This is a genomic window from Pedobacter sp. WC2423, from assembly GCF_040822065.1.
In the GTDB taxonomy this organism is placed as follows: Bacteria; Bacteroidota; Bacteroidia; order Sphingobacteriales; family Sphingobacteriaceae; genus Pedobacter.
In genome coordinates this window covers 5937496-5978383 of sequence record NZ_CP162005.1, presented here as the reverse complement: position 1 = coordinate 5978383, position 40888 = coordinate 5937496, and the positions used below count along the sequence as shown (strand labels likewise).

The 40888-nt window shown below is 39.0% G+C and carries 35 protein-coding genes (1 of these 35 cut by a window edge); 12 read left to right on the top strand and 23 right to left on the bottom strand.

The window, feature by feature from the left end; genetic code table 11:
* Positions 1–950: 950 nt before the first annotated feature.
* The 5 genes from AB3G38_RS25180 to AB3G38_RS25160 all read right to left on the bottom strand — a co-directional run bounded on the left by AB3G38_RS25180 (position 951) and on the right by AB3G38_RS25160 (position 5399).
* A complete protein-coding gene (locus AB3G38_RS25180; RefSeq protein WP_367868789.1) occupies positions 951–1367 on the bottom strand; it encodes an organic hydroperoxide resistance protein in 417 nt (138 codons plus the stop codon).
* Position 1368: 1 nt separating this feature from the next.
* On the bottom strand, positions 1369–1803 hold the full coding sequence (locus AB3G38_RS25175; RefSeq protein ID WP_367866444.1) for a MarR family winged helix-turn-helix transcriptional regulator: 435 nt from the start codon (positions 1801–1803) through the stop codon (positions 1369–1371).
* 162 nt (positions 1804–1965) lie between these two features.
* Positions 1966–3156: an enoyl-ACP reductase FabV gene (gene fabV, locus AB3G38_RS25170; protein WP_367866443.1), complete on the bottom strand. Its 1191-nt coding sequence runs from the start codon at positions 3154–3156 to the stop codon at positions 1966–1968.
* 41 nt (positions 3157–3197) lie between these two features.
* Positions 3198–4658 carry an aminoacyl-histidine dipeptidase gene (locus tag AB3G38_RS25165; RefSeq protein WP_367866442.1) on the bottom strand — a complete coding sequence of 487 codons (1461 nt, stop codon included), beginning with the start codon at positions 4656–4658 and terminating at the stop codon, positions 3198–3200.
* A gap of 120 nt (positions 4659–4778) precedes the next feature.
* Positions 4779–5399 carry a phosphatase PAP2-related protein gene (locus AB3G38_RS25160; RefSeq protein WP_367866441.1) on the bottom strand — a complete coding sequence of 207 codons (621 nt, stop codon included), beginning with the start codon at positions 5397–5399 and terminating at the stop codon, positions 4779–4781.
* Between the two features lie 184 nt (positions 5400–5583).
* Here AB3G38_RS25160 and AB3G38_RS25155 point away from each other — a divergent pair, with 184 nt between their 5' ends.
* The 3 genes from AB3G38_RS25155 to AB3G38_RS25145 are packed head-to-tail and all read left to right on the top strand — an operon-like array spanning position 5584 to position 8706.
* Entirely contained in the window at positions 5584–6405 is an 822-nt protein-coding gene (locus AB3G38_RS25155) for an alpha/beta fold hydrolase (protein ID WP_367866440.1), read from the top strand.
* 34 nt (positions 6406–6439) lie between these two features.
* Positions 6440–8074, top strand: coding sequence for a murein L,D-transpeptidase (locus AB3G38_RS25150; protein ID WP_367866439.1), 1635 nt, complete (start codon positions 6440–6442; stop codon positions 8072–8074).
* Between the two features lie 59 nt (positions 8075–8133).
* Positions 8134–8706, top strand: a complete 573-nt coding sequence (locus tag AB3G38_RS25145; protein WP_367866438.1) for a ferritin-like domain-containing protein — start codon at positions 8134–8136, stop codon at positions 8704–8706.
* Positions 8707–8786: 80 nt separating this feature from the next.
* Here the strand turns inward: AB3G38_RS25145 and AB3G38_RS25140 are convergent, their stop codons facing one another.
* Complete coding sequence (locus tag AB3G38_RS25140) at positions 8787–9251, bottom strand: low affinity iron permease family protein (RefSeq protein ID WP_367866437.1); 465 nt, start codon at positions 9249–9251, stop codon at positions 8787–8789.
* Between the two features lie 153 nt (positions 9252–9404).
* Between AB3G38_RS25140 and lspA the strand changes: the two genes are divergently transcribed.
* Together lspA and AB3G38_RS25130 are read left to right on the top strand one after the other, a co-directional pair.
* Entirely contained in the window at positions 9405–9899 is a 495-nt protein-coding gene (lspA, locus tag AB3G38_RS25135; RefSeq protein ID WP_367866436.1) for a signal peptidase II, read from the top strand.
* Positions 9900–9909: 10 nt separating this feature from the next.
* Entirely contained in the window at positions 9910–10575 is a 666-nt protein-coding gene (locus tag AB3G38_RS25130) for a peptidylprolyl isomerase (RefSeq protein ID WP_367866435.1), read from the top strand.
* Between the two features lie 7 nt (positions 10576–10582).
* On the opposite strand, the gene AB3G38_RS25125 is transcribed toward AB3G38_RS25130, so the two are convergent.
* From AB3G38_RS25125 to AB3G38_RS25115, 3 genes are all read right to left on the bottom strand, one after another.
* Positions 10583–11857 carry an ATP-binding protein gene (locus AB3G38_RS25125; protein ID WP_367866434.1) on the bottom strand — a complete coding sequence of 425 codons (1275 nt, stop codon included), beginning with the start codon at positions 11855–11857 and terminating at the stop codon, positions 10583–10585.
* Positions 11847–12236 carry a chorismate mutase gene (locus AB3G38_RS25120; protein WP_367866433.1) on the bottom strand — a complete coding sequence of 130 codons (390 nt, stop codon included), beginning with the start codon at positions 12234–12236 and terminating at the stop codon, positions 11847–11849. The genes AB3G38_RS25125 and AB3G38_RS25120 overlap by 11 nt, the downstream gene beginning before the upstream one ends.
* A gap of 171 nt (positions 12237–12407) precedes the next feature.
* The gene (locus AB3G38_RS25115; protein WP_367866432.1) at positions 12408–13103 is read right to left on the bottom strand and encodes an AcvB/VirJ family lysyl-phosphatidylglycerol hydrolase; all 696 of its coding nucleotides are present in this window, start codon (positions 13101–13103) and stop codon (positions 12408–12410) included.
* A 338-nt stretch (positions 13104–13441) separates the two neighbouring features.
* Here AB3G38_RS25115 and AB3G38_RS25110 point away from each other — a divergent pair, with 338 nt between their 5' ends.
* Positions 13442–13807 (top strand): response regulator transcription factor, encoded by a 366-nt coding sequence (locus AB3G38_RS25110; protein WP_367866431.1) that lies wholly within the window; start codon positions 13442–13444, stop codon positions 13805–13807.
* On the opposite strand, the gene AB3G38_RS25105 is transcribed toward AB3G38_RS25110, so the two are convergent.
* Entirely contained in the window at positions 13782–14921 is a 1140-nt protein-coding gene (locus AB3G38_RS25105) for a histidine decarboxylase (protein ID WP_367866430.1), read from the bottom strand. The two genes, AB3G38_RS25110 and AB3G38_RS25105, sit on opposite strands and share 26 nt — an antisense overlap.
* A 166-nt stretch (positions 14922–15087) precedes the next feature.
* On the opposite strand from AB3G38_RS25105, the gene AB3G38_RS25100 reads away from it, so the two are divergent.
* Positions 15088–15552: an Lrp/AsnC family transcriptional regulator gene (locus tag AB3G38_RS25100; protein ID WP_367866429.1), complete on the top strand. Its 465-nt coding sequence runs from the start codon at positions 15088–15090 to the stop codon at positions 15550–15552.
* Positions 15553–15924: 372 nt separating this feature from the next.
* The gene (locus AB3G38_RS25095) at positions 15925–16473 is read left to right on the top strand and encodes a multiprotein-bridging factor 1 family protein (RefSeq protein ID WP_367866428.1); all 549 of its coding nucleotides are present in this window, start codon (positions 15925–15927) and stop codon (positions 16471–16473) included.
* Between the two features lie 74 nt (positions 16474–16547).
* On the opposite strand, the gene AB3G38_RS25090 is transcribed toward AB3G38_RS25095, so the two are convergent.
* The 12 genes from AB3G38_RS25090 to AB3G38_RS25035 all read right to left on the bottom strand — a co-directional run bounded on the left by AB3G38_RS25090 (position 16548) and on the right by AB3G38_RS25035 (position 37764).
* Positions 16548–16691: a hypothetical protein gene (locus tag AB3G38_RS25090; RefSeq protein WP_367866427.1), complete on the bottom strand. Its 144-nt coding sequence runs from the start codon at positions 16689–16691 to the stop codon at positions 16548–16550.
* A gap of 270 nt (positions 16692–16961) precedes the next feature.
* Positions 16962–18563 (bottom strand): SusD/RagB family nutrient-binding outer membrane lipoprotein, encoded by a 1602-nt coding sequence (locus AB3G38_RS25085; protein ID WP_367866426.1) that lies wholly within the window; start codon positions 18561–18563, stop codon positions 16962–16964.
* A 25-nt stretch (positions 18564–18588) separates the two neighbouring features.
* Positions 18589–21747, bottom strand: coding sequence for a SusC/RagA family TonB-linked outer membrane protein (locus AB3G38_RS25080; protein ID WP_367866425.1), 3159 nt, complete (start codon positions 21745–21747; stop codon positions 18589–18591).
* On the bottom strand, positions 21744–22988 hold the full coding sequence (locus AB3G38_RS25075; protein ID WP_367866424.1) for an ROK family protein: 1245 nt from the start codon (positions 22986–22988) through the stop codon (positions 21744–21746). The genes AB3G38_RS25080 and AB3G38_RS25075 overlap by 4 nt, the downstream gene beginning before the upstream one ends.
* Before the next feature lie 288 nt (positions 22989–23276).
* Positions 23277–24191 (bottom strand): PorP/SprF family type IX secretion system membrane protein, encoded by a 915-nt coding sequence (locus tag AB3G38_RS25070; protein ID WP_367866423.1) that lies wholly within the window; start codon positions 24189–24191, stop codon positions 23277–23279.
* Positions 24192–24244: 53 nt separating this feature from the next.
* Positions 24245–29008 carry an MBG domain-containing protein gene (locus AB3G38_RS25065; RefSeq protein WP_367866422.1) on the bottom strand — a complete coding sequence of 1588 codons (4764 nt, stop codon included), beginning with the start codon at positions 29006–29008 and terminating at the stop codon, positions 24245–24247.
* Positions 29009–29042: 34 nt separating this feature from the next.
* Entirely contained in the window at positions 29043–29765 is a 723-nt protein-coding gene (locus AB3G38_RS25060; RefSeq protein ID WP_367866421.1) for a hypothetical protein, read from the bottom strand.
* A gap of 73 nt (positions 29766–29838) precedes the next feature.
* The gene (locus AB3G38_RS25055; protein ID WP_367866420.1) at positions 29839–31245 is read right to left on the bottom strand and encodes a hypothetical protein; all 1407 of its coding nucleotides are present in this window, start codon (positions 31243–31245) and stop codon (positions 29839–29841) included.
* A gap of 159 nt (positions 31246–31404) precedes the next feature.
* Positions 31405–34605 (bottom strand): TonB-dependent receptor, encoded by a 3201-nt coding sequence (locus tag AB3G38_RS25050; RefSeq protein WP_367866419.1) that lies wholly within the window; start codon positions 34603–34605, stop codon positions 31405–31407.
* A gap of 140 nt (positions 34606–34745) precedes the next feature.
* Complete coding sequence (locus tag AB3G38_RS25045) at positions 34746–35678, bottom strand: FecR family protein (protein ID WP_367866418.1); 933 nt, start codon at positions 35676–35678, stop codon at positions 34746–34748.
* Positions 35679–35720: 42 nt separating this feature from the next.
* Complete coding sequence (locus tag AB3G38_RS25040) at positions 35721–36317, bottom strand: RNA polymerase sigma factor (protein WP_367866417.1); 597 nt, start codon at positions 36315–36317, stop codon at positions 35721–35723.
* 79 nt (positions 36318–36396) lie between these two features.
* A complete protein-coding gene (locus AB3G38_RS25035; protein WP_367866416.1) occupies positions 36397–37764 on the bottom strand; it encodes a S41 family peptidase in 1368 nt (455 codons plus the stop codon).
* A 142-nt stretch (positions 37765–37906) separates the two neighbouring features.
* On the opposite strand from AB3G38_RS25035, the gene AB3G38_RS25030 reads away from it, so the two are divergent.
* On the top strand, positions 37907–38755 hold the full coding sequence (locus AB3G38_RS25030) for an endonuclease/exonuclease/phosphatase family protein (RefSeq protein WP_367866415.1): 849 nt from the start codon (positions 37907–37909) through the stop codon (positions 38753–38755).
* On the top strand, positions 38755–39186 hold the full coding sequence (locus AB3G38_RS25025) for a Dabb family protein (protein WP_367866414.1): 432 nt from the start codon (positions 38755–38757) through the stop codon (positions 39184–39186). The genes AB3G38_RS25030 and AB3G38_RS25025 overlap by 1 nt, the downstream gene beginning before the upstream one ends.
* A gap of 11 nt (positions 39187–39197) precedes the next feature.
* On the opposite strand, the gene AB3G38_RS25020 is transcribed toward AB3G38_RS25025, so the two are convergent.
* Positions 39198–39812 (bottom strand): helix-turn-helix transcriptional regulator, encoded by a 615-nt coding sequence (locus AB3G38_RS25020; RefSeq protein ID WP_367866413.1) that lies wholly within the window; start codon positions 39810–39812, stop codon positions 39198–39200.
* 342 nt (positions 39813–40154) lie between these two features.
* On the opposite strand from AB3G38_RS25020, the gene AB3G38_RS25015 reads away from it, so the two are divergent.
* Positions 40155–40664 (top strand): DUF2480 family protein, encoded by a 510-nt coding sequence (locus AB3G38_RS25015; protein WP_367866412.1) that lies wholly within the window; start codon positions 40155–40157, stop codon positions 40662–40664.
* A gap of 105 nt (positions 40665–40769) precedes the next feature.
* A protein-coding gene (locus tag AB3G38_RS25010; protein WP_367866411.1) for an efflux RND transporter periplasmic adaptor subunit crosses the window boundary here: on the top strand, positions 40770–40888 show its 5' end (the start). Its footprint extends 1009 nt past the window's final position; the window shows 119 of its 1128 coding nt (coding positions 1–119); the start codon lies at positions 40770–40772; its stop codon lies off the right edge, out of view.

Sequence of the window (40888 nt, the reverse complement as noted above, 5' to 3'; positions counted from 1 at the left end):
AGTTATTCTATAAATTAATGGTATTCTACTTAAACAACGACCAAATACTCTGCCGTTTTGGGAGGGCGAAGATCCTAAAAATTACCAACAAAAAATCATAAAATCTCACCTAATTTGTAAGTCGCTAACAGGCAAAACGATAGCCTGGAAAAAAGCGTCTTTTTTGTGGATAACTTATCCACATTGAAAATTCAGTGTTTATAACTATTGCTCAAACTAACGGTTTTCATTCCTTAATACAGGACAATATTACCAAAAAAAACCGGCTATTTCAGACCTTTCTGCAAACTATATTTAAAATCAAAAAAGTGAGAAGCGACAACTTGTCATTCACTAAATGTTTATATAAAACACATATATAACTCATTTTAAATAAAATACAACAATCGAATAATTAAAAAGACCAAGCTTACAGCTAAAATAGCTAAAGATTATTGAACAAAGTGAACAGTTAGCTCAGTGTGCAGCGCAGTAGCGATTGCCCGGGTCACCAGCAATAAAAAAGAGAAGAGAAAAAATCAGTGACGTTTTACACATTCCTTTAAATTGATAAGCCGCAGCAGATCAGTTTAAGCAAAATAAGACACCTGTAAATGACATTTCCAAGGCTCTAAAGAAGATACCCACAAACAGCCAGATCGTCCCGCAGAAACGAGATTATGCCTACTGACACTAACTGTAAAATTAAGTTAATCAGGAGAAAATTAAGGACCCGGATGATGAGGTTTTTACAAAATATGCCTTTGGCCCGAAAAAAAGTATAAGAAAGCAGGTTAAAAAGAGCCCTGACAGTGTGTTGGAGTGAGGTTGTAATGACGTTGGAATGACCTTCCAATGACCTTGCAATGACTACAGTCATTCCAACCTCATTGCAATATCTCTTCAACGTCGTTTTAATAGATAACTACGACCCTATTGTTCTATAATTCAAGGGTCGCAGTTATACTTATTTAAACATTTTCAAGTTCAACCTCAATGTTGCCACGGGTAGCATTTGAGTAAGGACATACCTGATGTGCTTTCTCCGTCAATGTTTTCGCAACTTCAGCATCTACCCCCGGAATGGCTACTGAAAGCTTTACAGCCAGCTGAAAGCCCCCTGTACTGTTCTTTCCGATACTGACCTTAGCGGTTACTTTAGTTTCACCAGTCTGAACCTTATCCATTTTGATCACTAAATTCAAAGCACTATCAAAACAAGCTGCATAACCTGCTGCAAAAAGCTGTTCAGGATTTGTATAAGCTCCAGCCCCGCCTCCAAGTTCTTTGGGCATTCTTACTTCCAGATCTAAAACGCCGTCCGATGATTTTACATTTCCATTTCTACCACCCGTAGCACTCGCTTCAGCAGTATATAATTTTTCAATTTTATCCATGATGTTTATTTATTGTATTTAAAATTCCTGTTAGTTTTTGTTGAAGACTGACCATTTCGCCTTCTGTAATATCCAGAGCGCAAAACAAAGCACCCGGGATTCCGGCCGCAGCATACTTCAATTTCAATCCGCCACCGGTCAGCTCTATCACTACAATCCGCTCATCTTCTTCACTTCTTTTCCTGGTCAGATATTTTTTTTGTTCCAGTCTTTTCAATAACGGCGTTAAAGTTCCGGTATCCAGCAAAAGCTTTTCACCAATTTCCTTAATGCTGATTTTATTGGTCTCCCAAAGCAACAGCATCACTAAATATTGAGGATAAGTGAGATCCAGTTTCTCCAGCAAAGGACGATACAAAGCGGTGATCTGTCTTGACAAAGCGTAGATCGGGAAGCAGAGCTGCTGCTCCAGTTTAAGCATTTCCATGCCTATATAAACGAGTACTATATGCTTATATTGTGCACAATACAATTTTACAAAATATAAATTACAACAAATTGAATATCAATAAATTAAAAATAATATATCTACAAAAATAGGGCTCCCAAATTAATGGAAGCCCTATTTTAAACAGGTTTGAGACCGAAATTAAACTAATCCCGGCACTTCTACCATCTCATTAGTTTCAGCTTCATAATCAATTCCGGCTACATCAAAACCAAACAGATTAAGGAAGTCATGTTTGTAACCAGCAAGGTCACCAAGTTCCGGTAAACTTTCTGTAGAAATGCCAGCCCATAATTCAGCAACTTCTGCTTGTGTTGCAGCATCCATCTCTAGATCATCGACACGGATCCTTCCTTTCTCATCAGTTGGGATGGCACCGCCAGTATAAAGTCTGTCCTGGAATAAACGCTGGATCTGCTCGATACATCCTTCATGAGTTCCTCTTGCTTTCATCACTTGATAAAGCAATGAAATGTACAATGGAATCACTGGAATAGCGGAACTTGCCTGAGTTACCAAAGCTTTGTTTACAGAAACATATGCCTTTCCGTTCAGGTCTTTTAATTTTTCAGTGATCTGAAAAGCAGTAGCCTCCAGGTCATCTTTAGCACGTCCGATTGTTCCTTTACGGTAAACCGCTTCAGTTACAGATGGGCCTATATAAGAATAAGCAACTGTAGTTGCGCCTTCAGCCAGTAAACCAGCAGCCTTAAGATCTTCGATCCAGAAACCCCAGTCCTCCCCTCCCATTACCGCAACAGTATTTTCTATTTCTTCTTCGTTTGCAGGCTGAATAGAGATATCAGTTACTACTCCAGTATGAAAATCTACTGTTTTATTCGTGAAACCCTGACCGATTGGTTTCAATACAGAATTGTATACAACTCCTGTTTTAGGATGTGTTCTGCGTGGTGAAGCCAGGCTATAGATTACTAAATCAATCTGACCTAAATCAGCTTTAATCAAGTCTAATGTTTTTTGTTTGATTTCATCAGAAAAAGCATCACCATTGATACTTTTAGCATATAAACCAGCTTCCTGAGCTTTAGTTTCAAAAGCAGCGGTGTTATACCAGCCTGGTGAAGCGGTTTTTCCTGGTGCAGGTGGTTTTTCGAAATACACACCTATGGTAGATGCATCCGATCCAAAGGCACTTGTAATTCTTGATGCCAGTCCAAATCCTGTAGACGCGCCAATAACCAGCACACGTTTAGGGCCGGCAATAGCTCCTTTTGATTTCACGTAATTAATTTGATTGACAACATTTTGCTCACATCCCTGAGGATGAGCAGTCAGGCAGATAAAACCACGTATTCTTGGTGCAATAATCATAAATTGTTCTTTAAAGAAGGTCTAAAATAATTAATTCTTTTCTATTTAATGTTTTTGGGAATCTCTTTCAATACGCTTAACAGGAAGCCCCAGAATTTCTGAACTGAAGAAATCTGCACGCTTTCATCCGGAGAATGCGCCCCTCTGATCGTCGGACCAAAGGAAATCATGTCCATTCCAGGTAAATGACCACCAAGAATACCACATTCCAGACCTGCATGACAAGCATCAACTTTAGGCGCTTTACCAAAAGCAGTCTCATACATGCGCACCATTAACCGTAAAATATCTGAATCAGGGTTTGGTTTCCATCCAGGATAATCTCCGTCCTGAGCAACATGACTGCCCATATTTTCAAAAGCAGCACGGATTGCATTGGAAACATCTGTTTTAGTACTTTCTACACTGCTGCGCTGTAAAGATTGCGTAATAAATTCACCATCTTTAACAATCACTCTGGCCAGGTTACTTGAGGCTTCTACCAAATCCTTAATATCAGGACTCATTCTGAAAACACCATTTGGCATTGCGTAAATTGTATTGATGATCTTTTTAAAGTCAGCATTCACCATCACCTGTGCAGGTAAAGCAGTTTCGCTGATCACCACAGTCAGTGCTGGCTCTACAGTCTGGTATTCTTCCTGAAGCAAAGCAGTATATTCTTTGACAAAATCTTCAAATACTGCCTTTTCAGTATTGGAAACTACTACTACAGCAGCAGATTCTCTTGGTATTGCATTTCTTAAACTTCCACCATTAACAGCACTGAGTTGCAAACTGATAGTCTGAGCCGCTGTAAAAAATAAACGGTTCATCAACTTATTTGCATTTGCTCTGCCTTTATGGATATCCATTCCTGAATGTCCGCCTTTTAATCCTTTAATGGTGATTTCAAAAGCTGTACTTAATGCTTTTACTGATTCTTGCTGATAAATGTAATTTGTATTGGTATCTATTCCTCCGGCGCAGCCGATGGTGAGTTCATCATCTTCTTCGGTATCCAGGTTCAACAGGATAGTTCCGGAAAAATTAGCAGGATCAAGCTCCTTAGCACCCGTCATGCCAGTTTCTTCATCAATGGTGAACATAGCTTCCAATGCAGGGTGCGGAATCGTTGTTGAGGCTAATAAAGCCATGATTGCCGCCACTCCGATACCATTGTCAGCACCTAAAGTGGTACCTTTCGCTTTTACCCAGTCTTCGTCCACAAACATTTCAATTCCCTGTTCGTCAAAATTAAACACAGTATCGCTGTTTTTTTGGTGTACCATGTCAAGGTGAGACTGTAAAATCACTGTTTTACGATCTTCCATGCCTGGAGTTGCAGGTTTTTTGATGACTACATTCCCGGTACGGTCGGTCACAGTTTCAAGACCAAGGTCATTTCCAAAGCTGACCATAAATGCAATGACACGTTCTTCTTTTTTTGAAGCACGCGGCACAGCGTTCAGCTTCACAAAGCTACTCCAGAGTTCCTGAGGTTCTAAATTTTCAACTTCCATTCAAAAGGGGATATGAAATAAGCCTTTATGGCAAATTCCCTGGTTAAAATTATATGTAAAGATATAAACCGTTTAAAACTAAACGGCTTTAAAGAGCGGCAAATTTAAGGATTACCAAAATTATATCTTTGCTATTGTTTTGCCAAGATACCAGAACAGGTAACTGAATACTGGTGCTGCAATCACATCTGCGGTATAATGTACATGCTGAATTAATAATAAAACAGCTAATATGGCCGTAGCAAAGAAAATGATCATTTTTTCGGTTTTATTTTCCAGACAAAGCCCGATAAGACATAAGGTAGCTGTATGGCCGGAAAAGAACAGATCTTTAGTAATCATATTTGATCCGTAAATGAGGGCTAAAAAAGGATCTGTGAGATGAACAAGATTGACCGGCGGATCGAGCGGGATCAGCAAAATCGTAATCATCCTGGCCAGGCAGAAAAAAATATACCCCCACAATGCAGTGATGCACATCGAAGAATTTCTGATTATTCTCCAGATGAAAAAACCCACCGCCGGATTAATGATCAAGAAGATATAGCGGGATACATCCCGGGCTGGTAAACGGCTCAATACCCAGTCATCCATCAGCACTCCATTTCTGGCCTGTATAAACAAGAAAAAATCCTGTATGTAAAAAAGTATCAGGATCATCATTAAGATGCCCAATATAAATTTCACCCTAAAGGCAGGATACGCCCAGGCGAACTGCCAGGTCAGCTGTTTAGTTTGCATTAATATAAATCAGGTTAGATTTTGTCGCGGCAAATATAATATTACTTTTCCCGTCTTTATATTTTTGACGAAAATATTGATCAACATACGAACATAAACAGGTAAAAATCCTGTTTTTAACTAATTAATCGCAATATTTGATTATTGTGTTTCAGAACAGAAATACAATAAATACTAAAATATCATGCGTATAAAAGACATCATTATCTGTGCTGCCTGTGTATTGACCTTGCTGATCAATGCCTGCCAAAGCCAGGTTATCAATTACGGGAGTAATCAAAAAACAGGAAAATACTTCAATATCAGAGGTTTTAAAATGTACTATGAAATTTATGGTTCGGGCAAACCATTACTGATGATTCATGGCAATGGCGGGAACATCAGCTCTTTTGCAGGCAATATTCCTTACTTCTCAAAAAAATACCAGGTTATTGTGGCGGACAGCCGTGCCCATGGTAAATCTGAAGACCTTCAGGATTCGCTTAGCTTTGAGATGATGGCTGATGATTATGCAGCGTTGCTGGATTCTATTCACGTAAAATCCGCTTATGTGATAGGCTGGAGTGATGGCGGGATCAATGCTTTACTGCTGGCGATGCGTCACCCGGATAAAGTCATTAAACTCGCTTCTACAGGAGCTAATTTATGGCCTGATTCCACAGCTTTGAAACCAGAATTCTGGAAATCTGAACAGGAAACTTTCTTGTCAGGTAAAGACAAAGCTTTTGCCACTGCAAAGGAAAAGAATGACTGGAAGATATTTTTACTCGACTGGAATCAGCCCAACATCCCTTTAACAGCATTAAAACAGATCAAATGCCCCGCGCTTATTATTGGTGGTGACCATGATTTAATTCATACGGAACATACGGTTTTGATTGCGAAAAATATTCCCGAAGGCCAGTTGTGGATTGTTCCTAAATCAGGTCATGCTACTTTGATCGAGCATAAAGATGAATTTAACCACAAAGTTGATGAGTTCTTTCTAACCCCTGATCCGCAATAATTTAATTTCCATCGTTTTACTTATATTCATAGCTATGAAACTAAAGTTACGCTCCAATTTTCCAATAGTAAAGTTCTCTGCTTTATTACTGGTCATCCTGACTTCTTTATTTTTTATACAGTGTCAGCGAAAAGAGGGGAAGAAAATAGCCAGAGATGTGACCATTACACCTAAAAATGCAGTGACCAAACTATTAATTGATAGTATGGAACTGGAAAAATATATCATTGGGGCAAAATTAGAAGATAGTTCAGCATTAAGGCTGAGGAATTTTTACAATAGCCGGAACTTTCAGTTCGCCTGGTTAACAGAAAAAGGACTGGCAGAACATACCAGGGTATTCTATGCACTGGATAAAAGCTATGATTCCACTTCCAGAGATAGTGCTAAAAACGAGCTGTTGTTACGCAATCAGCTTAGTGGATTGATGACTAAAGACACCACTATTATTGCAGTGAGCCCGGCTTTGGTTAAGCTGGAATTGGAGCTGACCCAGCACTTCTTCAATTTTGTAATGAATACCTATGCCGGAAAAGTAGACCCTGCAGCATTGCAATGGTACATTCCCAGGAAAAAAATCAATGCGGTTGCTTTGCTGGATTCATTAGTAGCTAAAAAAGGTGCTGGCGTAGCGGAATGGGAACCTGTAAATAATTATTATAAAACACTGAACAAAGAGCTGATCCGCTGGTATAGTATTCAAAAAAGAGGTAGCTGGCCGCAACTTGATGTTGCTGCGCTTAAACCAATAAAAGAAGGTGATTCAGGCGCTGTAGTTTTACAATTCAAACAGCGGCTGATTGATTTTGGAGATCTGGATGCTAAAGATTCAACTGCAGTTTATACCGCTGAGGTAACTACAGCAATTAAAAAAGCACAATTGCAATTTGGACACAGACCAACCGGGAAACCAGATCGTTTATTACTGGCAGCTTTAAATGCAACCGTTGAATCCCGTATCCAGCAGATGCTGATCAACCTCGAAAGAATCAGATGGTCACCGCTGATGCCTGATGGTAAGCTGATTTTAGTGAATATCCCTGAATATAAGTTACATGTATTTGAAGCAAAAAAAGAAGTGCTGAACATGGGTATTGTAGTTGGAAAAGCAGCGAACAAGACCGTTATTTTCAGCAATACCTTAAAAAACATCGTTTTTAGCCCGTATTGGAATATTCCCCCAAGTATTGTGCGTGCAGAAGTTCAACCTGCCATGCGTAAAAACCGGAATTACCTGGCTCAAAAAAATATGGAACAGTATGGTTTTAGTGATGGTCTGCCGCTCATCCGTCAAAAACCAGGGAACACCAATTCTCTGGGCCGTGTCAAATTCTTATTTCCAAACAGTTATAATATCTATCTGCACGATACACCGGCAAAATCTTTGTTTTCGGAAGACAAGCGTGCATTTAGCCATGGTTGTATCCGTTTAGCAAAGCCAAAAACATTAGCTGAATATTTACTGACGGACAGACCAGAATGGACATCCGAAAAAATTGACAAGGCAATGAATTCCAAAAAAGAGGTGTGGGTAACCATGAAAACTCCTGTACCTGTAATCATTGCTTATTTTACCAGCTGGGTAGATAAAAACGGGCTGATTAATTTCAGGGAGGACATTTATGGCCACGATCAGAAAATGGCCGCACAGTTGTTTCCAGCAAAATAATAAAATAATGTAAACCTTTCTATAGATGAGCGGTTATGGCTACTCAAAATCAATAGCACATGGCAACTACAACAAAAAAAACTAGCACAGCTACAAAAGCGAGTTCAAAAAAGACGACTGGTCAAACAGGTAAAATGAAGGATTCTGAATTCCATGAATTCTTTGTAGATGAATTGAAAGATATTTACTGGGCAGAGAAACACCTGGTTAAAGCACTTCCAAAAATGAAGAAAGCAGCAACAAGTCCGGAGCTTGCAGCAGCTTTTGAGAAACATACACAGGAAACTCAAACACACATTGCTACACTGGAAGAGGTATTTGCCTTACTGGATACAAAACCGGCAGCTAAAAAGTGTGATGCAATGGCTGGTTTATTGGAAGAAGCTGATTCTATCATTGCTGATACAGATAAAGGTACACTAACAAGAGATGCAGGTTTGATCCTGGCCGCGCAGAAAGTGGAGCATTATGAAATCGCGACTTATGGCACACTGGCTGTATTTGCACAAAACATGGGACATACTGATGTGGCCAGCCTGTTGCAGCAGACACTTGACAATGAAAAAGCGACTGATGTGGCCTTAACTGAGATTGCAACTGCTTATGTAAACGAAGAAGCTGCAGCAGAGTAAGATGTTAAGCATTGACTATAAAAAAGCCTGAACAGCAAATTTGCTGTTCAGGCTTTTTTATAGTGTTTATTTTTATAGTGCTAACCGTTGTGATGTTTTTTCCGATCCTCAATTTTCTCTTTTTGCAGGTTATTTGCTGCGTCTATAGAGTGAGACTTATGGATATCATCATCTTCTTCAGAAATATCAGACAGCTTCTGGTAATACTTATGCAGTACATCCAGCTCCTGCTCGGTCAGATCTTCAATGTCAACCATTCTGTTGCTCGCATGCCTGCTGGCAGCAATCAATTCATTTAATTTTAACTGGATAGCTTTGGAATCTTTATTCTGAGATTTCTGGATTAAAAAGACCATCATAAAGGTGATAATAGTAGTTCCGGTATTAATGACCAGCTGCCAGGTATCAGAATATTTAAAGACCGGCCCGCTGATTCCCCATATAATCACAATAGCCAAAGCAATACCGAATGCGGCTGAGCTCCCTGTCCAGCAAGTAATCTTTGTCGCTATTTTTTCAAAAAAGGATTCTTTCTTCTTTTCCATGAACGTTATAATTTGATTTATGCGGGATATAACAATAAGATTGGACTTCTGTTTTGACTGCTATTATATAATCAGTCTTAGCGCATCAGAAATCTTTTAAATTTGAGATTACAAACTAAACGGATTAAGTTTATGCCGAAAATCAATTTCCGGATGAAACTTATCTTAAGAAATATATCTATTTTACTCATTGTACTGGCTAATGCAGGATGCGATCAGCTTTCTAAAAATGCAGCCCGTCAAAACATAGCGTACCATGAAACAATCAATGTGATTGGAAATCATTTCATATTAACCAAAGTTGAAAACTCAGGTGCTTTTTTAAGTACCGGAGACTCCATGACAGACTCTGCAAAGTTTATATTTTTGTCCTTGATCCCGTTGCTTGCGCTTTGTTATGGAATCTATTATCTGCTTAAAAACAGTCAGCTGAATAACTTACTGGTGCTGGGTGTCTGTTTTGTAATTGGCGGAGGTTTAGGAAATTTATATGACAGACTCCTGTATGGTTCGGTAACGGATTTTCTGCATATAGATTTTTATATACTGAAGACCGGCATTTTCAATCTTGCAGATGTTTCCATTATGATCGGGATGATTATGCTGGTTATACATTTATATGTTAAGCGGACACTTCAATTTACTTAAAATTATATTCATGAAAATATCAATCCTGACTATCATTTTATCTTTCCTGATTTGCACAGTTCAGGCACAAACCAATTATGTGCGCCTTACTACTTCCAAAGGCAATATCCTGATCATGCTTTATGATGCCACTCCGCATCACCGGGATAACTTCATCAACCTGGCTAAAAAAGGACTTTTTAAAGATCAGGAATTTAACAGGGTTATCCGAAATTTTGTAAGTCAGGGCGGTGAACTGGATGAGACGATACTGGATAGAGAAAAACTCAATCTACAAGCTCCTGTTCAGCGGCTGGAAGCAGAAATAAGACCAGAACTATTCCATAAAAAAGGAGCTTTGGGCGCTGGCAGAAATGATAATCCTGAAAAGAGTTCCTATCTCGATCAGATTTACCTGGTAGAAGGGAAAATACAGACTGATGCGCAACTGGATGAACTGGAACTAAAAAAAGGCATAAAGTTTTCTGCTTTGCAAAGGGAAACTTATAAAACTATAGGTGGTATCCCGCGCCTTGATCAGGATTACACAGTATTTGGAGAAATAGTATCGGGAATAGAAGTAGCCAAAGCAATTAACAATGTGGCTACAGATAAGAATGATCACCCGCTCAAAAAAGAAGCTTTTAGTATTCATATCCTGAGCAAAAAGGAAATCAGCAAAATTGCCAGGCCTTAAAAAACAATTACTGCTTAAGCAGTAATAAGGCAGTAAGCTCAGTTCTTTCTTCCTCTTCCAGGTCAACGATATTTTCCAGCAGGTGCAGCAGGCTACCCCGCTGATCAGAAACCAGTAAAGCATTAATAAGCGCAATAAATGTCTTTTTCTGGTCTATACTCAGGTTGCTGAATATTTTAGGCTGAATTTCGTACATGGATTTTAATGTATTCAGCAAATCTTCTTTTCTTTTTGGATTGAGTGGTTCTTTGTCATTTAATGAAAGTACACCTTCATTTTCAAAGCGCTGAAGCAGTTTGCTGGAATATTCTTTCAGAAAAAACTTTCTTTTAGCACGCAGGAGCTCATTCACTCTTTTGCTTAATAATTTGTATTCCGGTGATGATTTTGACCGGTTATATAATTTCACCTGCGTATCAAACTCCGTTCCGCTGAAATCGAAATCGGTAAAGAATTCACTTTCTATATATACGCTGTGAAAATATTCGTCAGCTTTTTTATTCAGGGTCGTATATTCTTTAAATTTCTCCTCACCCCTTTCATTGATATAATAGACTTTTGATAGTTCTTTATGCAAAGACTCTTTCCACTGAACAAATTTCAATTTAAACAGCGTCTGTGTCCTTTCATCCTTTAACAGAATATCCTCTTCATAATATTGAATGTTATCAGAATAATCCAGCGGAACACCATTGATTAAAATGGCATAGTTCCTTTTCTTATTCAATTCCAGAAACCAGCAAAACTCTGCTTTTAGAAAAGAAATGATCTCCTGTTCCATATTCTCGCGTAAAATCTTGATATTAGAGAACAATACCCTGGTACCCGTCTTTTCACTTAAAGGTATATCCAGCAAATTAGCCTGATAATTATTCAGCGTAGATACCCCAATCATAATCCTGCCGCTTTTAAGCACATTATTATGCAAAAAGGTAGTTTGCCACTCGGCATCGTTGGCGAATTTAAAAAAGGTTAACCTGCCCACCCCGTTTTTACCGTGCATTGCTGAACGGTTTCTGTTCACAGCAAGCTGTAATGCCTTTTCCGATTCATAAAAAGGGTCAAACTTAAATTTCAGGTTTTTAAAATTTATTCCATAACCATTGTCATAAATCTCCAGATGATCCATGAATCCAAGTTCATTGGCGGTATAGTTGATTTCTACAGTATAGGCATTCGCATCAAAACCATTCCAGATATACTCAGCCAGCGCCTGTTTTTCATTGTAATTTCGCAAAACCTTTTGTATGCCGCTGGAAGTGATATTTACATTATTTGCCATGGAAGTTTAATTTAATTTCATCTTCAATCCTCAGACTTTCTTTATGGATGGCATTCATCATTTCGGTAATAAAGGTAGCAGATAACCCTTCCTTTTCACCTGCGATGACACTTTTTTCCAATACTTGTTTAAAGCGTCCTGCCTGCAGTGCCGGCATATTATTTTTGGCTTTGTAAACTCCTATTGCTTTGACTGCTCTTTCCCTTTCGCCAATTAGCTGCATGAGCTTTTTGTCCAGAGAATCGATCTTCTTTCTGTTGATTTGCAAAGTATTCAGGCTGCTATCCGGTGCTTTCGCAGGAGTTTGTTGTGCAAATAACATCGAATGGCTTAGTAAAAATGCGCCAGATAAAAACAGGATACGACTATATAACTTCATAATGATAGGATTTGGTGGCTAAATTAACGTTTCATCTGTGATTTGACTTATAAAATAATAACAGATTTATTTTTGGGTTTATACAATAAAGCTTAAATATGAGCGTCTGTATATATGAGAGCGTTAATTTAGATAGCGGGGATGAGTCGGAGACTTATCCCCGTTTCTTTTTTACAGACCTTTTATAATAGCTCTGATCACCTGCGGAATATCATCATCAAAACGATGCGAGCCAGGAATCGTAACTTTATGTATTTTATCTGTTGGCTTTAAAGCCTTATAAAACTCACTCTCTTCCTCCTTACCAAAAATACACCATACAGGAATTACTGATTTCAACAATTCCGGATTTACTTTATATTTCTCTTTGTCGGTAGAACCAAAATTCAGCAGGTTTTTCAGCTTAACTACATACCCGGTAGAAAAACCCGGAGAAAGCAAAACCAGCGAATTTTGTTTTTCTGCTAACTGACTGGGTAAACGGGAAGGGACAAAAGCGGCAACATCCGCCCCAAAAGAATAACCAATCATAGAAAAAGAAGCTTTATTCCACGTTTTCAAATAAGAAGACAGGATCACCTGCATATCTTTTGCAAACTGATCTGGTGTTTTCTGCGTCCAGAAATATTTGCGGGTATCCAATACGAGCGTTGGATATCCGTTTCTAACCAGTTCTTTTACCGTTGATTCTGAAAAATTGTTCCACCCACCATCGCCGGTCAAAAAAACGAGCATCGGTTTACTGGAGCGCACAAAATGTGCATGTAATGGAAATTCTGACAATTCGCGCGCAGGCTGAGCATTCACTTTCATCAGACTGAATGCTGTAAACAGCAAACAGGAGCCTAAAATGGTTATTATCTTCATTGGTCTTGATTTTGTCTGAAGACTAGAGTTTCCCCTGTCGCCTTAGCGCAAAGTTAAGAAAAAGCCACACAGATGCGATTAATTGAATAGTGATCCTTGTCATTTTTTAGTCTGAGAGACAGTTTTATATTTGGGCAGATAATTTATTCCATACCGGTGGATGCCGGCTCTCATTAAGGGGGTTTTACCGGGAAGTTCAACCCCCTTAATTTTTAATTTAAGAAAAACACTTATTTGGTACAAGGTTTGCCATCTAATCTATCAATAGTATACTCTGCCAGCCTGTTTCAGTCTATTGGACAAAAGCGGGCCTATTTCTATTAGAAACCTATTGAGAAATGATGAAGCAAATACATGTTGTAGAAGATGATCAGGATATCAGACAGATCATAGAGTTCATATTAGAAGATGAAGGTTATAAAGTGCGTCTTTTCCCGGATATTTCTTCCTTCCATGCTGCTATGAAAGATGGCATCCCTGATTTATATTTACTGGACGTGATGCTTCCCGATGGAAATGGTCTGGAATTATGCAAAGAAATCAGGACTTCTCAGCAAACCAAAGACGTACCGATTATCGTGATGTCTGCACATGCTTCGGCAGATACCGTTTTTCAGCAATGTAATGCAGACGACTTTATCAGTAAGCCTTTCGATTTGAATGATATCCTGTTCAGAATTAAGAAACAGATAACATTACATTAGTTTCTGCTATTTCTCCTATCAACTGATCAACCTGATGTTTAGTTACATTAGGCATACAAATAATATGGCACCAGCCATTCTCTAAAGCCAGCTGCCATTTGATCCTTATCTTTGCCGCTGGTTCAGGTAAATTAACAGTAATCGAATCCGGATTTCTCCAGGCATTGATACCGATCTCTTTTAACCTCATCTCTGCATAAGCAGCCACTTCAAGACTATGTAAGGCCCTTTTTTTAAACCCTTCCAATCCCAGGCTTTTAATCATATACCATAAAAATAAAGGTGTATGCCCGTTTCTCGATCCTGTGATCGTCGTATCCATGCTGCCTGTATAAGATACCGAACGGGCAATACGGTCGCGGTTATTTTTTTTCACTACCACTACCCCACAAGGAATCGGAGAGCCAATAAATTTATGTCCGCTAATCGCGATACTATCTGCGCCATCAGAGAAATCAAATGCCGGGCGTGGTTCTATAAATGCGCTATAGCTACCTGAAAGCGCTCCATCTGCATGAATATAATAATGTTGTATAGCTAAATCCTGCAAAATACTTCTGATTTTGCTGACATCATCACGGGCTTCGGTCATGGTAGTTCCGATGTTTGCAAAGATAATCACAGGCATATGCCTGTTCATTTTAATCGTATCCCTGAGATCCTCATAATCAATCTCGCCGCTTGCCTGGGTACGGATTACGATGTTAGGCATATTTAACAAGTGCAGGTTTTTCTGCACGCTATAGTGTGTAGCCTGTGAAAAATAAACCATCCCTTTAGGATGAATTTCCCTGGCGAGGTATAAACCATAAAGATTTCCTTCTGAGCCTCCATTAGTCACATATCCCCACCAGTTATTGACCGGCGCCCTGAACAATAACGCAAAGAATTCCAATACTTCCTTTTCCATTTCACGTGTACCTATAGTATAGGTGGAAGCCACAAAAGGATCTCCAAGGTTATTAATTGGAAAGTTCAGAAATTTTGCCAGTTCAGAATAATCAAAATCTTTCGATACCGGGTATCCGAGCATTAACTCCGAATCAGCCGTCAATTTTTCCAGTAAATCCTTCAATCTCCCTGCGTTTTCCGCTGATAAGTTATGCTGTTCCATTTACAAATACAATTGGTTTAAATGAGATGTAAATTAAGTAAACCTGATTCTTTAAAACTATTATTTGGTATAAATTAGAAAACAAACACTATTATATGGATATTAACAGACTTTTTAAACCTTTTGAGAGGTGAGAAATTAATTAATTCAGTATAAAAAAACTACCATGGAAACGTTTGACCCGATTGACAAGAAGATTTTAAAAGTTTTACAGGCAGACGCCCGTCTGAATACCAAACAGATTGCTGGCAAAATAGGTTTAACGGTTACACCTACTTATGAAAGGCTCAAAAAAATTGAGCAAAGTGGTGTGGTTAAGGAGTACGTAGCCTTACTGGACAGGGAAAAAATCGGTAAAACTATTGTGGCTTTCATTAATGTTTCTTTACAGCTGCATTCCAAGCCACTAATTAACGCGTTTGAACGGGCAATTGTTAAGGTTCCTGAAGTGATGGAATGTTTCCATGTAGCTGGTAATTTTGACTACCTGCTGAAAGTTGTCGTCAAAGACATGAATAGTTATCAGAATTTCCTATCCAATAAACTCGCAACCATCGAAAATATTGCTCATGTCCAGAGTTCATTTGTGATGACAGAAATCAAATATCAAACTGCTTTCGTACTGGATTAGTGTTGTGTTATGGAAAGCAGCAGACCCCATGAGTATTAACCTGTTTAATTTGGGTCTGCTGATTCCTTTTCGCCGGCGTTAATCCGGAGGCTCTTTAATCAGTTGATTAGAATGGACAATTATCTTCCGCATATTAGTTACAGTAGTAAAAAACCGGGTACTCTCCTATGCCATTTTAATATTTACGTCTATAGGTGTAATCCATAATCCCTAAAGTTCTGTCTGTTAGACTATTCACTATAGCACTAATTTTTACATTTAGATATTTTTAATATTTAATCAGAATAATTTATAATTCAAATAAACATTTATTTTACATAAAAATAACATTATACATGATTTAAGACAATTAATAATTATCACCTTGCAATTGTGGCAGAAAACGATAAAAGCGCATTAAAAGAATACGGAAACAGGGTGAGGACCTTCAGGAAAGAAGCTAATATTTCGCAGGAAGCATTGGCTACTTTTGCTCAATTGTATCAATCTTATATTGCTTCTATTGAAAAAGGGGATGTAAATATTGGGATTTTGGCGCAGCAGACGCTAAGTAATACTTTTGGAGTGAAGCATTATCAACTATCAGACCCTGATTTTCCAATTCCTCCAAAAAATATCTTAAGAGAAAACATCAGGCGTTATATTACAGCAAAAAACATTGATCCGGCCTGTCTGAAAGACAAACTGCCTGATTATGTAAAATATATGGATGAATTGCTGCAATCCGGATTCCTTAATGAACCGAAGACCACCAAAGAGATAGCTGAAAAATATAAAAATGAATACGAACTGGAAATAACTCCTTCCCGTATTGCTGATATATTAAGCCGTGGAACCAGAAAAGATAAAATTGATGTAATCAAATCTTCCTGTGGTAAAAGAAACAGATACAAACTGATTAATCGGAAAAACCATCTTTGAACCTGAATAGCCTTGGAAAAACAAATTTAACAGGTTCAAAGAGGGAGATTCTTTGAAAAGAATAAAATTTCCGACTACCTTTTTTGGGTTAAATCTTTACGGTTTAAAAGCTCTTTAATAGCTTCCAGATCTTTAGAAAGAATATTTACTATGGTTTTAACCAAGTGAGGCTCTTTTGCTAATTTACTCACCGTTTTTTCTGCCGATTTGTTCTCCATGATTATTGAATAATATCTAATTATAACTCGAAATTATTAATTGATGAACAAATATAACAAAATTATGTTTGGTTGTACTTGTTTTATCCTCAACCACTTACATAGAAATTTCAAAACACATCTCCATCAAACAATATATTTGGTTCTGGTGCAAAAAACACACAAAAACAATCAGATCTGAGAATTTCAGCTCCTCAAATTAATTAAAAAAAAACGTCTTAAGCAGCTGCTTAAGACGTTGATCAGCGCGTTATTATTAAATCCAGAGGTTTAAAAATTTGCCTTATTTACATCCCACCATAACCTTGTTCCACCATTATCCGCTCCATTCAATAATTGAACAGCTTTCGCAATTTCCGGCCCATTGGTTGAATATTCATTTTGAGGGAAAGGTAATCTGCGGATCTGGATTTTGCTATCAATAGTCCCATTACTGTTGTTAGTAACTACCGGGAACAGTTTAGGATACCCTGTACGGCGGTATTCTGTCCAGGCTTCCTGACCTTCAGGGAACATTGCAATCCATTTCTGAGTAATAATACGTTCAAGTTTCTGCTCATTAGCAGCTCCACCATCCCATTTAACAGTAATAGTTGAAACAGCTGGTGAGTTGTTCGCTGCATTCCCAGGATCAACATAAGCAATTGGTAAACTTGTGTCATCATTAACATAAGTACCGTTAGATACATTCCATTGCGCTAATGAAGTTTGAATACCAGTATTATAATTCGTTTGTGCATCACCTGCGCCAGTCCATCCGCGTAACGCTGCTTCTGCTTTAAGGAACCAAACTTCAGCAGCAGTCATCATTATCATTGGCGAGTTACTCGTCACAATAGTTTTGCTATTTAACAAAGAGTAGCCACTATAACCAGGCTTGGCAGTTACAATTGATCCGATACGGATACCTTTATACTGACCTGCAAAACGTGTATCCGTTGCTGGAGTTGCATATACTGGTAAACGAGGATCTTTGTAACCAACCAGATAGGTTTCTATCGGGGCTCCTAAAGCAATATCTGTCCAGCTGGAAGTAATAACCTCCAATGGATTGTGCGTTCCACCACCAGAAATACCAGCATTGTCTGCATTTATTGTCAGTACACCTCCGCTGGCTGGATCTAAAGCCTTTTGAGCTTGTGCCTGCGCTGTTGCAGCATCAGCTTTCACGATATGCATAGCTAAGCGTAAACGTAGCGAATTAGCAAATTTCAACCATTTAGTATAGTCACCGCCATAAACCAAATCGTATTGTTTGAATGGAGTTTGTGCAGGATTAGCTTTGATATAAGTATTCAGGTTTGTTACCGCTGTATCCAGTTCAAGGAAAAACTGCTTGTAAACGGCTTGCTGAGCATCATAAGGTGTTCCCATTAAAGTTTTTCCTGCTGCACTATAAGCAACAGGGCCAAATTTATCAGTCACTCTGTTCATAATCTCCACTTTAAGGATTAAGGCAATAGCCCAGAAGTCAGGAAGTGTAGTTCTTGTTCCTGCTTTTCCTATGGAATTGATGGCAAACAATGAATTGGTATAAGAAGTCACAAAGATATTCTGATTCCATCCGTCTACCAGGCTGTAATTTAAGTTATTGATATTTCCTCTGAATGGGTTTGGAGACATCATATAACCTGAGTAACAGTCAGCATTTAAGTTTTGATTCAGCTGATAATCACCTTCTCCACCAAAAACAGAAGCCTGGATTCCCGGATATACCAATCCAATCTGGAACTTCCCATTGCCAATACCTGTATTATCAGTGTTATATTTTTCAAAATCCTTTTTACAACCGGCAAACGTAAGTACAGTTAGTGCAAGAAAAGCAGACAGTGCATACTTATAACCATTGCGTATCATATATTGAGTTTTCATCTTTTTAATTTTAATAGTGAACATTTTAGAAAGTAACATTCAGGTTGAAACCGAAATTACGTGTTGCTGGCTGGCTGAATACGTCTACACCAGATAATCCGTTACCTGTTGACATCGTAACCTCAGGATCAAATGGTGCTTTTTTATAAAAGTATAGAAGATTTCTTCCGATTAAAGAGAGTCTTAAGCTTTTAACAGCCCCTTTAGTAAATGGAACTGTATAACCTACAGAAGCTTCACGTAAGCGAACTACCGTTGCACTGTAGATGTAATTTTCTGTAATACCATCACGACCACCTACAGAAGTATACCATGTTTTAGGATCGGCACTGTTAATTGGCTTACCTGTAACTGCATCTACGCCATTGATATTTACACCACCTTGATTTCTGGCATCACCAGATACTTTTGAAACACCATATTTATCAAGTACAGCTTCAGTAAGTGATAATACCTGCCCGCCGAATTTACCATCCACAAGGAAGCTTACTCTGAATCTTTTGTAATCAAAACTGTTGCTCCATCCCAATTGGAACTTAGGGTTTGCGTTTCCAATAAAATTGTAGCCATCATTAACCAACGGTTTGCCATCAGCACCAATCATCATACGGTTCTGATCATCACGTTTAAAGGTTACCCCATAAATATCACCAAATGAACCGCCTGTCCTTAATTCTGACTGATAAGTATTGTTACGGTTTGGCGTTAATATAAATTGATTAATACCATCTTTTGAATCGACGTCAATTACTTTGTTTTTATTAGCTGATCCGTTGAAAGATGAATTCCACGTCAGGTTTGTATTCTTGATCACATCGTAACCTAAATTAAACTCGATACCTGAGTTCTGAATATTTCCTGCATTGACATAACCTTGCGAGAAAGTAGTTACGAAGGAAGGAAGAACGCGGATAAATTGATTCTTGGTGTTAGATTTATAGTAAGTGAAACTCAGGTTAAGTCTGTCACCTAAAAAACGCAAGTCTGTTCCTAACTCAAAAGAGGTTGTCTTCTCTGGCTTCAATTCCGGAAAAGGAGCTACAGAGTTTAGCAAGACACCACCGCCAGTACTAAAGTGCGTTAATGGATTGGTTACATAATTCGGAACAGTGTTACCTACCTGCGCAAAAGTACCTCTTAATTTTGCGTAAGAAATCACTTCAGGCAATTTAAACATCTGGTTCAGGATAAAAGACAAACCTGCTGATGGATAAAAATAAGAGTTATTTGGTGTAAATGCCAGGTTTGAGGACCAGTCATTTCTTGCTGTAACAGTTAAGAATGCCCAGTTTTTATACCCAATGTTTGCATTGGCAAATACCGATTGTATCTGGTTATGGTTATTTGGTAAGGTCGTAACCGGAGGTCCGCCGGCAACTGTTGTGATATTTTCCGGAAGAAAGATATTTGGAATGGTTAAACCTGGTTGTGTATAGCCGTTGCTTGCATCAGGGCCAATCAATGTACCAAAAGCATTGGCATCAGTAATACTCGTACCTAATACACCGTCTACTTTAAAATCAGACTTAGAAGGTATAGAGAAAGTCAGTAATAAATCTGCATATTTCTGCTCAGTAGTCTGGTTGCTTAATAATAATTGTCCGTTCTTTTTAGCAAGTACCGCATTGGTACTGGCATATAAATCCTGCTCGTAAATATCTGTGTAACGGTCAATATTTCCACGTGCCTGGATACTTAACCAGCTTGTAAAGTCATATTTAGCACTTGCATTCAACAGGATACGGTTACGCTTAGCTTCATTCAGGTTACGGTTAAGTACCCACCATGGATTTTGCTGTACGTCTTCGTTAAATGGCCAGTTTTGCTGTGGCACTGAAACACCTTCCACTGATCCTGGTACTTCAAACTGAGTTTTGTAAGAAGAAATATCCCGCCCTCTTGGGAATAAATATAATCCGGTTAAAGGATTTAGGTAAAGGCCCAGACCAGGACTGTTGTTAACTTTTTGAGAGATATAATTTACATTCGCATCTACGGTTAGCTTATTATCCAGAAAACGGCCTGTTTCACGGAAGTTAAGATTATGGCGGGCCAGTTTGTTGGTTGGCTCTACTCCTCTGGCTGCTGTATTGGCATAAGAGAAATAGGATTGTGCTACATCATTTCCACCAGAAAGACTGATTGAGTTGGTTAAATTTGTACCTGTCTGAAAGAATGAGCTTACATTGTCTTGTGCTGATGGTATTTTATCACCCCAGCTGTCTGCTCCACCAGTTGTCTGACCATAGCTATCCTGAAATTCAGGTTTGTAGGCTACGCGGTCAAGTGTAATCGATGAAGAAAAGCTGATTTGAGTTTTTCCGGCTTTTCCTTTTTTAGTAGTAATTAAGATTACACCATTTTGCGCCTGGCTGCCATATAAGGCAGAAGCTGATGCCCCTTTCAAAATAGTCAGTGTTTCAATGTCTTCCGGATTAAGGTTGGATATACCATCACCACCGTCCTGACTTGCACTTACTGCTGTAGTTCCGCCCCCACCTTGTCCTACGTTACTTCCAAAAGTATTGTTAGGTTGTCCGTTAGCGTTTGAGCCGTTTGAAATCGGAACTCCATCAATTACATACAGAGGCTGGTTATTTCCACCAGCTGATTTGTTACCTCTTAAAATAACTTTTGCTGAACCTCCTACTCCGGAAGCACTGGGTGAAATCGTTACACCAGAAACTTTACCATTCAGTGAGTTCATTAAGTTATCACTTTTTACCCTGGTCAGTTCTGATCCTGATACCTGCTGCGTGGAATAAGTAATCGTTTTTTCCGACTTTTTAATACCCAGGGCAGTAACCACAACCTCTCCAAGTTGTTTTGAATCTTCCAACAGGGTAATTTGCACAGTTCCAGAACCTACTGTAGCTTCCTGACGTGCAAAGCCAATGTAAGAGAAAATCAAGACGTCACCAGCAGCAGCCTGTATGGCAAAATTACCATTTGAATCTGTCTGTGTACTTAATTTTGTGCCTTTAACTTGCACGCTTACCCCAACTAAAGGTAATCCGCTTGCATCTTTTACTGTTCCTTTAATGGTCGCTGCTACTTTTAACGCATTTAAAGAACTGGCCTTGTGCGCAGGCCAGCTAATTAATACCGAGTTGCCTGCGTTGCTGAGATTTGCTCCCATTGCCAGGCCTGGCATCAATAAAGTGAAGAGTAGTAATTTTTTCATGTTTTGGTTTTTTTTAAGTTTAGATTTAATCGTTTAGTGTTCAGCATTAATTGTTCATTGTCAAAATTCTCCATAACCAGCGCCGCAGCACCAATAATTTCACCATCAAAGCCTAGTTTGGAGATTAATAGTTCTGTATTGGCAGCTAGTCTTGGAATACAGTATTTATTTAAAGCCTGCTGCATAGGAGCCATCATTATTTTACTCGCTTTTGCTCCTCTCCCACTTAATACAATGGTTTGCGGATTCATAATATGAATGAGAATAGAAAGTGCTTTACCAATTTTATAACCAGCATCTGAAAGTAATTCAATTACAAACTGATCTCCATTATTGGCAGCTTCAAAAATCGCATCACTCATCACTTTCAACGAACTATCTATAAAGGAATTTAAAGTAGATAAGCGTCCTTGTTTGATCCCTTCAATGGCTTTTTTAACTACAACAAGCATTGATGCTTCTGCTTCAAGACAACCTTGTTTACCACAGATACATAATTCTCCGTCTTCAAATAAGGGGATATGACTGAATTCACCTGCAAAACCACTGTAACCTCTGAAAATATCTCCATTTACGATCATCCCAAGGCCGATTCCCCAACCCAGGTTAATCACCATGACCTCTTTAAGAGACTTAGCGACTCCGAATCGTTGTTCGGCTAATGCGATCACACTGGAATCATTATCGATATAAGTAGTTAATCCTGTAGCATTGGAAATGTATACGGTCAGTTTTTCGCCTTCTGCATCCAGATAAGAATAATTCTTCCCATCTTTTACACTGACAAAACCAGGCATTCCTATACCTATCCCCAGGATACTTTGTTTATTGATTCCGGATTTCAGGATATGACTTTCTATGTAAGTGATTAATTGAGATAGCGCTGCGGTATTGTTATCCAACATCAGCTCTACTGTTTCAATTTCAGCTATTGGCTTATTGTTCAGATCAACAATAGCGATCCGGGTGGAAAGCTGATCCATTGCTATCGCCATCATATGCATCGCATCTGGTTTTATAGCATACATTAACGGCCGGCGGCCCCCGCTCGACGGTGCATAACCAACCTCAATACTAAAGCCCTCATGAATTAACTCATTTATTGTTTTAGTTATAATTGGGATGCTTTTATTAAATAAAACGCTCATTTCAGCACAAGAAAGTGACTTCTCCAAGTACAATTGCTTTAAGATCTCACTTTTGAGCTCAGTGCTTTTAACTAGCTTTTCTGTTACTTCCATTATATATTTGATTACTTTAATAAACTTACTAAAATGTTTTAATAAGTTTACGAGAGTAATTAAAATAAATTAAAAATAACTTTATCTTTATTATTTAAAATAGAGAAGATACCGTTTAAAGTAATAATAAGTATTTATATTTAGCTATAGTAAACCCGTTTGAGCAGAATTAACAGAGAATTAATTCAGTTCCAGATGGGACTGGATAAAATATTTGGCTGAACGGAATTAGAAATCTTGTACAACCTGCTTTTGGCAGGCTGCACATTGATTCCAAAAAACACACATTTATAACAATTTTGGTTGCAATGGACCTTTACCACCAAAGCGGATGCCTACAGAAATTTCATGAGACCCTTTGCTGATCTTCCCGATATTAGCATTACCAAAGCCAGTTTGATAACTATATCCCAATTTCACATTAGTATTAAAGATGACTGATATAATTCCTGCAACCTCACTTGTAGTCTTATAGTTAACCCCAAGCCCGAATTTATCTTTTAAATATACAGTTGCCGAAAAATCGGCCTCTGTATTATAAGTTCTGCTATAGGATACCATGGTAGCAGGTTTAAATTTCACTTCTTCATTCAAATTGAACAGGTATGCGCCGCTAAAATAATAGGTATTACTATAGTTTCTTTTTTCATCAGCAGAGGCATTACCCAGGCTTCGGAAACTCAATCTTGGCAAAGAAGCACCTATATAATACTTTTCCGGGCTATATAACATCACACCTAAGCCTACTGTTCCAACGGTTTCCCTGATATCGTTACGAAAACTCACATCGTTCGGATCAACTTCTGTATAACTTGCAATATAATTTCTGAATCCTGCATTAAAAGAGGCTGCAAAAAAATTCTGATCAGAAAGCTGCACTGCTTTGGCAAAAAAGGCAGATACTTCGGTCAGTTTCTCGATATTAAACTTATCATAAGTCAGGGACAAACCTGCAGCTCCATTGATCTTTTCTATAGGTAAGCTTCCATTGAGCTGGAAAGTATAGGGTGCTCCTTCTATTCCCGCCCATTGCTTTCTGCTGTTCAGATTCACTGAACCTGCTTTATCTAATAATGAATAGGCAGAATTAAATGGAACCTGGTTATCTTGATATTGGGTAAAAGAAGTCGATTGCTGTGCCTGGCTTACGCTCAGCATCAGGACGAGCGCACTGGTTAACAATGCCTGTTTAAAGAGTTTCATATTTCTGTTTTATATTTTGATAAGGCCGGAACTAAATCCCGGCCTGTTAAGAATTAGTATTTAAGGATAAAATAGCCCGTTTTGCGCTTCACATGACTATCAGTCTGGTATTCAATCAGACAGAAATAGGTACCCTGTGGCAAGCTTTCTCCGGATTTTGATTTTCCCAGGAATACATGCTGTTCATTGTCATAACCTTCTATGTCAAATACCTTAAGGCCATTCCTGTTAATAATTGTCACTTTATTCAGTGGGAAATCCCTGATTCCATCAATAGAAAGAAATTCATTCACTCCATCTCCATTAATTGACAGCGCGGGGTGAACTCTGATTGCTTCACCTGCTGCATCTGTAATTTGAAGCTCCTGAACAATCATTTGAGCAGCCGCATAGCGGTTGTCCCCTGCCTGAATAGCCGTAATTTGCGTTTTACCAATCCTTAATCCTTTGAGTTCGGTGCCGGTCAATATGGCGTAATCCGGACTCGTTACCTTAAAAGTTACAGGCAATCCCGAACTTGATATTGCTTTTAAGGTATAGGTCCCGTTAATCTGCAATACAGGGATTTTTTCAAAAGTAATGGTCTGTTGTAATTTATTAACCACTAATAAGCGACTTGCAGCTGGTGTAATCGCGTAGTTAGAATTAACCGGTGCCGTTGCTGTGATCATCACATTTCCAGCACTAACCAAATGAACTTTATTGTCTACGATAGTTGCAATTGCCGGATCACCACTACTAAAAACTGGTGTTTCGCCACTACTCAGGGTTACATCAGGCGTAAAATCAGGATCACCTACCGCTTTTGAATTCATTACATCCATGGTAATGGTTCTGGTGGTAGAGGTAATGGTTAAAGTTCCGTTCACATAACTAAAGGTATAGTTATCTGCTGAACCTCCAGAAAGGACAATCGGATAAGTCCCCGCAGCAGAACTTTTTATAGCTTCGGTGGAAGCTAATGGTGGATTCTGTATCACTGATTCGCCTTCAGCATTTACAAAACCACTGTATTTAAAAGTGAAAACCGGATTATCAATTCCAAAGATCCTGGTTTTATTATCTGCAGTCACTACGAGTATAGCTTTATCAATTGATAAAACCCCGGGTTCATAACTGATATTATAATTTGAGGCAGATGCTGCGCTTCCAGAAATGATATAAGTACCTGAAGGGGATAATGGTTTGGCAACTGTAGTTAGTAAAGCTGGTGCAGAAATCGCCGTAGCGATAGTTTCTCCATTGACAAAGCCGTCATAGGTAGCTGTTAAAACTGGATTTGCCTGTCCGTATAATCTTGTTTTATTGTCAACTCTAACAATTAAGGCTCTTTTAGCAACTATTAATGGTTTAGTGACTGTGGTTGCCACAAAATCGGACGATGCAGCAAAAGATGCGGTAATATTTGCTGTACCCGTACCTGTAATCTTTACTTTTCCATTTTCAATCACAGCAACATTCAGGTTATCAGAAGAATAAACTGGCTGTACACCCGAATCTGATAATGCAGCGGGGTCAAAGTTCGCATCTCCGTAACTTACAGCCGGTAAATCAGCATAGGTAACTGTTGGTAAATCTCTGATGAATAATTGACCTGCAGTATAAGTAATGGTATAATTTGCAGCAGTAGCGTTACTGACTGTAATTGGATAAGTTCCTTTTCCTGATGAAGCTGTAGCCGTAGTTACCGCTAAAGGAGCCGTTGTTAAATTAGCAGCCTGATCTCCGTTGAGGAAACCTGTATAGGTAAAAGTAAACGCTGGATTTGCTTGTCCTGCTGCGCGTTCCGCATCATCAGCTTTGATATTTAATGGCGCAGGATTGATAGTTAATAAACCTGGTTGGTAACTAACCGTATAATTTGTAGTTACCGTCAAGCCCGAAGGTGTTAACGGGTAGGTTGCTACGGTTGAAGCCACTGTTGCTGCTGTTGTCACAACTGCATTCAGGTTTAAGTTACCTATATTATCCTGAGCGGCTAAACCTGTATAAGCTAAGGTAAATACGGGATTTTCCTGTCCATATAATCTGGACTTATTTTCAGCCTTCACTAAAAGGGCTGCTCTGGTAACAGTGAGTAAGCCTTGCTGATAGCTGAATTTATAATTCGGGGCAGCAGCTGCACTTACATTGATTGCATAAGTGCCCGCACCAGAATTTATAGTAGCCAGCGTGGAGATTTGTGGTTTTGCAGTTAAAACACTTTCATTTTCCCCGTAAGCAAGACCGGTATAATTAACGGATAACACCGGGTTTTCCTGTGCATACATCCTGCTTTGCGGATTAGCAGTAATGACTACAGCTTTCGGATCTACTTTAAGTGTCGTTGTTGCAGAAGCACCAGAAATGAATGTTGCCGTCACAGTTGTAGAGCCAGTCCCTTTTATTTCCAGTAAGCCTGTTGAATTTACAGTCGCAATGGCTGGATTGGCAACAGTATAGACAGGTTTGCCACTGGCACTGATTGCACCAGAATCAAATGGGGCATCACCATAAATTTTATTTAGTGGTGAAAAAGCCACGCTCCCCTCTGTTAATTTTCCATTTACAAAAGTGATGTTATAATTAGTTGAACTTAAGCCGCCGGGAATAATCAGAAAACCGGCTCCATCAGCTTGTTTAGTAAACGTAAGAGCACCTGTGAGTTTACTGACATCATCTGTATTCACAAAACCTTCATAACGCGCTGTAAATACAGGATCATTTTCTCCCGTTAATTTAGATTTATCATCAGCAATGACTTTTAAAGGTACTGTGGCGATATTGAGTTGCTGAGTTGCAATCCCAGGGCCATATACCGCATCTTCCGCCTGCAAAGCTGTGATGTTTACCTGGCCAGCACCAATAATCCTGACTGTCCACTCTCCTGCTATATCTTTTTCAACTATCGCAATAGCTGGATTGGAACTGGTAAAAGTAATTGGGTTTGCAGTATTACTGGCCGCCTGAAAAATCAACGGCTGATCTCCATAAGCAGCAGTAGCAGGAAGATTACTCAGGGTAATCAGCTGATCTTTTTTAGTTTCGACCGTTAGCTTTCCTTTTATTGGATTGAAGCTGTATTTCTCTGAAGTCAGGCTGGAAACATCCACCAGGATATCATATACACCTGCTACAGATGTAGCATCTGCCTGAATAGTTAAAATTGGAGTTCCTGTGAGCGAGGTTGCATCATCTGCACCTAAAAAAGGGCCATAGGTGAATGTAGCTATCGGATTTGCACTTCCCTGCGTTTTAATTTTATCTTCTGCGGTTACATTTAAGCTTGCTTTTGTAATAGTCAATGTACTGGTAACCTCGGCAGCTGGAGAATAATTTGCACCTCCTGCCTGATTGGCTTTAATCAGGACAGTACCCGATTTTTTGATCAGCACCTGATTAGCTGAAGTGATCTCTGCAATCGCAGGATTGTCTGAAGTATAGGTGACCGCGTTACCACTTGAACCACCTTTAGCTGATAAGGTTATATTTCCATCGCCATAAACTGCTGCTATTGTAGCTGGTAAACCTGTGATGGTTTGCGGGGTTGCAGTTACCGTAATGGTTTTGGTCGCTGTTCCCGGATCAAAGCTTGTATTTCCAGGTTCAGTCACGGTAATTACAGCTGTTCCTCCGCCTGTTATTTTTACGGTATTACCTGTAAGCTGAAGAATCCCTGCTGGGGCTACTGTATATTGAAAAGCAGTTAAGCCAGCGGTACTGCTTGCTGATAGCGTAAAATCCGGATCTCCTACTTTGAAGGTAGTTGGAAAAGTATTGGTAAACGAAACGGTCTGTGGTGTTTTAGGCAGTGCAAGGGTAACTTTGGTTCCGTCCAGAACAATGGCTTTAGTACCATCATCTCCTGATCCCAAACTAGACAGCGCAGTTGAAACTGTTCCTCCGTCTTTCTCTCCATCAGCCCAGGAACCATTTGCAGAAGTATTGTATCCAACTAGTGATCCATCTGCTAAGCTACGTTGTTCAATACGGCGAATACCATTAGCATCATCACTTACAATCATTGAACCCCAGGCACCCGCTGTTCCATTTACATTGTCAAAATAAAATGGGGCAAGACCAGATCGTCCTTCAATGTCTGCTCTGGAAGCTACTACCCCATCATCTTCAATGTATGTTCCTGCAATTGGCCGCCCCGTTCCCTCCACATTGTCATAGAGAAATACAAAATTCTTAGCAATTCCTCCTGTTGCACCTGTACTTCGGATAGCAGTTCCTGACTCTCCGGGAAACCCCTGATCATTCACGTCCATACTAAGAATAGTCAGCACATCAGATTCGGGAGGATGTAACCGATAAGCAATTGTAGCCGGATTTGCAGATTCAGGATCGTTCAATGATATTCTTAAATGCAATTTATTACCTGCGAAAAGAGACTTAACGGTTTCTAAAATAAACCAACCTGTATAACTGCCATTCTGATCAGCTTTTAAAACGCCATAATCAATGGAAAGATCCGCTTTTAAAGAAGCTCCATTTTTAGTTTCTGCTTCTCCGCTGCCAATAGCAGGCCGGTAAAAATCTCCTGTTTTATAACCAGGGGTCCCAGCGATTACATTAGCTGGAGGAAGCAGGTATATATAACTTACTGCATTTTCGGAGGCAGTAGTTGCAGCAACAATTGAATTTGAATATCTATAAGTTTGACCTGCTTTCAAACCAGTGATTTTTGCACGGTAAACATAAGGAATTCCATTACGTCCAAAAGCGCCTCCTTCGATATGTTTTGGAAAAATAAGCATTTCCAAAGCTGGCTGGCCCTGTCCAAACACCGATGCAGAAAATAGGGTTAATAGGAATAATAAGAGCTTTTTCATTTATATGAATATTAAAATCATTCTTTTTTGGAGCTTATTTGCTCATCAGTGTCGTAACGCCATTCTGGTCGTTTACGTAGAGTAAATAAACATTGTCAACCAATTGATCTGAATTGATAACTTTTGGTAAAGTAAAATTGATCGTTTTAAGTACTTGCTGACTAACCGGATCTTTAATAACCAGTACAATTGCATTTTCAGGCAGCGAGGAAGAGTTCAACCCAAGGGTCAGCTTTTTAAATCCAGAGAATGAAGTTGAAACATTCAGAAATTCACCAATTTGTATTTGCTGGGAAACTGGAATTTTATAGGTATTTGTTCTTACATAAATATTGACCAGGTCAGGCAGTGTACCAGAAAAATTAGCCATACTGATTTTCACTGACAAGGCATCTGGTAAAGTTTCCTGATCAAAACCATTCAATGATTCATCAAAAACACGAAGTGGTGTATTTACATTCGGCTTAAACATAAAATAAGTATGTTTTTTATAAGCCTCCACCATCAATGAGGTATCTAATAATAAATTGTTTTGAGCATAGAACCTAAACCTGTTCCCGCCCGAAACCAGGCTTACATTATTTACCGGAGGAAGCAATTTATTAGCTCCGCCTTCTACAATGGTGATTCCCCCAAGAGTAAAATCCATCATAGCGAGTTTACCAAACAACAAGTCTTTCACTGGCTCCCCTTTAGAACAGGATAAAAAACAAAAGAGACTTAATACAGATAAAATAGAGTAGAAAATTATTCTCATTAGCGTTGGAATAAGGAAAAAGCAGCCCCCCATATAAGGGACACTGCTTTTTCAAAAAAGAGAAAATTATAAATTAGTCTACAGAAGTCTGAGGCGCAAATTGTACCCATCCAGAAGTCCACTCGCCAAGGTTAGCAGTAAGTACTGCACCTTTTGTACTACCCGCAACTCTTGGAGTCAGGTTGGTGAAGTTATAAGTTCCTGCTACAGCAGTTGTGTAGAAAGGACTTAAAGTTCTTGTACCTCTGATACCTAATGCAACAAATGCATCCGGATTAGCATCAGTTGAAGTTGCATTTGTACTTCCCGTCAGAGAAACAGCAGTTGCAGGGCTGAATACAGTTGTAAATGCGTGAACATTATTATTGTTGAATCCACCTGGAGTTGCACTGGTTTCAGTACCACTTTGGAATTCAGCTGCGGTGTTATAACCAGCAATGATTGAATTAGTGATAGCAAGATCACTGTTTCTTCTCCAGCGGTTTCCTGCACGTAATCCTGTGCTTGTAGTTGAATATCCTAATAAAGTGAAGTTTGAATAAGTAGGTTTAGTTCTTGGAGAAGCAGTTGTACCTGTACCATCGTTATCTGATTCAATACCGTTAGAATCCGAAACACCACCACTTGTACTATGTGTTGAGCTAGGATCTTTCAGACCAATTGCATACTGGATATTTCCGCTAAATCCGAAATCAGTATCAAAATCATCATCATCATTACCAACTGCTAACAGATATTTTGCGTTTACAGTACCTCCGAAAAATTCGAACGCATCATCAGCTCCATAAGAAACCTGGATATGATCAAGAGTTGTACCTGAACCAACACCACCAAGTGTTAAACCATTAATTTCATTGTCAATCGCTAATTTGTAACCTGCGTATTCAATACGTACATACTGAATTTTACCAGAGTTATCGGCCGGAATAGAACCACCATAAGTGATATCAACACCTAGTGCAACTCCATTTGCATCATACTTTGGTAAGCCTTCAATCTGAGGAGCAGTAGCTCTGTTTGTAGTTGATTGTCCTAATACAATCAGACCTCCAAAATCACCAGCAACACGTGAACCACTTGCTTTTGGTGAAGTGAATACGATTGGTTGTGAAGGTGTTCCAACTGCATCAATTGAAGCTCCTTTTGTGATCACTAATACTCCGGCAATAGCATTTACTACTGCAGATGAAGGATCAACTTTGTAATTTACAGCATCACCTGTAGTTAATACAGTACCTGGTTTAATGGTTAGTTTAGCTCCGCCAGTCACATAAACAACACCTTTTAATTTGTACACTTTACCCGGACTTAATGTTCTGCTTGCAGAAATGTTTCCAACGATTACAGAATCAGCTCCTGTAAAAGGGCCGCCAGCCCCAGTTGAACGGTCAAAGCTTCCATCAGATCCTTTTTTACAGCCAGCGACTGCGAATGCTGCAATTGTAACAATTGCAAGCGCCTGTTTTGTGAATTTTTTCATCGTTTTTTTAATTGGTTTTTGGGTTATTATTTATAATCATAAAGTTAATAGTCTTATGTTTTGATAAAAGATATTTTATGTTAAGTTTATATTAATAATTATTTGATTATAAGTAGTTTACTGTAATTATATAAATAAACAGTTCTCATAAAAACACATTTAAAATCTATAAGTAAATGCCATACTTACATTCGTCCCGTTTTTAGCCTGGTAAGTAATAAAATCCCCTTCATCTTTATTATAGCGTTCGGATTTTCCGGGTACAGGCGCAAATCCACCCTCGCCCCCCCCAGTATATCCTTCCCAGTTCTTATAAAAAGTGGTTTTCGAATTCAGCAGATTGGCTATATTCAATTTGAGTTCTCCTTTTTGTTTAAAAAGGCGGGTAAACAACTGTAAATCCACCAGATCACGTCCCATTTCAAATTCAACAGACTGAGGATTGTCATTAATAGTATTGGTACGGTACCCCGATTTATTATAAACTACATTGACACCATACTGATCTTTTGTATAAGAAAGCCCAACATTGGCTATCCACGGAGACTGACCAAAAAGCGGTCTGGTAGTCTGGACTTCTTTAGGTACTTTATTATCAGTCCCTCCATATTGAATAGCTTTTACTTTTGATCTGATGATGGTTCCATTTCCAAAAACAGAAAGATTACGCAGCCAGGAGCGGTCAGCAATAAAACTCAATGATTTTCTGACTTCCAGTTCCAGACCATAATTAATGGCCGATTTCTGATTCTGAAAAGCATATTGATCCACGGCCATTTCCTGGATAAAGACCAATTCAATTGGCTTATCAAATTTCTTATAGAATCCTGATAAGGAGATGATTTCACCAGCAGCCGGATACCATTCAAACCTGACATCCGCATTGTTCACCTTTGTACTTTTTAAATCACCACCCCTTATTCTGATATCCCTGCGCGGATCATAAGAGTTAAAATCAGAAGTTTCTCTAAAATCTGGTCTGATAATCGTTGTTGCATAAGAAGCTCTGAAATTCAGATTTTCAGTTAAACTGTAGGTAATATTTGCCGAAGGAAGAAAATTCGTGTTATCATCTTTATTGGCCGGCTCATCTCCACTCTTTCTTTTAAGCTGCAAATTGGTCAGTTTATAGGTTTCATACCTTACTCCATAAACTACTCTCAATTTCCTGAACAACCGCTGATCCAGCATTGCATAAGCACTGTGTGAATTTGATTGACCACTAAATTGTGATCCGAATTCAGCAGGGATGTTATAAAATACCTGCCCCGGCCCTGTACCTAAAATTTCCGGGCGCAAACTATATTCATAAGGCGCAACCTCCAGAATATCATGTGAATCATTATAAATTTCAGCAATCACACTTGATAAATCCCTTTTCTTATAAAAACCACTATACCCTATTTTCACCAGTGTTTTGTCTTGCATAAAATCAAAAGATCTGGAAAGATTCAGTCCCCAGTTATAATCTTTTTCTTTGGTATCGGTATACAACCGATAATCAGGATTACCATCATTCTGATAAGGATTAGCGACCAGATAACGCTGATAATACGACTGACCATTTATAGTTCCTGAATTAAAAGCTGTGAATTTCCGCTGATCATTAAGCTGCTGCCCCACGCTGGTATAGGAACCATTCCAGGTTAATTTAATACCAGATTCATCCAGCGTATGCTCCCCCTCCAGTTTATGCTGCAGCACTGTCGTACTTTCCGGAGCCTGAAGATTAAATTTGATCCGACGGCTTTCTAAAGTGTCCAGCTCATCATTAGGCTGTCTGCTGGTATAAGTGTAATAATCGTTTTTATACACATGAGAATACATATTTCTCAGGCTGATTTTAAATCCCTTTCCCTGAAGACCAAAATTTAAGAGTCCGCTTATCGTAGCGTTATATTGATAAATATTTCCGTTCTGACGTATTTTTGCACTATCAATTGCCTGCACTGTGAAACCAGCTCTGGTACTGATATAATCACTGATTTCCTGACTATTACGTAAAGTTACGCCACCTACAAAACCGAAGGTCACTCCATTTTTCAAAGGATAAGTCCGGCCCAGAGAAAACCTGTAATTTTGATTAGGTGTAAATCCATACCGGTAAAACCTGAAACCTTCAGGATCAAAAGCCTTGCTTTGCACTGCCACATAATCAGGAACGCCTCCCTGGTTACTATTTACCCAGCTACGCAATCCATTTGGCAATTGGTGTCCATCGCCCATAAAACCTAAAAACTCTGCATTTCCCCGTTTTCCTGCCTGTATAAAGTCTTTGCCAATGGTATTGCTGTTATAACCAGAACCTATCTGGAACTGCGTAAAATTCTGAACCGGGATGTCCAGTGTATTTACAATAACCTGTCCACCAGCAAACTCCGAAGAAAGATCTGGGGTTGCAGTTTTGTTTACTACAATGCTACTCACCATTTCAGCAGGTATCGCATCAAAAGCAAAATTCTTCTGGCTCATATCTGTACTTGGCTGAGTAACCCCATCTATCTGAGCCTGATTATACCTGTCGCTCAATCCGCGAACCACTACATAACGGTTATCAACTACATTTAAACCACTTACACGCTTTAAAATAGCACCTACATTATTATCAGGTGTACGCGTTATCTGCGCCGCAGAAATCCCGTCAGTAATCCCGGCAGCAGTTTTCTGCCTTGCATATAATCCGGCTGTGGAAGCTTTTTGATAACCAGAAGTTACCACCACTTCCTTTAATGCATTTGCAGCAGGCTTCATAGAAATATCCAGCTTGGTTATTGCACCTGCCTTAATTTGTACGCCAGTTATTTTTTGCGTCTGATAAGAAATATAACTGATTTCCAGTGTATAGGTTCCTGGAGGAAGGGACATTACATAAGTTCCATCAACAGCACTCTGCATACCAGATCCCAGTTCGATAACCCTGATACTTGCGCTTGGAAAAGTTTCTCCTTTTTCATCGCTGATTGTGCCGGTTATTTTTCCCGGCTCTGGCTTTTTTACGGGAGGCTTTACCGTTAAGCGGACTGAAATATTTGAATTTAACATGGAAAAATTAAGATTAGTCTTCTTTTCCAGGTCATCCAGTACAAGTTTTAGTGGCAGATGATTGTAATTAATATTTTGAAGTTTAACCTCGCTCATCTGAGCCGGATCAAACACAAAAGTAAAAGACGATTGTTTATCTAAATCCTTTAATAAGGTCTGAGCGGTACAATTTTTATACATCAGGGTGATTGTCCCAGTCTGCCCCTGCGCTTTGGAAATACGGTAAAATGATAAGAAAATAATCAAAAAACTGAAGAGTAGTAAGGGTTGAATAGGATATACTGTATATTTTTTTTTGGACAGTAAATATATAATCATACTTTTGGAATGGTTTATTGCGCCTGTGAATCGTAATTTATCATTGTTTTTTTCCGGTCTGACCGGTAATTAAGAGCAGTACTGCCGCCAGCGGTACTGCTCTTTTTTTGTTGGTACAACGTACCTGGTTTATCGAGCGCTCAATTCATAATAACATACCCCTCAGGGATTTTTTTAAACTTTAAATGGTGTGTAAATAAGAGTGTTTTAAGTACATCTTTAAGAGGTTCATTTCTGAACCTGCCGCTAATGGCAAAGCCTTTTAAATCTTGCTTTTCGAATTGCAGTGTAGTATTATAGTAAGAGGCTACTTGTGCTAAAGCCTCTGTTAAGCTTGTATTGTTAAATTCCAGTGTACCCTCTTCTATATAAGATTTAAGCTGATTTTCATTATCAAATACTGATTTCTCCCCTGCATCTCCAACCTGGCTGTACTGCTGCCCGGGGATCAGTTTTAAAGCTGTAAAGCCTTTTTGCTGACTGCCTATTTCAACCTTCCCTGTATATAAGCGTATTTTTTCCAGCTGATAGTTTTTATAATTTTCTACCGTGAAAGAAGTTCCTAAAGCTGTAGTTGATAATTTTGCCGAATACACAGTAAAAGGCCTGTGCTTATCTTTAGCGATCTCAAAAAAGCCTTTTCCCTTAATCAGGAATACTTTACGGCTACCAGAGGCGAATGCGGCCGGATATTTAAATACGGAACCTGAGTTAAGCGTAACTACAGAGTGATCTGTGAGTGTAATAATTTTAATTGATCCTACAGGAACAATGACGGTGGTAAACGAAGTTTGTTGTTTCAGGTTTTCAGCCTTGCGTTGTGCTAAATAGGCTAAAGCAGAAATCAGCACTAAGGAAGCCGCAATGCTTATCTTGATAAAAAGTTTGAATACAGGTCTTATTTTAACCGGCGAATCAATGACCAGCTCTTCTTTAACTGCTGGCATCATATCCAGGTAGTCCAGATCAAATTCTCCATTTTCTACTAACAGGAAAAACTCATCCAGCTCTGCTGCATTTAATTCTTTTTCAAGAAACCTACGGTATAGATTCTTTTTCTCACTCGACTTCATACTACTATATACTATCGGGTGATCCCTTTAGGGGGGATGGAATTAAAATAAATTATCCAGAGAAAAAAGAAGCGGTAAAAAGAAGTAAAGATAATCAGCTGCATCTGCAAGTTTACTCAGATCTCTCTTGGCTAAACTCATATGCTCTTTAATAGTTTCTTTGCTAACAGACAGCATATTAGCAGCTTCAGCATAGGTGAATCCGTCAATTTTACACAATTCAAAGGTCTGTCTCCGCTTAGCAGGAATACGCCCCATAATTTTACGGAGTAAAGCGAGATCCATAGCCGCAGTAATTGCAATATGCTGGCTCGCTTCTTCCTGAGCAGACAAATATCTTCCACGAAATACATTCTTCATCTTCTGATCCGAAAGTACACGCTTTAACCAGCTAAAGGTTACATTTTTTGTAATCGTAAAAAGATAGGGTTTAATCTCCCGGTCCGGATCCAGATTTGCCCTTGCTTCCCAAAGACGCAGAAAAACATCGCTGGTTAGCTCGTCTGCAATTTCAGCAGCACGTGTATGTTGAAAACAATAAGATCTGATATCTTTATAATACAGCTGATAAACCTGGGTAAAAGCATATTCATCACCATTTATGAAATCCTGAATGATACCTTTTGTTAATACTGTCATACCTTACAAATTTAAGTTTCAGAATGATGTAGTATATAAACTACAGATTAATTAAATGTTAACTTAAATGAAATAACTACTATTCCGGCCTGATGATCGTCAGGTTTGATTTCAAATCAACCGGAATCCTGGAATCATAAAGAACTTTGGATTTTTCACTGACTGCTTCAGTTCTGACCTGACTGGTACCAGCAAAGCTTTTTCCAAGACAACTCTGGATCAGTGGATCTGAAATATCACCAAAAGGTTTCAAGGGAAGTATTGACAATTCATCCGCTGTCTGATCTGGTATTAATCCATTACTGTAATCACCTTTTCCGGCTGCATTGTATAATTTAAAAATCATAGGATAGATTTCCCATTTCGGAACGATCTGCGGATTCCTGTAGTCTTTAATCACAAAACTGGCCATATCCTTTCCTAGTGTTTGCTGCCCGGATTGAATAACAGTAAGATAAGGTCTTAGTGAATTGATCAGCAGTTCGGCCGCAGATGCAGTATGGCCGCCTGTCAGCACATAAACTCTGCTGAGGTTCAAACGGTAATTGGCAATTCCGGAAAAACTGACTTTCTGAACGGTCTGAACCTTACCCATTTCTGCTCCAAAACTACTTTTCCTGGAACCTGCATTTGAATTCCCCCTATATTCTACAAAAGTAGCTCCTTCGGTAACATTTGAAGAGATCAGTGCTGCTAAGGTAGCCGCAACTGGTACACTCCCTCCGGGATTATAGCGCAGGTCAACAATCAGCTCCTGTACTTGCTCCTGCCTAAAATAAGTAAAAGCCTTTTTTAATTGCGCTAAAGCACTTTCTTCGAAGGAATTTAAAAACAGGTAGCCATAAATCTGACCACCAGATTCAAACACTTTATAAGTATATACCGGATCTTCAGAATTGATTAATCTGGAGATTTTGATTGTTCCGGTTTTCCCGGCCAATTCGAGCTCGGCACTTTGTTGTATAATACTGGCGGTTGTCAGCCCTGCAATATTAGCTGCGGATGGCACCGTTCCATTAATAGTCTGAATAACATCACCTCGTGTCAATCCTTTCTCTGCACCTCTTGAACCAGGAACGACCAGGCTGATTACCGTTTGCACCTGTCCACCACCAGTCTGCAATGTAATCCAGTCAAATCCTAAAATATGTGCTAAAGATGGCGGATAGCTTTCCGGAAGATCCGGATTGACCAGCGCAGAAAAACGGTCAGCACCATTTCGTATCCCCTTAAAAAAAGTCGAAGGATCAGTATTCAGATCAGGTTTTCCTGGTAAACTGTTATTCCAGTAATAGTATACTTTCATACTATCCAGCACCCAGGAATTGATACTTTCCTGGCTGCCGGCAGGATAGTCCGGCTTGTCTTCCGGTTTCCGGCAACTGGTAACGGAGAAAAAAAACAGAGATAACAGCAGCGTTTTGATCAACAGAGAGCATGTCTTCATAAAAACGTTTATATCGGTACGCGGTAAAATTAGCTGCTCTGTATAAAGTTTATATTAAGATAAAAACATATAATGCTGTGAAAAGTAATTACACTCCCCAGTTAGTAAAACTATCATTATATTAGACACATTTATTTAGATCATGATTAGAAAAACAAGTATCACAGCCCTTTTCCTTTTATTTTTAAGCCCACAACTTTTTGCACAGCGACTCATTATCGGAACTTATAATCTGCGTAATGATAACAAAGACGACATAGGAAATCTATGGGTACAAAGAGCCCCGATTGTTGCTAACCTGTTACGCTTTCATCAATATGACATTTTTGGGATCCAGGAAGGATTTAAAAACCAGCTGGATGACATTAACAATGCTTTACCGGAATATGCACATTATGGCCGTGGACGTGATGATGGAAAAGACGGCGGGGAGCACTCTTCAATTTTTTACAAAAAAGATAAGTTCAAGCTTTTAAAAAAGGGAGACTTCTGGCTGTCAGAAACTCCTGATCAACCGGGTTTAGGCTGGGATGCCACTTGTTGTAACCGGATTTGCACATGGGTTGAATTACAGGATATAAAAACCGGCAGCAAGTTCTATTATTTCAATGCACATTTTGACCACCAGGGAAAGATTGCAAGAGTAGAAAGCAGTAAACTGATCGTCCGTAAAATGAAAGAAATTGCAGGAAATGAGCCAGCTGTATTTACAGGCGATTTAAATGGCGGACAAGACAGCGAATGGTATTTAACCTTAGCTAAATCCGGTTACCTGAAAGATACCTATGGCCAGGTTAAATATCCTTATGTAAACAATCCTTCTTTCAACGAATTCGGCAAACACCTGGATGGATTTGAAATTATAGACCATGTATTTGTAACGAAAGAATTTAAGGCAGACAGATGGGGTATTTTAACTGATTCTTATCAAGGTAAGTATCCTTCAGACCATTTTCCTATCTTAGTAGAAGTAAACTTACATGATAAGTAATGAACAAATCAAACAGAAGAAAATTTATCGGGACAGCTGCTGTTCTTGTTGCGGGAACCGCAGTTGCAGCAGCCATGCCTGTGTTAGCCGAAAATCATAAAGAAATGAAAAACAAAGAAGAATTTCCAGTAGTGCATCATGTTTTTTTCTGGTTGAAAAACCCAGCTTCAAAAGCAGATCGGGATCAGCTGGTTGCCGGCGTAAAAACGCTTTCAGCTATAGAAACAGTAAATCATCTTAAAGTAGGTATCGTAGCCAGTACAGAAAAACGTGATGTAGTAGATAACAGCTGGGCTGTATCTGAACTGATTTTCTTTAAAGACCTGGCCGGACAGGCTGTTTATCAGACCCACCCGATACACCTGGAATTCATTAAAAATTGCAGTCACTTATGGGAAAAGGTTATTGTTTATGACGCTATAGATGCCTGAGAAACCTCAGGCTATTGAAGTGCAATCCGGTAAGAACATCTCCGATCTCCGGAAACGATATGATCTAACCGGTTAATAGCTACCTTTTCTCCCAATACGAACCTGAATACATTCAGTTCCCCGGAGCAAAATCCCTGGCAGGAAGTTGCAGCAGCGCAGATAGGGCAATGATTTTCAACGAATAAATAGCCATCCTCATCCTTACTGTATTCAGCCATATATCCCTCCCGGCTTCTGATTTCTGTTAGCTTTGCAATCCTTTCTTCCAGCGTATCAAAAGCAGCTAATTCCTGCATATACTTATCTCTGCCTGTCTGCTCGTTAGCATCCATTACACTTTGTAATGCATGATCTCCTAAAGTATTTCTGATCGTATTGATCAGCTTTACAGTAAGTTCAGCATGCGTATCGGGAAATTTATCATGCCCTGAGGCTGTTAAACTAAAAAATTGCTTAGGTCTGCCTACCCCACCGGATTCGTTTGTAGCTTCGATTAATCCTTCCTCTGTATATTTTAATAATTGTAACCTCGCGCCTTCCTTTGTCATGCCAAGTTCTTGCGCGATTGCGGAAGCAGTTAGGGCACCACGGGTTTTAAGCAGCATCAGGAATCTGTTTGTCATCATAAATTAATAAAACAAGTGTTTAGTTGTTTTATTAACAAAAGTACTAACTTTGCTGAACTTATTCATATTTTAAATCATAGTTATGCCTTTAAAATTACATACGATTATAGTCCTCTCTTCTTCGGAAAAGCAACCAGTATTTCTTGTTCCCTATTGGAACGTGCTGATGCGAAAAACTTCCTGATCATTTGCTGCTGCATCTGATTTTTTTAAAAAACCATAATTAAGCAATAAAAGGCCCTCATCAGCCTGTTTATTCTTCACCCCTTAACAAATGTTTTATGCGGGCAGGGATTCTTATGCCCAAAATAAAATGAAGCTGCCCACACAATCACAAACAAAATGGAAGAAATTATTAATAAAGTAGAATTGAGTGGTATTGTTACGCTTGATCTGATTAATTACAAACCCCTCAAACAAGAATACATAGTTTTTGATCTTGTCCCTTATTTATTCCAGAAATACCTGTTAAAGGAGAAAGTATTCAGAGTAGACATGATCCAGATCAACTGGAGTCAGTTTACGGGAAAAGAAGTGATCCTTTTCTGTTCAAATGATGCGATTGTCCCTTACTGGGCTTATGTATATATCACTTCATTGCTTAAGCCTTTTACTAACAAGGTTTACTTTGCCAATCAGCAGGATCATGCAGAGCTGATCTGGATGGAAAGAGTAAAAAACATAGACTATAGCACATTCCACGAGCAAAAAGTGGTGCTCAAAGCGAGTACTATAGTCCCCCCTGAAATCTACGTCTGTGCTACAGGCTACCTGATGGAACACGTACAAAGCCTGATGTGGGGAGAAGCCGGCTCTCCTGTCATGATTTATAAAAAGAAAAAAAACTTATAAAAACCCCATAATGAAACCATCATGTGCAGCAGAACACCAACCAAAATGAACAAAATCGCGTAGCACATGATAGCTTCATCTCCATTAAACAACAATTATATACTGATGAAAACAACGCTAATTTACTCCTGCCTTTCAGCCTGCCTGATTTTATCTTCCTGTGGAAATTCTAAAAACCCGCAGCAAAAGGAGCATATACAAGAATTCCCCGTTTTATCTCTTAC

Coding starts and splice junctions, on each gene's coding strand:
- AB3G38_RS25175 (WP_367866444.1), bottom strand. CDS start 1,803: ATGGAAATGCTTAAACTGGAGCAGCAGCTCTGCTTCCCGATCTACGCT.
- fabV (WP_367866443.1), bottom strand. CDS start 3,156: ATGATTATTGCACCAAGAATACGTGGTTTTATCTGCCTGACTGCTCAT.
- AB3G38_RS25165 (WP_367866442.1), bottom strand. CDS start 4,658: ATGGAAGTTGAAAATTTAGAACCTCAGGAACTCTGGAGTAGCTTTGTG.
- AB3G38_RS25160 (WP_367866441.1), bottom strand. CDS start 5,399: ATGCAAACTAAACAGCTGACCTGGCAGTTCGCCTGGGCGTATCCTGCC.
- AB3G38_RS25155 (WP_367866440.1), top strand. CDS start 5,584: ATGCGTATAAAAGACATCATTATCTGTGCTGCCTGTGTATTGACCTTG.
- AB3G38_RS25150 (WP_367866439.1), top strand. CDS start 6,440: ATGAAACTAAAGTTACGCTCCAATTTTCCAATAGTAAAGTTCTCTGCT.
- AB3G38_RS25145 (WP_367866438.1), top strand. CDS start 8,134: ATGGCAACTACAACAAAAAAAACTAGCACAGCTACAAAAGCGAGTTCA.
- AB3G38_RS25140 (WP_367866437.1), bottom strand. CDS start 9,251: ATGGAAAAGAAGAAAGAATCCTTTTTTGAAAAAATAGCGACAAAGATT.
- lspA (WP_367866436.1), top strand. CDS start 9,405: ATGAAACTTATCTTAAGAAATATATCTATTTTACTCATTGTACTGGCT.
- AB3G38_RS25130 (WP_367866435.1), top strand. CDS start 9,910: ATGAAAATATCAATCCTGACTATCATTTTATCTTTCCTGATTTGCACA.
- AB3G38_RS25125 (WP_367866434.1), bottom strand. CDS start 11,857: ATGGCAAATAATGTAAATATCACTTCCAGCGGCATACAAAAGGTTTTG.
- AB3G38_RS25120 (WP_367866433.1), bottom strand. CDS start 12,236: ATGAAGTTATATAGTCGTATCCTGTTTTTATCTGGCGCATTTTTACTA.
- AB3G38_RS25115 (WP_367866432.1), bottom strand. CDS start 13,103: ATGAAGATAATAACCATTTTAGGCTCCTGTTTGCTGTTTACAGCATTC.
- AB3G38_RS25110 (WP_367866431.1), top strand. CDS start 13,442: ATGATGAAGCAAATACATGTTGTAGAAGATGATCAGGATATCAGACAG.
- AB3G38_RS25105 (WP_367866430.1), bottom strand. CDS start 14,921: ATGGAACAGCATAACTTATCAGCGGAAAACGCAGGGAGATTGAAGGAT.
- AB3G38_RS25100 (WP_367866429.1), top strand. CDS start 15,088: ATGGAAACGTTTGACCCGATTGACAAGAAGATTTTAAAAGTTTTACAG.
- AB3G38_RS25090 (WP_367866427.1), bottom strand. CDS start 16,691: ATGGAGAACAAATCGGCAGAAAAAACGGTGAGTAAATTAGCAAAAGAG.
- AB3G38_RS25085 (WP_367866426.1), bottom strand. CDS start 18,563: ATGAAAACTCAATATATGATACGCAATGGTTATAAGTATGCACTGTCT.
- AB3G38_RS25080 (WP_367866425.1), bottom strand. CDS start 21,747: ATGAAAAAATTACTACTCTTCACTTTATTGATGCCAGGCCTGGCAATG.
- AB3G38_RS25075 (WP_367866424.1), bottom strand. CDS start 22,988: ATGGAAGTAACAGAAAAGCTAGTTAAAAGCACTGAGCTCAAAAGTGAG.
- AB3G38_RS25070 (WP_367866423.1), bottom strand. CDS start 24,191: ATGAAACTCTTTAAACAGGCATTGTTAACCAGTGCGCTCGTCCTGATG.
- AB3G38_RS25065 (WP_367866422.1), bottom strand. CDS start 29,008: ATGAAAAAGCTCTTATTATTCCTATTAACCCTATTTTCTGCATCGGTG.
- AB3G38_RS25060 (WP_367866421.1), bottom strand. CDS start 29,765: ATGAGAATAATTTTCTACTCTATTTTATCTGTATTAAGTCTCTTTTGT.
- AB3G38_RS25055 (WP_367866420.1), bottom strand. CDS start 31,245: ATGAAAAAATTCACAAAACAGGCGCTTGCAATTGTTACAATTGCAGCA.
- AB3G38_RS25050 (WP_367866419.1), bottom strand. CDS start 34,605: ATGATTATATATTTACTGTCCAAAAAAAAATATACAGTATATCCTATT.
- AB3G38_RS25045 (WP_367866418.1), bottom strand. CDS start 35,678: ATGAAGTCGAGTGAGAAAAAGAATCTATACCGTAGGTTTCTTGAAAAA.
- AB3G38_RS25040 (WP_367866417.1), bottom strand. CDS start 36,317: ATGACAGTATTAACAAAAGGTATCATTCAGGATTTCATAAATGGTGAT.
- AB3G38_RS25035 (WP_367866416.1), bottom strand. CDS start 37,764: ATGAAGACATGCTCTCTGTTGATCAAAACGCTGCTGTTATCTCTGTTT.
- AB3G38_RS25030 (WP_367866415.1), top strand. CDS start 37,907: ATGATTAGAAAAACAAGTATCACAGCCCTTTTCCTTTTATTTTTAAGC.
- AB3G38_RS25025 (WP_367866414.1), top strand. CDS start 38,755: ATGAACAAATCAAACAGAAGAAAATTTATCGGGACAGCTGCTGTTCTT.
- AB3G38_RS25020 (WP_367866413.1), bottom strand. CDS start 39,812: ATGATGACAAACAGATTCCTGATGCTGCTTAAAACCCGTGGTGCCCTA.
- AB3G38_RS25015 (WP_367866412.1), top strand. CDS start 40,155: ATGGAAGAAATTATTAATAAAGTAGAATTGAGTGGTATTGTTACGCTT.